Genomic DNA, 57235 nt, shown 5'->3' on the forward strand with positions numbered 1-57235 from the left:
GTAGCTTTTCGACCTCTGCCCGACGCATCTGCGGCGAGGACCCGAACTCCGGTCCGAAGTGTCGCCAAAGGAGCTCGTCGAGGAATCCTGGCGTGCTCTCGCTCATCATCCGCTCCCCTCAGTCCCACCATTGACTGTACGCTCGCATCGGTATCGACCGCCCCTACTGGCTCGGGCGCCCCGTCGCACCCCGACAGTCGAATTCCCCGGCGGCACTCGAATCGAGCAATTCAGCCGTTGGAAACTGTTTGAAGTTTCGTGGACGCATTCTCTTGCGCTTGGCGATTTGGTCGGTTCTGTCGCTCAGCTCACCCGCGCCGTGCGGGCGCGGCAGCCCGAGCGTCCACCTCGGCGAACGCCTGGTCCAAAGCGACGAGCAGGTCCGCGGTTGTCGTGAACAGCGCCTTCGCCCGTGGATCCGCCAACAGCACCACATCCTCGTTCAGCTGCATCGCCAACTCCCGCAGTCGGGCACGAGCCCGCAGAGAAGGGGACGCACCGCAGCCGTCCCTAGCGGATGCCGTGGCGCGGTCACCGGCAACCGTGATTCGAAGGTCCTCATCATTCATTTCGGTTTACTTTCACGTGGAACTATTCGTCGCGTTCGAAGTCGGCTTCCCATACCTCCTTGTCGACCGCCCGCTGGGCGGCGAAGTAGAGGTCGTGGACGAACTGTCGGGCCTGCTCCGGCGAGAGAGCGGGCGCTTCACCGAGCAGCCGTTCGGTCCAGGTGGCAATGTTCTCGTCATCGTGCATGTCTCCAGCACATCCCCTTTGCGCCGGTGCTGCCACCGGAGCCGTCCGCGCGGCGGCGGCAGCGCGCTCAGGGCGTGCCGCAGCCTCTCCGTACGACCTCCGCGAGCGGGACCCAGCGGATCTGCTCCGAGCCGAGTGGCGTGCCCGAACCAGCCGACTTAGCCTGCACAAGGGGTCGCCGCGCCCATGCCCGTATGGTGAGAGAGTTGAGAGCCTTGAGCACCGACGAAGCCGCGCAGAAGGCCCTGGAGCCGCGAGTGGGGCCCACCCCGCAAGGTCCTCCGGAGTTCCATCCCTACCATCACCCCGCCGCCGGCTGGGGCGCGGCCAAGAGCGTGTCCCGCGTGCTGGTGCGCGAGGGCGAGCTGGTCGATGGTCCGCGGGCCATCATGCGGATGAACCACGAGAACACCGGTTTCGACTGTCCCGGCTGCGCCTGGCCCGACGACACCAAGGGCCTGCGCCTGGACATCTGCGAGAACGGCATCAAGCACGTCACGTGGGAGATGACCCGCAAGCGCGTCGGCCGCGAGTTCTTCGCCGCCCACTCGGTGACCGAGCTGTTCCAGTGGAGCGACTACGACCTGGAGGACCAGGGCCGGCTGACCGAACCGATGGTCTACGACCCGGAGTCGGACCACTACGTCCCGATCAGCTGGAAGGACGCGTTCGAACTCGTCGGCCGCACCCTGCGCGAGCTGGACGACCCGAACCAGGCGTCGTTCTACACCTCCGGCCGACTGGGTAACGAGGCCACGTTCCTCTACCAGCTGCTGGCCCGCGAACTGGGCACCAACAACCTGCCCGACTGCTCCAACATGTGCCACGAGGCCAGCGGCCGCGCCCTGCAGGCGTCACTCGGCACCGGAAAGGGCACCGCCGATCTCAAGGACTGGGAGACCGCGGACGCGCTGTTCATCATGGGCGTCAACGCGGCCTCCAACGCGCCCCGGATGCTCACCGCCCTGGCCGAGGCGGACAAGCGCGGCGCCCAGATCGTGCACATCAACCCACTCGTCGAGGCGGCCGCCACCCGCACCATCGTGCCGCACGACTTCCTCGACATGGCCCTGTTCAAGACGACGCGCACCAGCACCCTGAACCTGCAGCCCCGCATCGGCGGCGACATGGCCCTGCTGCGCGGCATGGCGAAGGCCGTACTGGAGCAGTCCGCGACCGATCCCAAGGCCCTGGACAGCGAGTTCATCGACCGCCACACCGCCGGCTTCGAGGACTACCGCGCGCTGTGCGAGGCAACGTCGTGGGAGGAGCTGGAGACCCAGTCCGGGCTGTCGCGCGCCGACATCCTCAAGGCGGCTCAGGTCTACAGCGAGGCGGACCGCAGCATCATCAGCTGGTGCCTGGGCGTCTCCCAGCACGAGCACGGCGTCGACACCGTCCGCGAGATCGTCAACCTCCTCCTGCTGCGCGGCAATCTGGGCCGCGAGGGAGCGGGACCCTCCCCCGTACGCGGGCACAGCAACGTCCAGGGCAACCGCACCTGCGGCATCGACCACCGCCCGGCCACGGAGTTCCTGGACCGCCTCGGCGAGGTGTGCGGATTCGAGCCACCGCGCCAGCACGGCCTGGACACGGTCGCCACCATCCAGGCGATGCAGCGCGGCGAGGTGAAGGTGTTCGTCGGCATGGGCGGCAACTTCGCCCTCGCGGCGCCCGACAGCCCCGTCACGTACGCGGCGCTGCGCGCCTGCGAGCTGACCGTGCAGGTGAGCACCAAGCTGAACCGCAGCCACCTCGTGCACGGCCGGCAGGCCCTCATCCTGCCGTGCCTCGGCCGAACCGAGAAGGACCATCAGCGCAAGGGGATCCAGAGCACCAGCGTCGAGGACTCCATGAGCATGGTCCACCTCTCCGTCGGCATGAAGCGGCCCGCGTCGTCACACCTGCTGTCCGAGCCGGCGATCGTGGCCGGCATGGCCCGGGCCGCGCTGCCTGACAGCGAGACGCCCTGGGCGTGGTACGTCGAGGACTACGACCGGATCCGCGACACCATGGCTCAGGTCCTGGACGGCTTCGAGGACTTCAACCGCCGGGTCCGGCTGCCGCTGGGCTTCCGTATCAAGCAGCCCGCCCGCGAGCTGGTCTTCCTCACCCCCTCCGGACGCGCGGAGTTCTCCACGGCCCCGCTGCCCGACGTCGTACCCGCCCCCGGCACCCTGGCGCTGGGCACGATGCGCTCGCACGACCAGTGGAACACCACCATCTACTCCGACAACGACCGCTACCGCGGCATCAAGAACCTGCGCACCCTCGTGTTCATGAACCGGGCCGACATGCGCGACCGCGGCATCGAGGAGTTCGACCCCGTCGACATCACCAGCACCGCCAAAGACGGCACCCAGCGCTTCCTCAACGGCTACCTCGCCATCCCCTACGACATCCCCCGCGGCTGCGCGGCCGGCTACATGCCCGAGATGAACGTCCTGATCGCGCTCTGCGACTACAGCACCCAGAGCGACCAGCCGCTCATGAAACACCTCAAGGTCACGATCAGCCCCGCCGCAGCCTGAGCCAAGGGCACAGCGTCCGTACGTATCACCGCCATCGTGCGACCCGCTCCAGGAGCAGGTAGGCGCGCTGCTCGGCGGCGGCCAGCTCGGTGGGATCGATCTCCGCCGGCCACAGCTCCCCCGCCGCGGCGTCGTCGGCCTCGCGCAGTTCCACCACGGCTGCCGCCAGGCGTGCCTGCACCGCCGGGAGCGCCCGCGTCACGCGGTGGTCCAGCGCCTGCTCCGCGTACGCGGACGCCTCCGCGCAGGCGGCCAGCGCGCGCTCCACCCGTACCGCCGCACGGTCATGGACCACCAGCAGCGCGCAGCCCAGCGCGATGACGATGCCGAGGATGCTGCTCAGCGTGCGGTCCTGGATGAGCGCTTCGGCGGAGGAGGGATCGGCCAGGTCGGTCAGCAGCAGGGCCAGCGGGGTCAGGAAGACGACGCCGAGCGCGTAGTTGCGGGCCACGACGTACTCCAGCAGGAACTCCAGCAGAATGATCACGAGGACGAGCGCGACCGGTTCCGGGTGCACGGCGAGCACGCCGATGGCGAGGACCAGCCCGGCGATCGTGCCCAGCGTGCGCTGGACGGCCCGTTGCGCCGCCGTGCGGACGTTGATCGAGTGCAGTACGGCGGCGGCGGAGATCGCCGCCCAGTATCCGTGGCCGAGGCCCAGCGCGAGAGCCGCGCCGCCGGCCAGCCCGGTGCCCAGGACCATCCGCAGGGCGGGAACGAGCAGCGCCGCCACACGCTCGCGCCCGTCGTGACGCCGGCCCGTCACCAGTTCCGCGGCACGTGCTTCGGCGGCGCGCAGCGTGGCCGGATCGGCGCGCGCCGGATCCGGGCCCGCCACGGGCAGCATCCCGAGCTGGGCGATCAGCGCCGGGAGCGACAGCACGGGCAGCACGCCGGGGTCCCGGAGGCGACGGCTCGCCAGCAGGCGCGCCTGGCCGCGCAGCTGCAGCACCAGGCCGGCGGGGTCGTCCAGCCGCCGGCGGGCGGAGCCGATCAGCAGCGACCAGCACAGGTCGGTCAACCGGGCGCACGTACCGCCCCGATCGCCCCATTCGGCGGCGGTCGGAGGCATGAGACCCAGCGTGCGATAGGCCTGCAGCACCGCGGCGGTAGCCCGATGCCTGGGCAGCGCGACCAGTTCCTGCGTACCTGTCGCTTCCAGCAGGTCGGCGACCTCGCGCAGAGCCGCTGCGACGGCGAGTCGCTGGGGGCGGTCCGGATGTACGAACCAGCCCGCCACGGCCAGCGCCCAGGCCACGATCGCACCCAGTGCGGCCAGGGCGGTCTGGGAAGGGATGTCGGCCGGTGCGGGCGCGCCGTTGGCCGCCACGGCGAAGGAGAAGAGCAGCAGCACGGCGCCGAGCCCGCTCAGGCGTGCCGCGTCGCAGGCGAGCTTCGCGATCCCGGCCACCACGGCCGTGGCCGCGACGACGACGAGGTCCGCTCCCACGCCCCGTGGGTGGGCCCACGCCGCGAGAGCTGAACCGCAGCACACGAGCGCGGTCATGGCCGCGGCTACCAGGGCGAGTACGCGGGCACGGCGCCCGTAGGGCAGGTTGCGGCCGAACGTGGTGGTGAACGAGCCGAGCATGGTGTAGACGGCCTCATCGGCCCGTCCGGTCAATGCAAGCGGCAGCGCCGGCAGCGCCATCGCCGCCGCGGCCCGCAGCGCAAAGGACAGGGAACCGTCGACGCTCTGCAGCGCGAGCGCGCCGCGCGGGGACAGCGCACGCCTCACACCGGCTGCTGAACGCCGCCAACTACTCTCGGTCACCGAAGAGAGCAGAGGGCGCAAACGGGACATACCCGGTGTATACCATCCGCTCCCATCGCCGGACGGGTTATGGATCATCACGCCCGCGGTGAGGGGGCGCCCCGGGAGTTGCCCTGCTACGGGGCGCCGGCCGTGGCGCCCACCGCTGTACGCGCCGCGGCCACGAAGGCCGCGATCGCCGGGTGCCCGCCGCCGCCCGCGCGGAAAGCGACCTTCGAGCGGCGGAAGAGGGGCAGCCGGGTCAGGACCACTCCCTCGGGCGCGTGCGCGGTGGCCATCTCCGGTACGAATCCGGCACCTTGTCCGATCGCGGCCAGGGCCAGGAGCGTACGGAAGTCGTTGACCTGGTGGCGGATGCGCGGCTGGAAACCGGCCGCCTGGCAGGCGCGTACGGCCATCGCGTGACCCGTCGTACCGTCCCGGGCCGTGATCCACGGGGACGCGGCCCACGGGCCGAGCAGCTCGGCCAGCGTGCCGCCGCGGGCGGCAGGGGCGCTGTCGCTGGCGCCGCCCGTGGCCAGGTACACCGGCTCCTCGAGCAGGGGCACCTGGTCGACCGTGGTGTCCGGTGACGCGGGGACGAAGTCGTAGTCGTGGACGAGGGCCACGTCGAGTTCGCCGGCGCGCAGGCCGTCGGAGACCCGCGTCGAGTCGATCTCCCGCACCATCGGTTCCAGCGCGGGATGCCGACGGGCCAGTTCGGCCAGCGTGCCGGGCACGATCGCGGGACCGCCCGAGGGGAACGTCCCGACCCGCAGCGGCCCGCCGATGCCCTCGCGCGCCCCGGCCAGCTCGGAGACCGCCAGTTCGAGACGTTCCAGCACGGCATCGGCGTGGGCGACGAGGGCGCGGCCGGCAGGCGTGAGCACGACCCGTCTGCCGCTTCGCTCCAGCAGGGGTACGCCCGCCTCACGCTCGAGCACGCTCAACTGCTGGGAGACCGCCGAGGCGGTGAAGGTCAGCGCCTCGGCCACGGCCGCGATGGTGCCGCGTCGTTCCAGTTCGCGCAGCAGATGAAGGCGTCGGACATCGAGCATAAGGTGAGCTTACGCATACGCGAAGAAACCTGAACTGGATCTACTGGGTTCGTCTCGGTCAGGCTGGGCGCATGAACCCCGAAGCCAACCTCACTGGCCTGTTCGTCCCTCTGGTGACTCCGTTCACCGACGACCTGCGCCTCGCCCCGGACGCGCTCGCCGCCCTCGCCGACGAGGCCCTCTCCGGTGGCGCCGCCGGACTCGTCGCCCTGGGCACCACCGCCGAGGCGGCCACCCTGACCAGCGAGGAGAAGCGGGCCGTGGTCCGCATCTGCTCGGCCGCCTGCCAGGCCCACGGAGCCCCGCTGATCGTCGGCGTCGGCACCAACGACACTGCCGCCGCCATCGGGTCACTGCGCGAGCTCGCGGCGCGCGGCGACGTCGCCGCGGCACTGGTTCCCGCGCCGCCGTACACCCGGCCCGGTGAGGCGGGAACGCTGGCGCACTTCACGGCCCTCGCCGAACATGGCGGCCTCCCGCTGGTCGTCTACGACATCCCGTACCGCACAGGTCAGCCCCTCACCACCGGCACCCTGCACGCGCTCGGGCAGCTACCGGAGGTCGTCGGGGTCAAGTACGCGACCGGGGCGATCGACGCGGCCGCGATGGAACTGGTCGGCTCGCCGCCACCGGGCTTCTCGGTACTCGGCGGCGACGACGCCGTCATCTCGCCGCTGCTCGCGGCAGGCGCCCACGGTGCCATCCTGGCGTCGGCCAATGTCCGCACCGCCGACTTCGCCGAGCTGATCTCGCTGTGGCGGCGCGACGCGGCCGGACCGGCACGCAGGCTGGGAGCCGAGCTGGCGCGGCTCTCCGCCGCGCTCTTCGCAGAGCCGAACCCGACCGTGATCAAGGGGGTGCTGCACGCCCAGGGCCGCATCCCGAGCCCGGCCGTCCGGCTGCCCCTGCTGGCCGCCTCCCCCGATTCGGTCCGCCGCGCGGCAGACCTGGCCGCCGAACGCTCTCAGGTGACCAGTGTCCGTGGATTGGCTCTGGCCTCGGACGCGGCGCGGCCGTCATGATCCCTGTCCATGCAAGCAGTTGTCTTCGACATGGACGGGACGCTGGTGGACAGCGTCCCCATGGTGGCCCGGGCCTACGCCGACACGATCCGCTCACTCGGCGGCCCGCCGGTGTCACCGGACGAGGTCGTCGCCGGCTGGCACGTCGGCCATACGGAGCTCGTCCTGGCACACTTCCTCGGCCGTCCTTGCGGTGGCGCCGAGGTCGAGCGTTTCCACACCCATCTGGACCCGGCCCTCTCCGGGCTGCGGCCGTTTCCCGGTATCGCGGACCTGCTGGACGCGCTCGTCGCCGCTGACGTGCGGCTCGGCGTCTTCACAGCCGCCACGCGGCGGGCGGCCACAGCCATGCTGGCCGCCGCCGGGCTCGCGGCGCGCTTCGACGTGGTCGTGGCCGGTGACGAGGTCGACCGGCCCAAGCCGGCGCCGGACGGGCTGCTGCTGGCGGCACGGCGGCTCGACGTCGAGGTCACGGCCACGGTCTACCTGGGCGACGCCGAAGTCGATCTCGGCTGCGCCGATGCCGCCGGCGCAGTGGGCGTGCACGCCGGGTGGGGTGCACGCGCCGGGGTCCGGACCGGCGGGCATCCGGTTGCGGGGGAACCGCGCGAGGTGGCCGACTGGCTGGCCCGCGCCGCGGGCAGCGGGGTGTGAGCGTGCCGGTCAGCGCGTGACAGCGCCCGCCCCGCTCTGAACGCCCTGCCAGCGGGGGTCGGCATCCCACATCCTGTTGCGCTCGCGAGAGATCTCCATCGCCATCGCGGCCTCCGGCGCGGACGCGTACGGCCCCAGACGGTCCGCCGCTCGGCACCCGGGGCCCTTCTCCACCACCTGGTGCCTGAGGCAGTAGAACCACTCGACCGCCTCAACCGCCTCGACCGCCTCGCTCGCGGACTCGCGCTGGAAGGTTTTCGCTTCCCTTCGGTCCTCTTCGGTGCGTGCCTGGAGTTCGTCCTCGTCGGGTCGCCGTGGCAGGCCCCGGCCATGGCCGGTGTCCGGGTCTCCTTCGACCGCGCGATTGGATTTGTGGTGGTGTGCCATCTCGGTCCTCCTTGTGCGCCGCAGCCGGCCGCCCCCGGATCTCGCCCTCATGGCTCGCACCTGTCCCCCAGTTCACGGTACGCCGCAGCCGACGGGGCAGCGACCGGTCATGAATACCCATATACGGTATAAGGGATTTCATAGCGCTACACTTGATGAAACGTGGTCGTCCCTGCACTCACAACAGGCAAGGGCGGCGGTGGTGCGTATGGGACGAGAGCCTGATCAGCAGCCGCTCGGCGAGCCGACGGGGCATCCGCTGGATGCCCCGTTCAGGGAGGTCGTGCAGCACACCGGGGCGTCCATCGTGCTCCTGTACCAACTCGACACCCCCGCAGGGAAATTGCGTCTGGTGATGGCCTCGGGGACGTCCCGCGAGATGGCCGCCCCCTGGGCCCGCGTCTCCGAGGACAGGTCCGGACCGGTCACCGATGCGATCCGCGACCGGCACCTGGTGTGGGTGGGCGAGCAGGAGGAGCTGGCCCGGCGTTATCCGCGACTGGGCATCGTGCTGCCGTACGCGTTCCGGCTTGCCGCCGCTCCGGTCACCGACACCAGCGGGGTCCGCGGCGCCGCCGTACTGCTGTGGCCGACCGTTCACCCGCCGCATCTCACCACCCGCGAACGGGTCGCGATCCGTGTCTTCTGCCAGCGGGCCGGAGCCGTCCTGCGACGCACGGCCGGCAGCGCGGGCGAGGTCCCCACGGCGGACGATCCGCGGTTCCTGCCTGCGATACGCCCACGGGAGCCCGATCCGCTGCAGGCCCGAGCCGCGCACGAATTCGCCGACCGCCTGCCCATGGGCTGCTGTTCACTGGACATGGACGGTCGTATCACGTACATCAATCCCAGCGGCGCCGAACTGGTCGGCGCCGACGTCGACTCGCTCCAGTCGCAGCGGCCGTGGGAGGCGCTGCCGTGGCTGCGCGACCCGATGTTCGAGGAGAGCTACCGGGCGGCGGTGGTCTCGCGCAGACCCACGTCCTTCACCGCGCTGCGCCCCCCGGACACCCGGCTGCGCTTCCAGCTCTTCCCGGACAGCAGCGGCATCAGCGTCCAGTTCGCACCGGTCGCGAACGGCACGGCCACCGCACCCGGCTACCGGGCCCAGGCCGACCCCGTCGGCGCGATACCGCTGCATCACCTGACGCATGTGGCCTCGGCTCTCGCCGAAGGCGTCGGCGTGCACGACGTGGCCGAACGGATCGCCGACCAACTCGTGCCGGGGCTGGGCCCGCAGGGGCTGGTCCTCCTGACCGTGGCGGACGGCAGGCTCCTGGTGGTGAGCCACCGCGGTGACCACGCCGACTTCATCAAGCAGACGCACGGGGTGACCCTGACCTCCGACGTCCCGGTCGTGCGGACACTGGCCAGCGGCGAACCGGGCTTCTACTCCAGCCCCGTTGCGTACCGGCGCGCCCATCCCGACGCGGACGACTTCTCCGCCGAGGAGGGGGCGCGGGTGCTCCTGCCCCTGATCGCCTCGGGAGGCCCCATCGGCTCGCTCGTTCTCTCCTACTCCCAGTCGCGCGCCTTCCCCCCGACCGAACGCGCCATGCTGACCTCACTGGCCGGCCTCATCGCCCAGACGCTGGCCCGCGCACGCCTGTACGACGCCCAGTACACCCTCACCCACAGCCTGCAGGCCGGACTGCTGCCACGCTCCCTGCCGACCTTCAACGGCCTGGAGACCGCCGCCTGTTACCGGCCCGCCAGCCACGGCATCGACATCGGAGGCGACTTCTACGACCTCATCGCGGCCAGCACCCCCTCCGCGGCGCTGGCCGTCATCGGCGACGTGGAGGGCCACAACGCCCAAGCCGCGACACTCATGGGCCAAGTACGCACCGCCGTCCACGCCTACGCCGCGGTGAGCGCCTCACCCGGCGCCGTGCTCGCCCGGACGAACCGGCTCCTGCTCGACCTCGACCCCGGCCTCCTGGCCAGCTGTCTTATCGCGCAGGTCGACACCGATCAGCAGTGGGCACGCATAGCCACCGCCGGTCACCCACGTCCCGTCCTGCGCGATCCCGACGGCCATACGAAGATCCTCGACCTCACCCCGGGCCCACTGCTGGGAGTGGCCGCCAACCCCGGCTACCCCAGCACCGAGATCCAGTTGCCACCCGGCGCCGTCCTCCTCCTCTACACCGACGGTCTCGTCGAGGCGCCCGGCACGAGCATCGACGACGCCGTCCGCGACCTCGCCGACCGACTGGCGCAGATGAGCGGAAGCCTCCAGCACACAGCGGACTCCCTCGCCGAACAGGCCTACCGCCGCACCTCACACGCGGACGACATCGCCCTGCTGCTCATTCGTCTGACCGACGACTGACAGCCACCACGTGAAGATCGCGATCGTGCCCGTCGGCGGCGCCAGAGACGAGAAACGCCGTGTGCGAAATAGAACGAGGCAACGAGGGCGTTGCGACGACGGCTGCCTGTCAGGAGCCTTCGTTCGGCAATGGTCCCGGGTGGGATCGCCGCATCACGGAGCAAGGAGGCTCGCTGATGGTCGATGTGAGTATGGAGTCCGCGGATCAGACCGAGCAACGGCTACGCCGTGTGATCGCCAGGGCCGACCTCGTCGTGCACGACGGCGTCTGGTGCTTTGAAGAGTTTCCGGCCGACCACCCGCCGGCGCTCACCGCCGAGACGCTGGCAGTCGTTCGGGACCAGGAGAGTTGGAGCCGCCTCGTCCCGCTCATCCAGGAGAGCGACGGCGTCGAACGCTTCGGAATCTTCTCCTTCCACTTCGCCGATCACGAGGACAACAGCGGTTTCGTCGGCTGGCTGGCCACCCACCTCAAGGTCGAGCTGGGAACCGGCGTCTTCGTTCTCTGCGGCAGCAACCGCGCCCGCGGAGGCATCTACGACTACTGGGGCTGTCCCATCGACTTGCTGGATCAGGCCGTCGCGGTCGTCAGGACTCTGCGAGACAGCTGATCCGCATTCAGGCGGGTCAGTGCGGTCTGACCTCCCAGCCCGGCCACCGAAGGTCGTCGTTGTAGACCACGATGTCGGCGCGGTCGGCCGGGCGGGCGTCGGCGAAGTAGAGCTGCTGGGAAGGGATGTAGCGGGCGCGCCACGAGCGTTCGATCTCGGCGGTGTCGGCGGTGGAGCCCCTCTGCGCCGCGTCTCGGCTCCGGGCGCGGTCCACCGTCTGCTCGAGCGGGACGGACACGAAGATGCGCAGGTCCCAGCGGTCGACGAGTTCGGGGCGCAGGAGGAAGACTCCGTCGAAGAGGAGTACGGCGCCTTCGGGCGCGGTCATCGCCGGCTGTGCGTGTGCGGTGTCGGTGTCCTTGTCGTAGACCGCGTGCTGGAACCTCCGGTCTCCGCCCGGGCCCAGCGGATCGAGCAGGACCCGGCACAGCGCGGCGCGGTCGTGGGCGTCGAAGTAGCAGCCTTCGGCCGAGTACTGGCCGCGTCGGTAGCGCTGTTCACGCGGGAAGAGGAAGTCGTCGACGGTCGCGCGGATCACCTCGCGGTCCTGCGCGCGCAGCACGGCGGCGAGTTCGTCGGCCAGTGTGGTCTTGCCGGATGCGGGCGGCCCGTCGATGGCGACCCGCAGGGGGTGCGCGGTCCTGACGGACTCCGTCGCCTCGGCCAGCCGGCCGATGAGCTCGCTGCGGGTGCCTCGGTCCATGGCCGCCTCTCTCGCCGTATCCGTGCGTGGTGCGTCAGGCTACGGCGAGACGCTCCCCTTCGACGAGGGCGGCCGGACGGGCACGGAAGACAGGCGCTGCGACCTTACGGAACCCAGCGACCGTCAGGCTTCCGGCGGGCTTGCGACTGACGGTTCTTACCGGTCTGGGGTTCCTGCGATTTCCTCGGAACTGTCTGCGGGACGTGCCCGTGGAAATACAGTTCCTTTCCCTGCCCCCGCGCCCCCAGACCGTGGTGCCCCCTCTGCTGCGAATTCTTGCTCATGGCGCGACCCCTCGTGCCCTCACGGCCGATCCGTACGTGCGGAGAGCCTTGATTGCATCTATCGTGGATCTCACGATACGCCGCAACCGGCAACGTGGCGACCGCCGGCAAATCCCCTGCTCACATACGCGGCGGGGGTTCCGCATCCTGGCGCACGCCGCGGAGCCAGTGCAAGGGGTGACACCGTGCACGCTTCTGATCTGACTCCCGAAGTCCGGGCCGAACTGAGCCGGCCCCGGCCGTATCCCGCCATTACGTTGGTCATGCCCACCTATCTGGACTTCCCCTTCAGCGAGAAGAACCGGATCCTCCTGCGTGACCTGGTGACCGAGGCCAAGCGACGGCTGGCGGATGATCCCGAGGTGGAGCGGGAGCCAAGGCTGCAGCTGCGGGACCACCTGCTGGATGCCGCGAAGATCGAGAGCGCGGGCGAGTCGATTCACCCCGACGACGCCATGGTGGCCTACGTGGCCCCCAACGAGCCGATCCAGGTATGGCAGATGACGTCCCTCGCGCCCGTCGAACCGCGTGTGGAGTTCGCGACCGAGTTCCTGACGCGGTATCTGGTGGCCGCCGAGCAGCGGGCCCGGCCCTATCTGGTTCTCGTCCTCGATCAGGAGATGTGCCGCCTGTACCGCGGTTCGGTGCGACGGCTCGTACAAGTGGAGGAACACGGGTTCCCTGCCGCGCCGCAGATCCCGTCGCCCGAGGACGCGATTCCGGGCGCGATTCCCCATTCGGCACCGTACGAGGGACACAAGGAGAAGGTCGAGCAATATCTCAGGGTCGTCGACAAACGACTGGGAGAAGCCGTCAAGGAGTACGACCGGCTTCCGCTGTTCGTCATCGGCGGCGTGAAGATTCTCGCGACCTTCAAGAGCCTCACGGCCTATGGGGACCGTATCGCCGGAACGCTGCCCCTGACCGGAATGGACCAGGACTCCACGAAGGAACTGGCCGAGCGGCTCCAGCCGACCCTCTCCGACTACCACGCACAGCAGGTCATGGACGCCATGTCGGCTCTGGACGAGGCGCGCGGACACGGCAAGTACGTGGGCGGTGCGCCGGAGGTGTGGACCGCGGTCACCGACAAACGTGTACGCCGGCTCGTGGTCGAGGAGGGGCTGACCATCGCAGGCCGGATCAACGGGGACGGCCGGCAGCTGGAGGTCGTCCAGGTACCGGAGCCCGTGACCCTGCCGGAGCCGAAGCCCTATGTCGAGCCGCCGGCGCACGAGGTGGGCGTCGCCACGGACATCGTCGAACGGCTCGTCGACACCGCGATCGCAGCCGACGCCGACGTGCTGTTCGTACCCGAGGGGACGCTCCTGGACGCTCAGGGCGTGGCAGCACTGCTTCGGTACTGAAACATGGAGCAGATCCCCCCGATGTCAGGAGGCGCTGTGGCACTGGACGCCGCGCGGCAGGAAGCATTCTCGGAGCTCATGGTCGACATCCTCAACAAGGGAGGGCTGGCGCTCCTGATCAGCGTCGGCCACCAGACCGGCCTGTTCGACACCATGAGTACGCTTCCGCCCTCCACCAGCGACGACATCGCCAAGGCAGCCGGTCTCGACGAACGGTACGTACGTGAGTGGCTCGGCGGTATGACCGTCGGCGGTCTCGTGGAGTACGAGCCGGACGGCGCCACGTACACGCTGCCCCCCGAGCACGCGGCCTCGCTCACCACCGCCGCCGGCCCCGACAACCTCGCCGGGATGATGCCCTACGTGGCCCTGATGGGCGAGGTCGAGCAGCAGGTCGTCGGGTCCTTCCGCAGCGGTGGCGGCGTGCCGTACTCGGCCTATCCGCGCTTCCAGGCGCTCCAGTCGCAGGAGACGGCACGCGTCTACGACGCCGCCCTCGTCGACACGATCGTCCCGCTCGTCCCGGGGCTCGCCGAGCGGCTGCGCGACGGCATCGACGCGCTCGACGTGGGCACCGGTCAGGGGCATGCCCCGCTCGTGCTGGCCCGGGCGTTCCCGAACAGCCGCTTCGAGGGGCTCGACCAGTCGGAGGAGGGCATCGCCGCCGCACGCGAAGAGGCGGAACGGTCGGGCGTCGACAACGTCCACTACACCGTCGGCGACTCGGCGGAGGTGACCGGCCGGTACGACCTCATCACCGCCTTCGACGTCATCCACGACCTGGCCCGCCCGCAGGAGACCCTGAACGCCGTCGCCGCCTCCCTCAAGGAGGACGGCACCTTCCTGATGTGCGACATCGCCGCCTCGAGCAGACTCGAGGAGAACGTCGACCACCCCTTCGGCCCCGCCCTCTTCACGTTCTCGGTCTTCTACTGCATGACCACCTCGCTGAGCACGGGCGGCGCCGGCCTCGGCACGGTCTGGGGCCGGCAGACCGCGCGCCGCATGCTCGAGGAGGCCGGCTTCACCGACATCACGGTCCGGTCCATCGAGGGAGACCCGATCAACGTCTACTACGTGGCCCGGACGAACCCGGCCTGACGAGGAGCGGCGCCGGCACCTGTGCGGGATCCGGGTGAGGGCGGTTCTGCACGTCATTCGACCATGACGTCGCTCATGCCTCCGTCCGTGCGCCACTTCCTGAGCACCTCGTAGAACGCCGCCGGACCCTCCCCGTACGACATGCTCGGCATGGGCATGCCTTCGCCGTTGTAGAAGCCGGGAGTGCATCCGGACAGGAACTTCGACAGGTCGGCGGCCTTCTGCCAGATCGTGGCCACCCAGGCGCCCTCGGCCTCGGCCGTCGGCTCCACGCACCGGGCCCCGCGCCGCTGCGCCTCGGCGATCACCGCGGCGACGTGCGTCGCCTGCTCGTCGAGGTTGTGGACGAAGTTGACGTAGATGGCGTTCTGCAGCGGACCGAGATTGAAGAGGTTGGGAAAGCCCCGGCTGCAGAACCCGTGCAGCGTCTTCGGGCCGGTCTGCCAGGACTCCAGCAGGCCGACGCCGTCCGTGCCGTACGCGGGGAGGGTTCCGGACAGCAGACCGGAGACGCCGACCTCGAAGCCGGTCCCGAAGATGACGCAGTCGACCTCGTACTCGACACCTCCGACCACCACGGCGTGCTCGGTGAGGCGCTCCACGCCCTTGTGGTCGGCCGTGTCCACCAGGGTGACGTTGGGCCGGTTGAACGTGTGCAGATACGTGTCGCTGAACGTGGGGCGCTTGCACATGTAGCGGTACCAGGGCTTGAGCGCCTCGGCCGTCGCTCCGTCCTCGACGACGGCGTCCACCCGGGCCCGCAGTTCGTTCATCTTCCGGAAGTCCGCCATCTCCTCGGCGCGTTCCTGCTCCTCGGGCGGCAGGTCGGAGGACGTGCTGCCCGGGAGGAGCTGCTGGTGCAGGCGGGCGCTGCCGGTCCAGGCGTCGGCGACCAGGTCCTCGTCGACGCGGCCGCCGGTGACGAGGGCGAGGAAGTTGTCCCTGCGGCGCCGGTGCCAGCCGGGTGTCAGCGACTCGGCCCACTGCGGGCTCGTGGGGCGCTGCCCGCGTACGTCCACCGAGGACGGGGTGCGCTGGAACACGTACAAGTGCTCCGCGTCCTGCGCGAGATGGGGTGCGACCTGGATGCCGCTCGCGCCCGTGCCGATGAGGGCCACGCGCTTGCCGGCGAGCTTGTGCAGGCCGCCGTTCGGGTCACCGCCGGTGTAGTCGTAGTCCCAGCGACTCGTGTGGAACACGCGTCCCTTGAAGGTCTCGATCCCCTCGATCGCGGGCAGTTTGGGCTGGCTGAGCACCCCGGTCGCCGCCACGACGTAACGCGCCCGCATCCGGTCGCCGCGGTCGGTGGCCACGACCCACTCGGACGCGGACTCGTCCCAGCGCAGTTCGCTCACCTGGGTCTGGAAGCAGGCGTCGCGGTAGAGGTCGTAGTGCTTCGCGATCGCCTGGGCGTGCTGGCGGATCTCCTCGCCCGGCGCGTACTTCCACTTGGGCAGGTAGCCGAGCTCCTCGAGCAGGGGCAGGTAGATGTACGACTCGATGTCGCACTGGATGCCCGGATACCGGTTCCAGTACCAGGTGCCGCCGAAGTCGCCGCCCTTCTCGATGATCCGGATCTCCCGCAGGCCCGCCTGACGCAGCCGGGCGCCGGCCAGCAGGCCGCCGAACCCGCCGCCGATGACCACCACCTCGACGCGGTCCGTCAGGGGCTCCCGCGTGAACTCGGGCTCGGCATGGGGGTCTTTGTCGAGCGGCTCGGACTCGCCAGCGATACGCCGGTACTGAGCGTTGCCGTCGGGGCGGATCCGCCGGTCGCGTTCCGTCCGGTACCGCTCGCGCAGGGCGCCGGGGTCGAAGTCCAGGTCGTGTGGCTCGGGATGCGTCGGGCCGGAATGGAGGGTGGACACGTATGTCCTCCTTCGCTGTGGTGTCGTTCGGGGCGATTGCTCTCCGGCCGCCGTTGCCGTACCGGGGAAACGGGTGGCAGCGGCCGCTGATGGGGGGTACTGGCCACGACGCGACGCGGTCCGACCGCGCGGCGGAGCCTCAGAGCGACGGCTGCCTCCGCAGTGAGAAGTCCGTGCGCCGACCATGACCGGCTGCCGCCGGCCGGTGAATCCCGGCAGCTCCCGCCGGTTCTACGCCCCCGGCCCGACACCGGAGTGACCCGGCGGCCGTCCCGGACCCCTGCCGTACCGCCCGCGTGCGCGGCAGTACGGCAGGGTCGGCCTGCCCGTCACCACGGCACAACCCTGCCCAGCCGCCGCTCCCCCGGGCCACCCCGACCCACCCCTACCGCGCCCGGGCGGGCTCCGTACCGGAGGGCCGTGGGTGTGGCTCCGGTGGCGACGCGGTCGGCAGGGCCAGGCGCAGCCGGGTGCCGCTGCTTTCCGGTGGTGCGCCGGCTTCGATGCTGCCGCCGTGCGTCTCCGCGATCTGGCGGACGATCGCCAGACCCAGTCCGCTGCCGGGACGGGAGCGGGCCTTCGGGGAGCGGTAGAAGCGGTCGAAGACGTACGGGAGGTCGGCCGGCGGGATGCCGGGGCCCTCGTCGGTGACGGTGAGCGTGCCGCATGCGGTGACCGACACCGTGACGCGGCCGCCCGGGGGGCTCCATTTGACCGCGTTGTCCAGCAGGTTGGCCGCCGCCCGTTCCAGGGCGTCCGGATCGCCGTGGACCATGCACTCGGCGAGGTCGGTGACGATCCGCACGTCCGGAGCCCGGGCCGCGGCGCGGCGTGCGACACGCTCGGCCAGGAGGTCCAGGCGGGTGTCCTCCGTGTGGGTGTCGCTCTGGCCGTACCGGGCGAGGTCGATCAGATCACCGACCAGTGCCATCAGTTCGCCGGTCTGCTCGCGGGCCGCCGCGACCAGCTCCGGGGCCTGCGGGTCGCGTACTCCAAGGCCCTCGCCGAGGAGCTCCAGGTTGGTGTTGAGACTGGTCAGTGGGGTGCGCAGCTCGTGGGAGGCGTCCGCGACCAGGCGGCGGCGGGCGGTCACGGAGGCGTCCACGGCCGCCGTCAGCGAGGCGAACGCGCGGGCCAGGCGGGCTATCTCGTCCCGGCCGCGGGCGTCGATCGGGGCGGTGAGGTCCTGTGTCGCGGTGATGTGCTCCACGGTCTCCGTCAGCTTGCGCACCGGGCGCAGCACCCGGCCCGCCACCAGCCGGGCGGTCAGCGCGGCGATGACGGTGCCGCCCGCGGTGATCGAAATCAGCAGCGCGAGGAGGCGGTTCAGCGGATCACTGAGGACGGACATCGGCATGGCGACCCGGACGACCATCTCCGCGTCCGGCAGCCTGGCCGTGTAGACGCGGTAGTGCACGCCCTCGAACTCCGTGTTCCGGAAGTACGGCTCGTGGGTGCCCTCCATGACCTGCTGGTCCGTGGCAGTGACGGGGAGGAAGTAGGGATGGGGGCCGGGAACGACCGGCGTCTCCAGCACTTGCAGCTTGGTCGAGCCGACGTCCACGGGCTTACCCGCGAAGAACGGCGGTTTCTGGCCCGTCACATCGGACTTCTTCTTGAAGTTCTTGAGCGTCTCCGGTGCCTGCTGGGCCGCGGCGACGAGGGTGGAGTCGTGCTCCTGCCCGAGTTTGGCCTTCAGCGACGGGTACAGCACGAGGGACGCCAGCACGAGGGCGGCCAGCACCGCCAGTCCGCCCGCCAGCGCGACGCGGTTGCGCAGGCTCACAGCGCTTCCTTCCGCAGGACGTAACCCAGGCCCCGCACCGTCTGGATCAGCCGCGGCTCGCCGGCGGCCTCCAGCTTCGCGCGGAGATAGCTGACGTACACCCACAGCGCGTTCGACGAGGGCCCGAAGTCGTAACCCCACACCGAGTCGAAGATCAGGGTGCGGCTCAGCACCCGCTCCGGGTTGCGCAGGAACAGCTCCAGCAGCGCGTACTCGGTGCGGGTCAGCTCCAGTCGCCGCTCGGCCCGGCGGGCGCGGCAGGCCGCCGTGTCGAGGGAGACGTCGTCGTACGAGAGCACCTCGCGGTCCGCGCCGCTGCGCCGGAGCAGGGCGCGCAGCCTGGCCCGTAGTTCGTCCAGCGCGAACGGCTTGACCAGATAGTCGTCGGCGCCCGCGTCGAGACCCACGACCCGGTCGGAGACCAGGTCGCGGGCCGTGAGCATGAGGATCGGCACGGCGTCGCCGCGGCCGCGCAGGCGTCGGCAGACCTCGAGGCCGTTCGGCTCGGGCATCAGGATGTCGAGCACCACCGCGTCCGGCCGGACGCGGCCCAGCTCCTCCAGGGCGGCGGCGCCGTCGGGGGCGACGGTCACCTCGTATCCGTCCCGGGTCAGGGCGTGCGCCAGCGAGCGGCGCACGGCCTCGTCGTCGTCGACCACCAGTACCCGCATGCCCACAGCGTGCCTCAGGACGTGTAGGGCGCAGGTGAACCCGACTTCTCGTCCGTGGGGCCCGGCTTCTCCTCGCCCTTCGTGCCCGGTTTCGCTTCCTCCTTGCCGTCGCCCGCCAGGCGTATCTTGACCGCCCTGAGCGCGTCCTCGAGCCGCTCCGGGGTGATGCCGAGGCCGCGGGCGATCGCCGCGAACTCCGGGCTGTCCGGGTCGACTCCGTGGTCGCGGCCCAGCCGGTCCAGGGCGTGCATGGTGGCGGTGGCCTGTGCGCGCGTGATGTCGAGTTCCTCCGCCAGGGCCTGGATGAAACGGGCCGGGGTGATCTGCGGGCCGGCCTTGCCCTTCTTGTCGCCCTTCTTGCCCTTTCCGGCCTTGTCGCCCTTGCCGTCCTCGGGTCCGGACGCGCCGAACACCTCGCTCAGCAGGTCGGCGGCCTTCGCTTCGGAGATGCCCAGTTCGCGGGCGACCAGGGTGAGGAGCGCCGGGTCCTTCCGGTCGCCGCCGTTCTCCCCGAGCGCCTGCTTGACCTGGATCAGGACCTGTTCCAGCGCCTCCACGGAGACGCCGTAGCGCTGGGCCAGGCCGGCCAGCCAGTCGGACTCCTTGCCCGTCCCGTCCTTGTCCGCCGCGGTGGTCGCTCCCGGCTTCGCCGAGTTCCCCGTCGCGCTGGCCTGTACGGCACCGCTCATGCCCATGGCGATGGCGACGACCAGCCCCGCGGCGGCCGCCCCCCGTATCCGTCGTGCGTGTCGCATCGGCTTCCCTTCCCTGGGACCGGTGGTGTCCGGCCCGTCCGGGAATCAGCAGACCAAGCGCACTTCTGGCGGAGTCTCGGCGTTGTTTAGAACTCCCTTAGAGACAGTCGGCTGTGGTGTCCGGGCTTCGCGAGCCCGGGTGATGTGATCCGTCGATGGGCGCATATCGTGCGGGCATGGCAGTCATGGAGGTTCGCAACGACAGCAAGGGCTGGCTCATCCTGTGGCTGGAGCCGCTGGGTGAGGACCGCTGGCTGGAGCCGGGAGAGACCTTTCGGATCCGGTCCAATTACGACGGCGACGAACTGGCCTTCTCGGTCACGTGCTGGGTGGACGAGGAGGACCGGGCCGCCGGGATCGAGAACGTCGCGGTCTGGATCGAGGCCGGCGACTGCGACGCGCAGGTGACCGATCGCGCCGGGAACGTCGTCGAGTGCGGCCATCACCGGCCGGTAGAGGTCGACAGGAAGTGGACCGCCGTTGCCGCTGAGATTCGGAGTCGGGCCCGGGGTTAGGCCCGGCCGCAGGCCATGAGCGCCGTGTGAGGAAGTGCGAGAGTGCCGTCCGGGCTTGCGAACTCCGTGCTCAGGGCGTCGAAGTGGCGTTTGATCTCCGCGATCACCGCAGGGGGCTGGCTCGTCACGATCTGACCAATCGTTGCCACCCCGGCGGCGGGGCCGCTCCACCACTCCTCGGGAGTCGTCCGGTGCTCCCAGTGAAGCGTCCGGCAGTCGACGGCCGCCAGGCCCGCGTCGTCCAGCAGCGTGGCAAGGCCCTGCTCGGTGCGCGGGAAGTCGTCCTCCGGGGCGAGTGCGGCGAGGTCATCGGGGCGGGTGGCACCCGCCGCGTGGACGGCGCGGGCGAGCAGTGCCTGTCCGGCGGCCGGCGGTACGGGCCAGATCGTCACCGCGATCCGCCCGCCCGGGCGGGTCACCCGGCGCAGCTCCGTCAGGGCCTCCCGGGGTCGTCCGACATGGTTGAGGACGAAATTGGCCACCACGGCGTCGAATTCGTCGTCGGCGAAGGGGAGGCCGGGCAGGCCCGCCAGGCGTACGTCGGCGGTCGGCGCGGACCGCCTGGCGAGCGCGACCATGCCGGGTTCGGTGTCGACGGCCGTCACCTTCGCGCCTCGGTCGCAGGCCGCCGCCGCGACGGCGCCGGTGCCTGTCCCCACGTCGAGGACCGTGGTTCCGTCCCGGACCTTGGCGGCGTCCAGCAGCTGGGGCACCGTATGCGCGCAGAGCTTGGCGAAGCCGGCCGCGTAGGCGTCGGCGCGCCCCGCCCACTTCCGACGTTCGGACTCGTCAAACGCCGTGACCGCCATGCGGCCCCCTCTCGTGCCGGAGCCGCGGAGATCGCGCCGCGGCAGGCCCTGACGTTAGCCCATGCCGCGCAGCGGCCGGGCAGGCGGTCAGGGGACGGCCTCCAGCCCTGTCGTCCCCGACAGCAGTGCGTGCCCGAGCGGTGTGAGGGTGTGCAGCATCGTGTTGCCGTGGCGGGCGGAGATCACCAGGCCCGCCTCCCGCAGGACGGCGGCGTGCTGGCTGGCCGAGGCCGGGCCCGCGCCGATGCGGCGGGCCAGTTCGGTGGTGCTGCAGGTGTCGGCCAGGTGGCGCAGGCAGCTCGCCCGGCGTCGTCCGAGCAGGCTGACCAGCGGGTCGACGCTGCCGGCGGCGGGCGGGGACGACCACTGCGGTCCGCGGTCGACGGGATACACCACGACGGGAGGCAGGCCGGGATCGATGAAGGTGACGGGTTTGCGCCAGCAGAAGACGGACGGGATGAGCAGCAGTCCGCGGCCGCCGAGGTGGACCTCCCGGTTGTCGGGGTAGTCCGCCTCCAGGACGGGGTCCCGCCACCGCAGCGTCGGTGCGAGGCCGGCCAGCAGGCCGGCGACGCCCCCGCCGAGGACGTCGCGGGCGCGTCGCGCCAGGTCGGCGTCGACCAGCGCGCGGACGCGGTCCGTGTGCGGGCCGACGAGGGCGGCGTGGCAGGCCCGCAGCGCCGTGCCGAGTGCCGTCAGGGCGGCGGGCTCGCCGTCTGCCAGGCGCCGTAGCCCGGGTGAGCTTGCCGGCAGGCAGGCGAGGTCCGCCCGGAGCCCGGCCTTGGGGGTGCTCAGCACCATGTCGATGCCCGCCTCCAGCTTCGCGGCGGATGCCGACGCCGCCGCCGGGGTGAGGAAGTCGGGGAAGTCGCCGACGGGCGGGGCCAGCGTGCGCAGCAGTCGCGGCTGCCAGGGTGGGAGGCCCGCCAGCCGCTTCCGGGCCTCCGCCCGCCATGCGTCGAAGACCACCCGGCCGTCGCGGTTGCCGAGGAGATTGGCCGCCAGGATCAGGTCCCACAGCGGGTCCGGTCTGGTGCTGACGTGGGTGCGCATGACGTCCGCGGCGGTGAAATGGAATCTCAGCACGGGTCCCCCTCCCGAGCCCGTCACCACGGCACCGCACGGAACCCCGGCCTCCGGCCGGGGTGGTGCGTCCGTGCGGTTCCACAGCGAGCCCACACCTCCCACGCGTCCGTGGGGAGGTGTGGTTCCCGGTCGTGGCCGATTCACCGCCGCGTTCGGGGGTGCGGTGTCGCCCTCGGGCGGGGCCCGGCGGTACCGGGGCCGTGCGTGCGTCTCAGCAGGTCGCGGAGGTGTAGGAGGCCTTGTGCCAGACGCCGTTCAGCTGGAACTGGTAGATGCCGTTGACCCGGCGCAGGTGCAGGAGGTTGGGGTAGCCGGCGTAGGTGATGTCCCGGTTGTTGCCGTCGTCGTTGAGATAGCCGCCGTGGTAGCCCCAGGTCAGCGGGCCCGCGCTGCCGTCGTCGTCGAGTGCGCCCTGCCCGATGGCCCGCTGCCAGGAGGCGGTGGCGTAGGCGGTGTTGGGGCCGAAGTCGCAGTCCACGTCGGACAGGTCGAAGCGAGTTCCGTTCTGCTCGATGGCTCCGTCGGCCCACAGGACGAGCTGCCACAGGCCGGTGGCGTTGCTGATCCTGTGGGAGTTCTGGTCGACCACGCCCTCGTCGTTCCAGTCGTCCCACAGGTACTGGCCCCAGCCGCCGCCGTAGACGTATCCCTGGGACGTCGACGCGGCGGCCGTCGGTGCGGTGGCCAGGCCGGTGCCGAGTAGCAGCGCGGCCGCGGACGCGAAAACAGCAGCTTTGGTCTTGAGTCGCAACGTTCGCTCCCTCTCGATGCGTACACCTTCCGCCCGATGCTCACAGGCGCTGATCTGCCACGCCATGAGTTTCAAGAGCAGCGAAACCTCGCACGTGGGAGCTCTGCCGATCAGGGGGTGGAGGCGACCGCACGGTGGGCGTATTGCACGTCGTATCGGATCTTAACGATTCAACTCCCCCATGAGCAGACTCTGTCCACTCTCTTGACGCCCCATCACCACCGCCGTACGTTCCCGCCGACAACTCTAAATCGTTTCATTTACCCGGAAGGGCGGCCCCGATGCGACGCAGCCCCAGCGCGGTTCTCAGACCCCTGTCCGCCGTAGTCTCAGCCCTCGCACTGCTGCTCCTCTCCCCCGCCCCCGAGGCCCACGCCGCCGCACCCACCGTGTGGGTGCAGAGCGCCGCCGACCGGGCGTTCAGCTCCTCCGTCCGCCCGTCGGGCGCGTCCGGCGCCGTCGCCCTGCGCGCCGCCCGAGGCGAGATGGAGGCCGCGCAGATCCTCGTACGGCCCACCGAGAACGTCACCGGCGTCCAGGTCACCGCCGGCGCCCTGACCGGGCCCGGCGGCGCCACCCTCCCCGTCACCGTGCGGCGTGAGTACAACCACCCGCACATCTCGAAGATCGGCGTCTACCAGAACCCGCCCGACGGCGGCACCGCGTACTACGACGCGCTCGTGGAGAACACCCCGCAGTCGCTCGGCGCCAACACCACGCTGGCGTACCACTACAGCGTCCGCACGGCCCCCGGCCAGACGCCCGGTACGTACACGGGGACCGCCGTGGTGAAGTCGAGCGGCGGCGACACCACCGTGCCCGTCAGCGTCACCGTCTACAACGTGACGCTGCCGGCGGCCGACCAGTCCACGTTCAGGATGAACAACTGGTTCACCTCCGCGGGCTGGGACTACAACGGCACGATCCGGTCCATCCCCGCGCAGTACGGCGTCCAGATGTACGACGCCAACTGGTGGAAGGTCATCACGAACATGGCCGCCAACCACGCCCGGCACCGCAACAACGTCATCTTCGCGGACTTCCAGGCGCTGCTGATGCCCGACTCCACGGTCGACGCGAACGGCACCTACACCTTCGGCTGGGCCACCTTCGACCGCTTCGTGCAGACCTTCGTCGACGCGGGCGCGATGCAGTACCTCTACACCCCGCACCTGCTCGAGCCGCAGTCCGGCGACGTCATCAAGATGGACATGATGAAGCAGGTCGGCGGGACCATGCAGCGCGTCCTCGCCGACCCGGACACCGCCGAGACCAACGCCTACCTCGACCAGCTCTTCCCCGCCCTGAAGGCGCACCTCGACGCCAAGGGCTGGACCGACCAGTTCTACATGAGCGCCCTCGACGAGCCGTCCACCACCAACCAGGTCAACGCCGCCAAGTGGCTGTACGCCAAGTACCGCCAGTCCTTCCCCGCGCCGCTGACCAACGAGGCCCATCTGGCCGTACTCCCGCAGCTGGAGCAGGACCTCACGACGGCCACCCCCTACACCGGCCTGTACGACGACAACGTGGGCTACTACCAGCGCCGCCGGCTCAGCGGCGCGGACCTGTGGCTCTACAACTGCATCGTCCCGCAGAACGAGCGGATGAACCGCTTCATCAGCTACCACCTGGCCTCCACGCGCCTCACCCCGTGGCTCACCTGGAAGATCGGCGGCACCGGCTATCTGCACTGGGGCTGGAACTTCTGGTGGGACTTCAGCGACCTCAACCGCCCCTCCGACACCTTCGACGACTGGCAGACCGGCGACAACTGGCTCGTACGGCCCAACAAGCCCGCGTACGACGTCTACGACAGCGTCCGCAGCGAGACGCAGCTCGACGGACTGGAGGACGTGGAGCTGCTGAACCTGCTGAAGCAGACCAAGCCCGTCACCGCCGCGGCGATCGCGAACACGCTGATCACGGACTCGGTGACGTACGAGCACTCGGGCACGGAGGTCGACAGCCGGCACCGCCAGATCCTCGACGCCCTCGCCTCCCCCGCCCCCGACCTCGCCTTCCCGTACGCGGACGACTTCGCGAGCGGCGAGACGTCGTGGCGGCACCGCTCCGGCACCTGGTCGGTGAGCGCCGGCGAGTACGCCCAGACGGACACCGCGAACTGGGGTGAGACCGCGGCGCTGGAGGGCCGCGCGTACGGCGACGTGGTCGCCTCCGCCGATCTGCGGATCACCGGCGTGAACGCCAACGGCGGCAACACCAACTGGGCCGGGGTGATGCTGCGCAACCTCAACGGCACGGACATGGACAGCGGTTATCTGATCGCCCAGCGCAACAACGGCGAGGTCTTCGTCTACCGCAGCGGCACCACGCTCGCCTCCGCGACCGTGCCCGGCTACTCCCCCGGCGGATGGAACAACCTGCGCGTCGCCGCCCGCGGCAGCACGATCACCGTCTTCAGCGGCGCCAGGAAGGTCCTGACGGTCACCGACAGCGCGTACAAGGCCGGCGGCTTCGCCCTGGTCACCGGCGGGGCGGGCGCCCGTTTCGACAACGTCCGCATCAACCCCGAGGTCAACCCCGCCGAGGCGCGCACCGTGACGGCCTCCAGTTCGTACGAGGCCGACGGCTGGTCCACGGCCGGGGCGACGGACGGGCAGCGGACGGGGCTCGGGTGGAGCAGTTCGACGGCAGCCATGGGCTCGGACCACACCGAGTGGCTCCAGGTGGATCTGGGCGCGTCCCGGCGGCTGGACCGGATCGACCTGTATCCCCGCTCGGACGGCACGAACGCCGGGCAGGGCTTCCCGGTCGACTTCCGCATCGAGGTGTCGGCGGACGGCTCGTCCTGGACGACGGTGGCGAACCGGACCGGCTACCCGCGGCCGTCCGCGACCGCGCAGACCTTCCCCTTCGCCCCGGTGAACGCCCGCCATGTGCGGGTCACCGGCACCCATCTGAGCACGGACCAGTTCGGGCACTACCACATGCAACTGGCCGAGCTGGAGGCGCTGGGCGGCAACCTGGCCTCCGGACGGGCGGTGACGGCGTCCTCGTCGGTGGAGTACCAGAACGAGGGCTGGCTGCGTAAGAACCTCACCGACGGGGCGCGCTCCGCGCTGTGGTACTCGATGGGCTGGAGCAGCAACCCGGGCGCCGCCGCCCGTACGGAGTGGGCGTCCGTGGACCTCGGCGGCCCGACCCGCTTCACGCAGGTCGACCTCTACGCCCGTACGGACGGGGAGAACACCGGCGGCGGCTTCCCGCTGGACTTCCGCGTCGAGGTGTCGTCGGACGGCTCGGCGTGGACGACGGTGGCGAGCCGCACGGGCTATCCCCGCCCCGACGCGGGCCCGCAGACGTTCACCTTCGCCGCCACGACGGCCCGGTATGTGCGGGTCACCGGGACGGCGATGCGGGAGGATCCGTTCCACATGCAGCTGTCCGAAGTGGAGGTCCGGCAGGCATAGCAGGCCCGGGAGCTTCACCTCTTCGGGCCAATCCGCCGCGCACGTCGCCTCCCCGGCCCCCAGGCTGGGTCCATCCAGAGCCAGGGAGGCGACGCGATGAGCGGCGGAGGGTGGACGGTGCTGGCCGTGTCCGCGGTCAGCGCCGCCTACGCCCTCGGGTCGCGGCGGCTGGCGTCCACGCCCGTGTCCTCGGCGATCGTGTTCACGGGCTGCGGTGTCCTGATCGGCCCCGTCGGACTCGACCTGGTGAGCCTGACGACGGACGCCGAACCGATCGTGGCCCTGCTGGAGACCGCCCTCACCCTGGTGCTGTTCACCGACGCCGTGACCGTCCGGCGCCGCGATCTGACGGTCGGCGGTTTCCTGCCCCGCCGGCTGCTGGGCATCGGGCTCCTGCTCAGCATCGCGGCCGGCTGGCTGCTGGCCTGGCCGCTGCTGCCCGGCCTCACCCTGTGGGAGCTCGCCCTGGTCGGCGTCATCCTCGCCCCCACGGACGCCGCGCTGGGAAAGAGCGCCATGTCCGATCCCCGCGTCCCCCCGCTCGTCCGCCAGGGCTTGAACGTGGAGAGCGGCATCAACGACGGCATGGTCCTGCCCTTCTTCGTCGTCGTCCTCGCCGCCATCCCCCACACCAGCTACGCCGCCGAGGGCGTGGCCGGCACGTTCCTGCGCGCGCTGCTCCTCAGCACCGCGCTGGGCCTGGCCGTCGGCGGGCTCGGCGGGCGACTCCTGCAGGCCGCGCGCGCACGGGGCTGGGTCACCACCGAATGGCGCCAGGTGTACGTACTGGCCGTCGCCGCCGCCTCGTACACCCTGGCCGACCTCCTGGAGGGCAGCGGGTTCATCGCCGCCTGGGTCGCCGGCTTCGCCTTCGGGCACGCCCTGCGCCGCCGCCCCGCCGGCGAGGGCCGCGACGACACCGCCGCGTTCGCGGAGAACCTGGGCGGCCTGCTGGCCTCGATCAGCCTGATGCTCTTCGGCGCGGTGCTGCTCGGGCCGGCGCTGCAGCACCTGAGCTGGCGGATCGTCGTGTACGCACTGCTCAGCCTGACCGTCGTCCGGCTGGTCCCGGTCGGGCTCTCACTCCTGGGCAGCGGGCTGCGCGCACCGACGGTGGCGTACATCGGCTGGTTCGGCCCGCGCGGGCTCGCCTCCGTCGTCCTCGGGCTGCTGGCCGCGCAGGAACACGTCCCCGGGATGGAGCTGGTCGGACGCACGGTGGCGGTGACGGTCGCCCTGAGCGTCCTGCTGCACGGCGTGTCCGCGTCGCCGCTCGCGGCACGGTACGGGCGGTGGTACCGGCGCGCGGCTGAGGGCGGTACGGCGGAGCTGAGGGAGGCGGCGGCGGTGCCGGAGATGGGGCGGGGGCGGCTGGGGGTGCCTGGCGAGTAGCCGGCGCTCAGGACAGGGCCAGCACGCAGAACTCGTGCCCGTCCGGGTCCGTCAGGCACGTCCACGGCGCATCGCCCTGGCCGACGTCGAGGTCGGCGGCGCCGAGGGCCCGAAGGCGGCCGACCTCCGCCGCCCTGTCGTCGTCCGGGTAGGGCAGCAGGTCGAGATGGACGCGGTCCGGGACGGTCTTCACGTCCGGGGTGCGGAGGAACTCCAGATACGGACCGGTGTCCCCGGCCGAGCGCAGCGCCGCCTGGTCGTCGGTCACCTCGCGCAGCGTCCAGTCCAACGCCTCGCCCCAGAAGCCGGCCATGGCCCGCGGATCCGAGCAGTCGACGACCACCGCGGCGATCGGACCGGTGTCCCGGTAACGTTCCCGCGGCTCCAGGACGCAGAACTCGTTGCCCTCGGGGTCGGCGAGAACCGTCCACGGCGCGTCCCCCTGGCCCACGTCGGCGGGCGTGGCGCCGAGATCCCGCAGCCGTGCGACCAGCTCCGCCTGGTGGGCCACGGAGGTGGTGGCGAGGTCCAGATGGGTGCGGTTCTTCGTGGCCGACTTGGCTTCCGGAACGGGAACGAAGTCGATGCCGACGGCGACCGGATGCGGCCAGACGAGCCCACCGGCGGGCCCGACGTACGTGGTCACACCGGGGTGATACGCGGTCCAGCCGAGCGCCTCCGCCCAGAACGCACCGACCCTCGCAGGGTCGATCGCCTTGATGTTCACCTGAACGGGACGCAGTGCCATACCGGTGATCCTAAGGGCGTGCAGGGTGTGCCCGGGGCGGCGGCTCGGGGCCGGTGCGCAGGCGGGGGTGGCGCGCCGCGTTTTAGATTGGGCCCGGGGGCCGACGACGACCTGGGATGCGGTGGCTGGTGGACCTCGAGAGCGTGGTGCGGGAGCTGTACAGCCTGCCGCCCGATCAGTTCGTGGCCGTGCGCACCGAGCGCGCCGCTGCGGCTCGTAAGGCCAAGGAACCCGCCCTGGCCAAGGAGATCGGTGGCTTGCGCCGGCCGACGCTGGCGGCCTGGGCGTCCAACCTGCTGGTCCACTCCGCGCCCCGCGAGGTGGAGGGGCTGCTGGCGCTCGGGGCCGGACTGCGTCAGGCCCAGCAGCAGCTCGCCGGGGACCGGCTGCGGGAGCTGACGCGGCAACGCAACGCCCTCGTCGCCCAGCTGGCACGCCAGGCCGGCACGCTGGCCGCCGAGGCCGGGCAGCGGATCAGTGCGGACGCCCTGAGCGAGGTGGAGAGCACCCTGCACGCCGTGCTCGCCGACGAGACCGCCGCGGCGCAATGGGCGAGCGGTCGGCTGGTCAAACCCCTGTCGGCAAGCACCGGCTTCCCCGGTACGGCCCCTGCACACAACCAGCACATCGAGCCCCCGCCTGCCGCGCGGCCACGACCGGCCGCCGACCTCATGCGGGCCCGCACCGCGGCAGCAGAGGCGGAGCTGGCGGTCCGGGAGGCGGCGGCCGAGCTTGAGCAGGCCGCGGCGGACCGCGAGCAGTGTGCGGCGCGGGTACGGGAGGCGGACGCCCGCGAGAAGGAGTTGGCCGGGGAACTGGAAGCCGTGCGGGCCCAGGGGGCCGATGCACGGACGGCCCTGGGCGAGGCAGAGCATCGCGAGGACGCCGCGGTCCGTACGGCGGAGCAGGCCCGCTCGGCGGCGCAGGAGGCGGTCGACGAGGTCGCGCGGTTGGAGTCGGAGTCGTCCGAGTAGCGGTGCCGCGCCGCCCGCGGCCGCGGCGTCCCCTTGCTGCCGGTCGATTGTCAGTGCCGGCTGCGATGCTTCGACTGCCGATGAAGGAGGGGATCGTGCCCAAGTCGTACACGACGATGTGGCCGCAGGACGTGTGCAAACGGCTCCGCAGGGGCGGGTATGAAGGCCGGGTTCTGGAAGTGCTGTTCGGCGGGCCGCACCATGGCATGCCGCGCTTCGGCAAAGCGGTGAAGCCGGGCGACGTGGTGTATCCGGTCAGCCTGATACGCGGGAACCTGCACGTCATAGGACGTGTAGAGGTAGTCCGGGTCGCCGAGTACGACGACTACCCGGCCGGGTCGCGAACGCCGGGGCTGGACGATGAGGAGTTCGCCACGATCCAGCGCTGGCCGGAGCTGGTGTTCAACTGCGTCAGCGAGGCCCTGATCGGTCGGAACGGAACGCCGATCAACCTCGGCAGCACCCTCCCCGCCGACGCCCTGACCCGAATGACGTACCTCTACCGCCGCGGTGGCGAGCGCCCGCTGCGGCATGTCGTCGACGGGCGGCTCACCCACTACGAAGGCATACGCGGCGTGTACGAACTCACGCCTGCCTCTGCCGACGACCTCCGCCGAGCAGTCGAATCCCCGCAGCCCACGCCGGCCGGCGCCGGCACGCCATAGCACCCGGCCGTCGGCGCCTCAGCTGCCCGTGGCCTGCCACTCCCGCGCCAGGACCGACCAGACCTCCGCGTCGTGGCGGACGCCGCGGTAGAGGTAGGTTTCGCGCAGGACGCCCTCGCGGGTCATGCCGAGGCGCTCGGCCACCTTGGTACTGGCCGTGTTCTTCGGCGACGCCAGCCACTGCACACGGTGGATGCCGCGCTCGTTGATCGCCCAGTCGATGATCGCCCGCGTCGCGCGTCCGACCAGGCCCCGGCCGGTGGCGGCGGGCTCCAGCCAGCAGCCGACCTCGCACGTACCGGCGGCGGCGTCGAACCGCGGGAAGGAGACGCCGCCGACGAGCGTGCCGTCGAGCCAGATCCCGTACAGCCGGCCGGTGTCGGAGGCGGCCTTCTCGGCGTAACCCTGGAGATAGCCGCGAGCGGAGTCCAGGTCCGTGGCGAGGTCGGGCAGCTCCATGTGCTCACCGATGAACTCCCGGCCGCGATCCATGTGCGCGAGGAACTCCTCGGCCCACCACGGCTCCAGCAGCCGCAGCTCGGCCCCGTCCCCCAGAGAATGCGCGAACATAACCATCCCTCGCAGTGCGCTCGTCCAACTTCTCGATCTTCGCACGCGCGTCCGCGTGCCGCGTGGGCGCAGGTGGCAGTATCGCTCCTGGCCAGTCATGGAGGGAGATGCCGGTGGTCCAGCAGGACGGGGTGATACGGGCCCTGCTCACAGCGATGGCGACCCTCCAGGATCTCGTCGCCATCGGACATGACTCGCACATGGCGTTGAGCACCCTGGAGGAGATTTCCTACGAGCTCGGCAGGATGGATGCGGATGAGCGCCGGCACTTCATCGACGGGCTGGAGCGCGTGGCCGCGCAGGAGCCGGAACGGGCCGAATGGATTCGGAGTGTCCGACGGGCGCTGGGTCTGGATGACCCACGGGCGCTGGGTCTGGATGACCCACGGGCGCTGGGTCTGGATGACCCACGGGCGCCGGGCCTCGCTGACTGAGGCCTGAGGCCGGGGTCACGCCGCTTCGGGGACGGCGCGTCTCACCCCGCCCCGCACCCGCACGACTCCCGGTAGGCGATCTGCGGCTGCAGGCGTATCGACCGTGGGCTCGACGTCAGTTCGCCGTTCATGCGGCTCAGCAGGAGCGTCATCGCCGTGCTGCCGATCTCGTACGCCGGCTGGGTCACCGCCGTGATGCCGGGGCGGAACAGGTGCATGTACGGGAAGCCGTCGAAGGCCGCGAAGGCGACGTCGCGGGGGATGTCCAGGGACAGGGAGTGCAGCGCCTCCACCGTTCCCACCGCCGACTCCGTGCTCACCGCCACCACCGCCGTGGGACGGTCCGGGGACGCGAACAGGTCGCCCACGCGCGCGCGGGTGCCCGCCGCGAGGCCGCTGCCCCACAGGATCAGGGCGTCGTCGGCGGGGATGTCCGCCGCCGCGAGCGCGTCGGCGTAGCCCCTGGCCCGTTCCTCTATGGTCGGCACCGACCTGTCGCCGGCCGCCAGCGCGATACGGCGGTGGCCGTGGCCGACGAGGTGGGCCACGAGGTCGCGCATGGGCGCCGTGTTCTCCACTCCGACCTGGTCGGCGCCGATCGCGCCCAGGCGGTCCATGACCACCAGGGGGATGCCGTGGGCGCGGATCGCCTCCAGGCCCGCGCGGTCCGAGCCGCCGACCGGGGCGACGACCAGGCCGTCCACCTTGCGCTCGGAGAGGACCTGCAGGGCGCGGCGCTCCAGCTCCGGATCCTCCCCCGAGTTGGCGAGCAGCAGGGTGTAGCCCGCGGCCGTCGCCTCGCGCTCCACGCCGCGGATCATCTCGGCGAACGCGGGCTGGGCGACGTCGGAGACGATCAGCCCGATCGAGTCCGTACGCGACCGGCGCAGGGCCCGCGCGACACCGTCCCTGCGGTAGCCCGTGGCGCGGATGGCCTCCTCGACCTTCTCCCGGGTGCGCCGGCTGACCGGGCGCGTCGCGTTGACGACGTGCGAGACGGTCGAGGTCGAGACTCCTGCCAGCCGTGCGACGTCGACGATCGTCGCCACCGTTCGCTCACCCCCGGGTCGAAAACTGATCGAAACGTTTGCCTGGATCGTGGCACGGGGTCAACAGGCTGTCAATGGACGTGAACTGAGCATCTGAGCTGGGCATCTGAGCTGACCCGGCAGGGCAGTTCAGGCGTGACGTCTTGACACCGCGGATGTTACGAGTACTTTTCATCGAAACGTTTGCCACCCAGCCGTGGCACCGGGCTCCACCCTTCCCCCCACCACTCCCGCACCTGAGAAACCAGCCGAGCGGAAGGCCCGACGCAATGTCAACGATGAATTCAACAATACGCAGGTCAAGGCGTCTTAGCAGACACCGGACGATCGGAATTGCGGCCGTCGGAGCGCTCGCCGTTCTCGCCGCCACCGGGTGCGGATCGGCCACGAGGACACCGGGAGCGCAGGGCAAGGGAGTCATCACGCTGTCGATGCAGAACCCCAACGTCAAGGACCAGGACCCGGCGACGTACGAGCTCGTCCAGGCGTTCAACAAGGCCCATCCGGACCTGAAGATCAACCTGGTGGGACAGCCCGTCGAACAGCACCAGCAGCAGATGACCATCGCCGCCCAGAGCGACACCCTGCCCGAGATCTTCTGGATCTACGACTCGCTCGCCCGGAACATGGTGAAGGACGACAAGCTCCTCGATCTCACGCCGATCCTCGAGGAGAAGGGGCTGAAGGCGAAGTTCAAGCCCAGCATGACCGCCGCCTTCCGCTCCGGTGACCTGCAGTACGGGCTGCCCTACCAGGCCCTGGTGACCGGGTTCTACTACAACGAGGCGGTGCTGAAGGAGCACGGCGTCGCGCTGCCGGAGACCTTCGACGATCTCGTCGCGGCGGTGAAGAAGCTCAAGCAGGCAGGAGTCGTGCCGATCGCCAAGGGTGCCAACACCTCGGCGTTCAGCGTCTGGTCGTTCCTCACCATGCTCAGCCGCTTCGGCTTCGAGGACAAGGCGCAGGCCGGCAAGCTCCGCTACGACAACCCCGACTTCCTGCGGCTGTACGAGCACGTCGAGGAGCTGGCCGACGCCGGCGCCTTCCCGCCGAACATCTCCACCCAGACCTACGCGCAGGCCGTGGCCTCCTTCACCGCCGGCAAGGCGGCGTTCCTCGACTCCGGGGTCTGGGAGGCCGCGAAGATCCAGCAGAGCGGGGTCGGGAAGGACGTGAAGTTCTGGGCGGGGCCCGTCTTCGCCGACGGCGTGGGTGAGCAGAAGCTGGCCATGAACGCGCCCTCCGCGCCCTTCGTCGTCAGCGCGAAGGTCAAGGACGACGACAAGAAGTACCGGGCCGTGCGGGAGTTCCTCGGCTTCTACTACTCCGACGCGGGCCAGCAGATCCTCGCCGACAACGCGCAGCCGCCGGTCACCACGTACCAGCCGACCGTCGACACCGCCGCCGACACCGTCTTCGCCGCGGTCCTGCACGAGGCGTCCAGGCCCGGCTGGTCCAGCCCCTCCGCGCAGCCCGACCTGGTCGTCTCCGCCGCCACGGCCAGCGCGATGTACGACAGCCTCTACGGCGTGATGCAGAAGGCGCTCACGCCACGGGAGGCCGTGGAGCTCGTACAGCGCAGCATCAAGTAGCCCGGCCACAGGCAGGAACGAGCGCCATGAACTGGCTCACCACGCGCCGGCACTTCGCCCTGATGGTCACGCCGGCCCTCCTGATCTACACCGTCTTCCTCGTCTTCCCGATCTTCTACTCGCTCTACTACAGCTTCACCGACTTCGACGGCGTCTCCACGCCCCGGTTCACGGGCACCGAGAACTACCGGGCGATGGCGGACGACGGGTTCTTCTGGACCTCGATGGGCAACACCGGAATCATCCTGGGGATCGCCCTCGTCCTGCTGATCCCGCTCGCCTTCCTGCTGGCCGTGCTGCTCAGCGGGGACGTCAAGGGCAGTGCCGTGCTGCGGCCGCTGGTCTTCGCGCCGGCGATCGTCGCGCCCATCCTGGTCGGGCTGGTCTGGATCTTCATCCTCGATCCGGACATCGGTCTCCTCAACGGCTTCCTGCTGGCCGTCGGCGTACCGGCCCAGCCGAAGTGGATCGGAGGCACGGACCTCAGCCCCTACTCCATCGCCTTCGTCCATCTCTGGCAGCAGATCGGCTTCATCGTGACGATCTTCTACGCCGGAATCCGCATGCTCCCGCGCGAGGTGCTGGAGGCGAGCAGGCTGGACGGGGCCGGCCGGGTGCAGCAACTGCGCTACATCGTGGTGCCGATGCTGCGCGAGACCTTCGGCATCGTCACGGCGCTGGTCGTGACCGGGGTGTTCAAGGTCTTCGAGCTGGTCTACGCGCTGACCGGCGGCGGGCCCGCGCATCTCTCGGAGGTGCTGGTCAGCTACATGTACCACGTCACCTTCACCACCCAGCAGTACAGCTACGGCATGGCCCTGGGCGTCGTGGTCTTCGCGGTCGGCGCCGTGGCCTCCGGGCTCGCGCTGGCCGCGAACCGCAGGAAGGCGGCAGACAGGTGAGCGTCATGGAACAGACCCGGACCGCGCCCGCGGGCCGCGGGACTGCCCCGCGCGGTAGGGCCACGCCCCGGCGACCGCGCAGAGGGCGGATCATCGCCACGGCCGCCGCGTATCTGATCACCTTCGTGATCCTCTTCCCGCTGCTGTGGATCGTCCTGCTGTCCTTCCAGCCGAACGACGACATCCTCGGCCGGTCCTTCTCCTTCGCGGACATCAGCCTGGCCAACTACCGGCAGGCGACGCGGACGCTGAACCTCCTGGTGATGTACAAGAACACCCTGGTCCTGGCGTTCTTCTCGGTGACCGCCGGCCTCGTCGTGTCCTTCATGGCGGCGTTCGCGCTCACCCGGATGGTCTTCCGCGGCGGACGGCGGCGGGCGCAGAGCACCCTGCGCTACTACTTCCTCGCGGGGCTGGCCATCCCGGTGTATGTGCTGCTCTTCCCCGTCTACCGGATCGACATCGCGCTCGGGATCTTCGGTACGCATCTGGCGCTGATCCTGCCGTACATCGCGGTCACGATCCCCTTCAACATCCTGCTGCTCACGGGCTTCCTGCGGGAGTTCCCCGAGGAGGTGGAGCAGGCCGCCCTGCTCGACGGGGTGGGGTTGTGGGGGATGGCGTGGAAGGTGGTCTTCCCGCTGATGCGGCCGGTGCTCGCGACGCTCGCCATCCTCAATGTGATCTACGTCTGGAACGAGTTCCCGTTCGCGGTGACCCTGATCAACGATCCGACGCTGACCACGGTCTCGCTGGGCGTCTCGCAGTTCCAGGGCGTCTACGACGTCGACTACGGGGCCATGATGGCCTCCGCGACCCTCGTGCTCGTACCTCAGCTGGTCGTCTACGCGCTCTTCCAGCGCCAGGTCATCTCCGGGATGACCGCGGGCGCGGCGCGCTGAGCACGGCCGTCCGCGAGAGGCCGGGAGCCGCGTGCCCGGATCCCGGTCGCCGTCCGGGGCCGATCCGCCCAGTTCACGGCGTACACCGCCGACCACTCCTTCGTCGCCACCCCCTGAACGCCCCGTCGTCGCCGCCCCCTGGGCGGCACCGCGTGAGAAAGGCCCGTACATGCCCTCGCTCGACCACCTCACCCGGCCGCAGGCCGCCCGTACCGTCCGCGTCTCCAGCTGGGACCAGCGTGGCCGCAACCAGGACTACTGGACCACCCCCGCCCACTCCTCCCGTGTCCTGGCGGACATCGAGGGGCCGGGCCGGATCACCCATGTCTGGATGACCCAGTTCTGCCGGCGGGCCTTCGGGCCGGGGCTCATCGATCCGCTGGAGGCCGACACCGTCGCCCCGGTGATGGAGATCCACAACGCGCTCGGCGTGAACTGGGAGGAGCCCGACCCGGACTACTACCGCAAGGTCCTCATCAAGATCACCTGGGACGACGAGGACGAGCCCGCCGTCCTGGTCCCCCTCGGCGACTTCTTCGGCGTCGGGCACTGCATGCCCGCCAGCTACCAGTCGGCCTTGTTCACCGTGTCCGCCAAGCCGGAGGAGTCGCTGGTCTTCGGCGGCAGCGCGGCGCTCAACTGCTGGGCGCCGATGCCGTTCAACCGCCGGGCCCGGATCGAGATCGTCAACGAGAACGACCTGCCGCTGCAGCAGTACTTCTACATCGACTACGAGCTCTACCCCGAGGACCTGCCGGCGGACACCCTCTACTTCCACGCCCGCTGGAACCGCAGCAACCCCTGCGGCGGCTGGGCGCCCGACCTGCAGACCAACAGCCCTGAGGTGAACATCGCCGACCTCACCGGCGAGGACAACTACGTGATCCTCGACGTCGAGGGCCGCGGCCACTACGTCGGCTGCAACCTGTCCGTCCACCACCGCCAGGGCAGCTGGTGGGGCGAGGGCAACGACATGATCTGGATCGACGACGACTTCCGCGCCGACGGTACGACCGTCTTCCCGCCGTCGCTGCACGGCACGGGCACGGAGGACTACTTCAACCACGCATGGGGCATGCAGCGCAACGCGTACCTCTACCACGGGGCGATCCTGCACGAGGGCGACGTACCGGGATACGCGGTGAACTTCCGCCAGCACGTGGTGGACCCGGTCCGGTTCGAGGAGCGGATCCGAGTGTCCGTCGAGCACGGCCACGCCAACCACCTCAGCGACGACTGGGCGTCGACCGCCTACTGGTACCAGACCCTGCCCTCGCCGCCCGCCTCGATCGCGCCCGTCGCGGACCGGCTGCCGGTGCGCCCGCCCGCCGCGCCGCAGCCCGCGCCCACGCCGCGGTACGGGGAGGTGGCGGAGGAGATCGCCGGGATGCGGGCCCTGCACGAGGCCCGGTGGGCGCGGTACCAGGAGCGGCTGGCCGAGCGCACCCGGCAGCGCGGCGAGCGCTCGCTCGCCGAGTCGCAGGGCAACGTCCGGCACTCCGCGGACCTGCGCCGGCGCTACGACGCACGGACCGGGCGGCGGTGAATATGGCGCACCGCGACATCCACCTCCCCTCGGTCCACCTCCGCCCGCCCCGGGGCTGGGTCAACGACCCCAACGGGCTGGTCTTCCACGACGGCCGCTACCACGTCTTCTTCCAGCACAACCCGCACAGCGCCTGGCACGCCGCCATGCACTGGGGCCACTACGCCAGCACGGACCTCCTCCGCTGGGAGGAGCTGCCGATCGCCCTCTCCCCCACCCCCGGCGGGGACGACCGGGACGGGGTGTGGTCCGGCAATGCCGTCTCGTACGGCGGTGAGCTGATCGCGTTCTACTCGGCCCGGCGCGACGACCGCTGGTACCAGCCCGTCACGGCCGCCCGCTCCCGGGACGGCCGCACCTTCACCAAGGACCCCGGACTGCTGATCCCCGATCCGCCCGCGGGCCTGACCATGTTCCGCGACCCGTACGTCTGGCGGGACGGGGAGCGCTGGCGGATGCTTGTCGGCGCGGCGCTCGAGGACGGGCGGGGGGCCGCCGTGCAGTACAGCTCGGCGGACCTTCGCACCTGGACGTACCAGGGTGTCTTCCTCGCCCGCGCCCCCGAGCCGCTGCCCGGCGGCGCCGACACCGAGGAGGGGTGGGAGTGCGCCCAGTACGCACCCTTCGGCGACGGCCGCGGCGCGGTGCTGGTCTCCGCCTGGGATCCGGCGCGGGGCGCGCAGTGCACCGCCGCCTGGACCGGCCGCGAGGAGGGCGGCGTGTTCAGCGCGCGGCTCCCGGCGCAACGCCTCGACCACGGGCCCGACTTCTACGCCCCCGCACTGCTGCACGCCCCCGACGGGCGGCTGCTGATGTGGGCGTGGAGCTGGGAGGCACGCGACGAGGCGTACGTCGGAGCGCCCAGCGCCTGGACCGACGCCGTGGGCTGGGCGGGGATGCTGACCCTGCCGCGCGAGCTGAGCCTCGGCGCGGACGGACGGCTGCGTCAGCAGCCGGCGCGTGAGCTGAAGGCGCTGCGCGGACCGGAGCGGATCCGGACCGCGGGCAGCGGCACCACGGAGCTGGGCGCCGTCGGGCGGGCCGCCGAGCTCGCCGTACACCTCGACGGGGACGCCGGGCTGCGGGTGGTGACCTCGGCGGACGGCACGGAGTATCTGGAGGTGCGCCGGGATCCGGTGACCGGCGAGGTGGTCGTCGACCGCACGCACGCCTCCCTCGACGCCCGGGCCAAGCGAGGCGCCTGGCGGATGCCGGGCGGCTCCGGCGAGCTGCGGGTGCTGCTGGACCACTCCGTCGCCGAGGTGTTCACCGTCGACGGGGAGGCGCTGACGGTGCGCTTCTATCCGGTGGGCGGTGACGGGTGGCGGATCCGGACCACGGGGTCGGGGGCGTACGAGGTCGAGGCCTGGGATCTGGGCTGACCCTCGCCATGCTTTCCACCGGATCACTCGCGCGAGACCGCCAGATCGCGCAGTCTCCGCCAGTCCAGTCGCGCACGCAGCCGCGGTACGCCGGGTCGGTGCCGGGGAACGCGGACGCGCAGCGCCCGAGGAACGATCACGCATCGCACGGGGGTCGGGAAGGAGAGCGCCTCGCCGTCGACGCCGACGCCCACCTCGGGCTGGTCGGCGTCGACGGTGACCTCGCGCGCGGTCAGCGACGTGAGCCCGGATGACCGTGTGCCGCGGAGCAGTTCGGCTGCCTGGACCGCGTTGTCGACGTTGATGCTCACCACGCCGAGAACACCCGTGTCGAGCCGCTGCCGACGGCCGAGGCCGGCTCTGTCCCCCGGGCGGTACGGGTTGTTGCTCACCAGCACGGCCTGGGGGGCGTCGATGGTCGCCGCCGCACCGTGCAAGGTCAGACGGGGGCCGGCGTGATGGGTCAGGACGTCCGGCAGCGTCCGCAGGATGGTGCGGATCTTGCCGTCCCGGTAGTCGGGGCTCTGCACCACCTGCGCATAGGCGCCGAACGACACGTTGTTGACGAAGGTGCGCTCCGCGATGCGGCCGAGGTCGACGCGCAGTTCGACGCCGTCGGTGAGTGCGTCCAGGCACGTGGACGGGTCCTCGCGGTCGAGTCCGAGGTCGAGGGCGAAGTGGTTCCGCGTTCCGGCGGAGATCACCAGGAAGGGGATGTCGTGGTCCGCGGCCACACCGGCGACGAGGGCCTGCGTGCCGTCCCCGCCGGCGACGCCGAGCAGGTCCGCGCCGCTCTCCACGGCGTCCCGCGCGAGTTCGGCGACGTCCTGGGGGTGTTCGGGGTCGAGGAGCATGACCTTCGCGCCCAGTGTTTCGGCCTTCTCCTTCAGCGCGAACCGTCCGACCTTGCCGCCACCCGAGCGCGGGTTCATGATCAGGAAGGGATGCCTGGGCGGAGGGGCCCGGTATTCGGCCGGGGCAGGTCCCGAGCCCTCGGCAAGCGCCGCCAGGCCGGCGAAGCACACCACGGCGCCCAGCACGAGCATGACCAGCACCAGCCAGAACAGGCCCACGGCGACGAAGATCCCGATCACTGCGGCCTGCGCCGCGGCCGCCAGGGCGACCGCAAGCACCCGGATGGGACCTCTGTGGCTGAGCGCCCACCACGCGCCGGCCGCGCCGATCGCGAGCCCGGACAGCCCGACGGCGAACAGCGCCAGGCTCTTGAACCCAGCGACCGCCAGGGGCAGCACGACGGCCGCGAGTGCCGCGCCGATCGCCAGCCGGGCCTCCCAGCGCCGCACCCGACCGCGCTGCCGCCCGGCATCCCCGCTCATGAGAGGGCTCCCGCCCGTTGCGCGTCCCTGCCCTCCCGGCCCTCCCCGCCGACGGAGAGATGAGCGCGAGCCCCGGCGCCCTCACGAGGGCATGGAGGTTGACTCTGCAGCATGGTCCACCTGACATGTTCTCCGGCAAACGGACGACCCGTCGGCGACTGACGTGGGGCTCCGCTCATCATCAGCCACCGGCAGGCCCTGCCGCCGGCAGCGACATTCCGTCCGGGCACTCGGACGGCGCACAGAATGGCGCGGCACCGACAGCCGGGCTCACGTGTCGCGCCGCCGGTCGCCGTCGGTCCGCCCCACCGCGAGCCGTGCCCGTCTCCCGACGGGCTCGCGGTGATGCGGGCAGGGGTGTCAGGGGTTGAAGGAGGGCGTGTTCACGGATCCATTCACCGTCACCGCACCAGTTGACCCGGTGATGTGAAGTCCACAGCTTGACCCCAGCGGCGCTGTAACCCGAGCGCGGCACGTCCCGCGACCAGCACTGGATGTCGCCGGCCGTGAGCTCCGCCTGCTGGTCCGCGGTCAGCGCGTTTCCCGCCTCGGACGCCGCGTCGATGTACTCCTGCTTGTCCACCTCGACGGCCGGCTCATCCTCATCGACCATCCTGGCCATCCGAGCGTCATCCGGAGGGGCAGGCTGCCCCTCCGCTCCTCCTGGCCGTCCGGACCGGTCGGAGATCAACACGCTGTCGCGCTCGGTGGGAAGATCGAATCCGCCGAACGGGTTCACCGAGGCCTCAAGCGCGACGCCGGATTCCGGCTGCACGGCTGGTGCGGCGAGGGTCAGCCTCCCGTTCGCGCTGGGGTCGATGCGCCGAATTCCGGCTCATCACTCGCCATCGAGATGTCTATTTCTGGGCATAGCAGCAGAATAAGTGTTATCCAGTTAATTGAGATGATTGGAGGCACTTGTGGACCTTAAGCTTGAGCGGAAGCGCTCGCTGTCACGTGTTGAGGCGGCTGACCAGCTCACGGCACTCGCAGACGCGCTGAGGGAGGGTGGGGATGCCGAACTGGACCTCGGCCCAGGAACGTTGAGTCTGCGGATCCCCGACTCCCTGGAAAGCGAGGTGGAGATCGAGATCGGCGATGGTGAGATCGAGCTGGAGATCGAGTTCAAGTGGCCGACCGCGGCGGTTCGGACACCGACGTCGGGAAAGGTCGTCGCCACAGACAAGCCCGCCGCGCGGAAGAGCGTTACCGCCAAGCCCGGTCGCGGCAGCGCAGGCACCAGCCGACGGAAGAGCACGAAGCAGTCAGCCGGCAAGACGCCCTGAGTCGTGCCACCGGAGACCCCGGGCGGCGGACCACCACATCGTGACGCCGCCGGACACAGAACTCACACTCGTGGGTGAACAGGTGAGGCAGACGGCGGCATGCCCCCGCCGGGCACCGCCGCTGAGAACGAACCCCACCACGCCACCACCTTCACCGCGCCGTCCGCGCCCGGCAGCTACTCCTTCATCTGCACCATCCTCCCCGATCCGTCCGCACCGCCTATCCCGCCGCCATGCGGCCGAGTGCGTCGTCCCGGGGCTCAGCCGGCGGGTTCGAGTCGGGCGCAGCAGCGTCCGGGGCGGGGACCAGGCATGCCGTGAATCCAACCTCACCGCCTCCACAGAGGACGCAGGCAGCAAGTGGAGCGCCGCGCCACGTCGGGCGACTCCTCGGCGCGGTCGCACCGGCGCGGCTCACTTCGTGTCCTTGGTTGACGTGAACATCCTTTATCTACAAGATGTCGGCCCATGGGGGACGAACTCAACAGACGGCGTCTACTCGTAGGTGGCGCCGCGGGGCTGGTGACGGCGGGGTTAACAGCGGGCCGGGGCACGGCAGCGGCGGTGCCGACGTCGGCGGACCTGGTGGTGTACGGCGGGACCTCGGCCGGGATCATGGCCGCGGTGCAGATGCGCCGGTCCGGCGGCAGTGTGGTGCTGCTGGAGCCTGGCGACTTCCTGGGCGGGCTCACCGCGAGCGGGCTGGGCTACACCGACAAGGGCAACACCGCCTCCATCGGCGGGATCGCGGCGGAGTTCTACCGGCGCGTCTACGCCAAGTACAACGGCACCACCCTCAAGCCGACCTCGCCCGCCCGGTTCACCTTCGAACCGCACGTGGCCTCCACCGTCTTCGCAGACATGCTGCACGAGGCCAGGGTCCCGGTGGCGTACCGGGCCCGGCTGGCCTCCGTGACGAAGTCGGGCAACCGGCTGGTCCGGCTGGTGACCGACGGCGGCACCGCGTACACGGGGAAGATGTTCGTCGACGCCACCTACGAGGGCGATCTGATGGCGAGGGCCGGCGTGGCCCACACCACCGGCCGCGAGGGCAACGCCAAGTACGCGGAGACGCTCAACGGGGTGCAGCTGCGCTCCGGGCACCAGTTCGCGTACGACATCGACCCCTACAACGTCCCGGGCAGCCCCGGCAGCGGCCTGCTGCCCGGCGTCTCGGCCGCGGCGCTGGCCCCCAAGGGCACCGGCGACGGCCACGTCCAGGCGTACAACTACCGGATGTGCCTGACCCGGGCGTCGAACCGGATCCCCTTCCCCAAGCCGGCCGGCTACGACCCCCGGCACTACGACCTGCTGCTGCGCTACATCCAGGCGGGCTACCCGGGACCGTTCTTCACCGCCTCCGACGTGGGCGGCGGCAAGACCGACTCCAACAACTACGGCGCCGTCTCCACCGACTTCATCGGCGGCAGCGACGGCTACCCCACCGCCTCCTTCACCCAGCGCCAGTCCATCGCCGACGCGCACCGCGCCTGGCAGCAGGGCCTGATGTGGTTCCTGGCCAACGACCCGCGGGTGCCGCTCGGTATCCGGAACCTGGTCGGCTCCTACGGGCTGGCCGCCGACGAGTTCACCGGGACCGGCGGCTGGCCGCCGCTGATGTACGTACGCGAGGGCCGCCGCATGGTCTCCGCCTACGTGATGACCGAGCACAACTGCGCCGGGCGCACCACCGCGCCGGATGCCGTCGCGCTCGCCTCGTACAACATGGACTCGCACAACTGCCAGCGGCTGGTGGTCGACGGCGTGGTGCGCAACGAGGGCGACGTGCAGGTCGCCCCGCCGCGGCCGTACCCCGTCAGCTACCGCTCCATCGTGCCCGTCGAGTCGCAGTGCGCCAACCTGCTGGTGCCGTGCGCCGTCTCCGCCTCGCACATCGCCTACGGCTCGATCCGCATGGAGCCGGTCTTCATGGCCCTCGCCCAGTCCGCGGCCATCGCCGCGAAGCTCGCCATCGAGACCGGCGGCGCCGTGCAGTGGCTGTCGTACCCGACGCTCAAGTCCAGGCTGATGGCCGCCGGGCAGCTGCTGGCCTGGCCGGACCTCGCCCCCGGCGAGGTCATCGTCGACAACGCCGCCCCCACCGGGATCAGCACCGCCGGCACCTGGTACACCAGCCGCTCGGTGTCCGGCTACTACGGGCCCGACTTCGTCCACGACGGCAACACGAACAAGGGCACGACCAGGCTGCGCTTCCGCCCCAGCCTGGCCACCAGCCGCAAGTACACCGTCTATCTGCGCTGGACCGCCGCGTCCAACCGGGCCACCAACGTGCCCGTCGACATCGTCCACGCCGGCGGCACCACGACGAAGACGGTCAACCAGCGCCTCCAGGGCGGCCAGTGGGTCTCGCTGGGCTCCTACTCCTTCGCCGCGGGCACCACGGGAAGCGTCCTGATCCGCACGTCGGGCACCAACGGTTACGTCATCGCCGACGCGGTCCGCTTCACCCCCAGCTGACGGTCGCCTGCTTCACCCCCAGCTGACCGCCGCCGCCCGGTTACGCTGCACCGAACGCCGTCCGCCGAAGGAGCGCAGCATGACCTCGCCGAGCAGCCCCGACCTGTCCCGGCTCCCCCTCCGCCGCCTCGCGACCAGCGAGCTGGCGGCGGTCCAGGATCTGGCGTACGGCCGGGACTGGTACTACCCGGACCGGACCTGGCAGCTGCTCTTCGACATCGGCGAGCTGCACGGTGTGATCGGCCCGCGGGGCCGGCTGCTGTCCGTCGGGGCGCTCACCCGCTTCGGGGCGGAGCTGGCCGCGATCGGGATGGTCATGACCGATCCCGGCTTCGAGGGCCGCGGCCTGTCCCGGCGCGTCATGGAGCACCTGCTGGAACGCGCCGGTTCGGCCCAGGTGACCCTGTACGCCACGAGCGCGGGCCGGCCGCTGTACGAGAAGCTCGGCTTCGCCGCCACGGCGTCCAGCACGATGTACGTGGGCCGGCCCACCGCCGTCGCCCCGGCCGGGCTCTCGCGCCGGGCCGAGCCCGCGGACCTGCCGGGCATCCTCGAACTGGACCAACGGGCCATGGGCGTCGACCGGTCCCAGCTGCTGGTGCGGCTCTTCGACTACGCCGAGCAGCTGCGGGTCGTCGACAGCGGGGGCAGGATCGCCGCGTACGGCGGGGCGTGGCGCGGTGCGGACAAGCTCGTCATCGGCCCGGTCATCGCGACGCGGACAGCCGACGCCCTCGCGCTGCTGGACGACATCACGGCATCCGCCCGCGGCGTCCTCAGGCTGGAGGCGCACAGCGAGCGGCCGCACCTGGCCGAGTGGGCGACCGCGCACGGCCTGCGCGAGCAGGCCGTCATCACGCCGATGGCCCTGCGGGCCCATCCCCTGCCGGGTGAACGGGCGCTCTGGCACCTTCCGTTGTCGGTCGCGATCAACTGACGGCGCCCACGCCCGCCGCGTGCGCCAGCCGACCCTGGGAGTTGTCCTCAAATGTCACGCCCACATCAGGAGCGAGGCGAGAGTGACGGCTGCCTGGTAGAACTCGGCGGTCTTGTCGTATCGGGTCGCGATGCCGCGCCGGAGCCGGTTGCGGACCTGGTCGGCCCGCTCGGCGATGGTGTGGCTGATGCCGCGGTGTCGCAGCCGGCTCCGTATCGCGCGGGAGCTGCAGCCCTTGTCGCCGAGCACGTGGGCGGGCCGCACCCGGGGCCGTCCCGGCCCCAGCCGTGGCACTCGGATCGCCTCCAGCACGGCGGTGAACTGGGTGCAGTCGTTGGTGTTCCCGCCCGTGAGGGTGAAGGCCAGCGGGCGCCCGCCGGCATCGCAGGCCAGGTGGACCTTGCTGGTCAGGCCGCCCCGCGAGCGACCGAGGCAGGGGCTGCGGAGCCCCCTTTTCGAGCCCCGGTGGCATGCCGGTGGGCGCGTACGAAGGTGACCTCGTCGTACGTTCCGGAGGTATGTCACCAACAGCGGGACATCGCTTGCGCCACCATGCCGCGCGCTTCGCCCGGCATATCGGCATCGCCGACCAGCAGGAGGCAGGAGCAGGAGCAGAAGGCGTTGTGATGCATCCGCCAAACACTCATGCTGCCCTCTGGGCCCTTGGCGAGAGCGGTGAGTGCTGTCCAGGACAGTCCGGGGTCGGCCTCGTCAGCGCCGCACTGACCGAGGTGTCCACCCGTACCGCTCCGGATCTTCGCCCGGATCGCCCACGGTCAACAGGAGGTGGGCGAGCCAGACGGCGGGCCCCGCGCAAGATCCTCGACGGCCACCGGTCGGCAGTCGCCGGCAAACTCCGGGATGCGCAAGAAACAGCCATGCGTGGAGCGTATTCGGCACGCTGGTGCCCCGGCAGGATTCGAACCTGCGACACCCGCTTAGGGTTCGATCCGAGTCCGCTCCGGTTGCTGCCGTCGACTGGTGCGACGGCCGGGCAGAGATGCTGGTGTGTGCCCGCGTCCGACGTCGTTGATGTCAGCCAACCTGGTCGCTGCAAGCCACCTGGACCGCTACGCGCCGGGGGCCCGGTACTCGACTTGCCCGGCTTTGCGCAGGGCATCCATGGTTTCGTCGATGGTCAGGAGAACGGTCGTCTCAAATGAGCTGAGTGCGCCGCCTCCGCTGATCGCCAGGGCGACCGCGGCCATGGAGACGTTGTCGGGGGCCTCCCAGAGGTTGTAGCCGTCGCGGGCGCCGAACGCGTACCAGAAGCCGTGGAGCTTGCCGTCGACGGACTCGATGTACGACTGAGCGGCCTTTGCGCGGTCCTCGGGGTGGGCGATGAGTCTCGCCCAGGTCTCCGGCGTGTAGCTGAACCTCGATAGATAGAGCGGCATCATGTCTCCCTTTCATCCCGCCATGTCCCCCTTTCGTCCCGTCAATGCTGCCCTCGCGGGGTGGGAATCGCTCCCGAGGCCGCCTGTGTATCCCCCGAACGGCCGGGGATGATGACCGAAATGGCCACTGCCGGTGAGCGACCCGACCCGCCCCGGAACCACGGCATCGAAGTCCTCAGCTTGGGAAGCGACGGCGCTGGGGCGGCCTGATGGCTTCTGAACTGGGGGTATGCGTTCCGGCGTGACCTTCGGGAGCTCAGGATCGCACCGTTGTTGACCGTGGTTCACCGGCCCTGTGAGCACGCCATGGCACGCCGTCGTGTCAGAGAGGTGGAGGGGGGCCTCTCGGTGGCTGACGGGCGGCTGAGCAGCGGCAGCGAGCGTTGGCCGGAAGCCGGCCGGTGCCGCCGGAGCACATAGAGGAGAGATCGCCGGCGGCCTCGGCCTTGTCGTTTGGATCAGGTCGGCTGTGAGGGGTGGTGTGCTGCTGGGGGATGTGCCGCTGCGGGCAGTGGCGCCGGACGCGGCCGCGCAAGGTGGTGGGGACGGCACCGGGCAGCCAGGGCAGTGAGAGCCGCCCCGGCGAGCGGTGCCAGGAGGTAGGCCCACAGGTAGGCGGGCTTGTCGGCCCAGAGGGCGGGGCCGAACTGGCGGGCGGGGTTGGCGGATCCGCCGGTGAGCGGGCCGAGGGTGACGATGACGCGGCCGTGGCGGTCGGGAGAGCCAGCGGGATCCACTTCGTCCATGCGGGGCGGGACATCAGCAGGAGCGCCACAGTAATGATCGCGGCAGTGGCCGCGGCCTCGGCGGTGAAGAGGGCGGCGGCCGACCAGGTGGGCGTGGGCTGGACGGCGGCGTAGGCCATGCGGTCCGCGACGACCGGGCCCCAGACGAGCCGGGCCAGGCCCGTCCCCGCGATGGATCCGGTCAACTGGGCGGCGACGTAGGGCGGGACGTTGCGGCCGGGGAAGGCACCGGTCAGCCACAGGGCGAGGGTGACGGCCGGGTTGAGGTGCCCGCCGGAGCACTGTCCCCAGCGGGAGGACAGTGCCCGAGCGAGCGCCGCCCCGACAACCGCGGCTACGGCTGCGAGCTGGAGGTGTATTCCGGGCAGGAACCGGCTGAGCGGGGACGCCATCACCCAGCGGACGGCCGTGACCAGTACGAACAGCACGCTGCCGGTGAGCGCGAACTCCACGGCCACGGCGCGGGCGGTTGTGCTGCCCGGGGAGGCGGGCCGTACGGCGGCGTCAATGCCGCCGCCGGAGACCGTGCCGGGTGCCTGTCCGGCGTGGGCACGGGTGCCGGTGAGCATCGGTCAGCCCCAGGCCATCTCGCCAGTGGCGACCTTGCTGCCCAGGTCCAGGGCCACCAGCAGGCCCAGGTCCGGGTGGCGCTTGAGCATCGCGGCCTTCAGCGCCTCGGCGCTGTTGCCGCTGTCGCCCAGCTCCTGCTCGAACTCGGCCAGGTAGGCGCGGGTGTCGGCGATCACCGAGGCGTCGGTGGCGGAGTCGGCGGAGCGGTGCCCGGCGACGACGTAGCGCGGGCCAAGCTGCTCCATCTCGGCGAGCGTCTGGGCCCAGGCGGCGCGCTCGCGGGCCGTTGCCGTGTCGGCGGTCCACACGTGCAGGCCGGCGAAGAGCAGTACCCCGCCGACGACCGCGCGGTCCTCGGGCTGCCACAGATATTCGGTGCGCCAGACCAGGTCCGGGTGCCCGCCGCGGAGCTCGAAGTCGTGCCCCTCGATACTGACCCGGTCCCCCTCCAGCACCTCCGGGATGATCACCTCGGTCGGGAGGTTCCTGCCCAGGTGCGCCCAGGTGGTCAGCTTGCCTTCCCAGCTGGCCTTGATCCGTTCCACGGTGGTGGCGGTGGCGACAATCCGGACGTTCGGGAACGCCTGTCGGATCACTTCCAGGCCGAAGTAGTAGTCCGGGTCGGAGGTGGTGACCACCACGGTGGTCAGCTCCTTGCCGCTGTCGATGATGTCGCCCAGGACCCGGTGCTGCTCGGCGAGCGTGAACTGGCCGTCGACCAGCAGTGCTTCGCGCTCTCCGGTGATCAGGACGGACGACTTGTGCAGGCCGGTGTCACCGGCGGTGTGAACGGTGTACGTCAAGGTGGTGGACATGGGCTGTGCCTTTCAAGTGGAGCTTCTCAAGCAGGGTGGGTGTTCGGCTCGGGGGCGGCGAGCCTGGAGCGCTCAGGCGGCGGTGGCGGCCAGGTGCTGGTCCAGCGCGCGGGTGAGGGCGTCGGCCGAGGCGACGGGGCCGCCCATGCGGTCGGTGCCGTGGGCGGTGTGCAGCAGGAGGGTCGGGTAGCTGTCGACACCCAGGCGGCGCACCTGGTGGAAGTCGGCCTCCGCCTCGGCACGAGCGGCGGGGGAGGTGTAGGCCGCGGCCACCGCGTCCGGATCCAGGCCCAGCTCGACGGCGATGTCTCGGTAGACCTGCACGTCGGAGAGGCTGCGGCCGCCGAGGTACCAGGCGCGCTGCATTGCCGCGCCGGCATCGAGGGCGTTCGCGTCCGGCTGGCTGCGCAGCGCGACCAGGCCGGCGGCGGCGTCGGCGGAGTCCATCACCGTGGTGCCCTCGGCCAGCACCCGGCGGTAGCCCTGGCCGAAGGTGACGCCGGTCAGCTGGGCGATGCGCTCGTTGGCGCCAGGGACGTGCGGGTAGGCCGCCACCGGCAGGGCACGCAGGCCGGTGAACAGGCCGCCGGACAGCACCCGCAGCTCGATCCGGTCCGCGTTGGCGGCGGCGAAGTCATGCAGGGCCGGGCCGAAGCCGTAGCACCAGCCGCAGTAGGCGTCGAAGGCGTAGGTCAGCTGTGCGCGGCCGTCGGCGACGTCCTGGTTCACGGGCTGGGTGTTCATGGGGTACGTCGTCCTCTCCTTGGTTCTGGTCTGTCTGTCGGCGGCCGCTGCGGTGCGCTGCGGTCACACCAGAAACGTAAGAGCGGAATCCGGCGCGACCCGGGTACGCTGGCGACTCATGATGGTCAGAACTGGACACAGAGCAGAGAAACGCATCCCTGATGTCGGTTTCGCTGCCCCCGTGGGGACACCGGCCGGGGTGGAGGTGCTCTCCCTGGCAGCCCTGCGCGAGAGGGCACCGGTCCGTCTCGGCAAGGGGCGGATCACGCTTCCCCAGCGCCCGGACTTCCACCACCTGATCACGCTGTCCGAAGGCCGGCTGCGGCACACGGTCGACTTCACCGGCTACACCCTCGAACCGGGCGCCTGGCTGTGGGTGCGTCCCGGCCAGGTCCAGCAGTGGGGCGACCTCGAGCACGCCGAGGGCACCCTGATCCTCTTCGAACGCGACTTCCTCGACCCGGCCACAGTGGCCGCGGCCGGTCTGGACGAACGGCACTCGCCGCCGCTCCTCACGCCCGTCGGCGAGGACCGTTCAGCCCTGGAGATCGCGTCCGCACACCTGGAACACGAGTTCCACTCCCTGGGCCGCGTCCCGCTGGAGGCGCACGTGCTCATCCTGCGTCAACTGCTCGGCGCACTGGTCCTGCGCGCCGCCCACATCCAGGCCCCGGGCAGCCCGGCCACCGACCCCGGCGAGCCGTATGTGCGCTTCCGTGCCGCGGTGGACCGCGACTTCGCCGGCGTCCGTCGCGTCGAGGACTACGCCCATGCCCTCGGCTACTCGGCCCGCACGCTCTCCCGCGCCACGCTCGCCGCCGACGGAGTCACCGCCAAGGAGTTCATCGACCGCCGCGTCCTGCTGGAGGCCAAGCGGCTGCTCGCCCACAGCGACCAGTCCGCCGCCCGGATCGCCGCCCAGCTCGGCTTCTCCAGCGCCACCAACTTCAGCAAGTTCTTCCACCGGCACGCCGGCAAGAGCCCCCTCGGTTTCCGCAGCACGATCCGCGGCACGCAAAGCTGAGCCGGCCGGAACCACTCTCGAGGACTCGCAGGCCACCTGACGCGCGGTTCCGAAGGCCGCGGTGAACGGGGGTCGCGGTAGACGGTGAAGCTGCCAGCTCGTTGACCGGCCGGATGTTCTTCTCAGCGATCCGGTCCTCAGAAATCCCCGACGCTGCGACGTCTGTGGGCTGGATGACCAGGCTCTGCACGGCGGCGCAGATGCCCACGGGATCGTCCGGCAGCCCTTCGATGAGCGGGGGTTGTGCCGCGTCCAGGCTCGTGAAGGGCCCGGGCCGAGAGTAGTCGAGCACGTCATCGGTCATAACCGAGCATCGTAAGGGCCGGGGCTGGCAGTCGGACATCCCAGCCCAGACGAGCCCTTGGCGTTGCTAAAACTCGCCGACATTCCTCCGCTCCCGTGCACCACATGTGTTGTACTGGCTGTGATCGCCTTGCCCGCTTCTGAGCTGCTGGAACTCTCACCGCACGCTCGCGGAGCCCCGGAGAAACGTGGGCGGCCCCCCGCAGCAGTTCACCCGGCTTGGCGTGACCGAGGACCAGATCGCCCGCCACGGCCTGCCCTCCGCTCCGCAGAAGTCCACCGACCGACGCGGCGAGCACATGCGGCACACCGTGCAGGCCGAGGCCATGTCTCCCACCCAACTCAGCAACGAGGTCCGTACCGCGATCGAAGCGGTCGTGGACCTGGACGCCTACAGGACGCCCGGCACCTGGGCGCGTCCGAGCGGGAGACCATCCTCAACCGCATCCCGACCACCGACGACTGACTCACCAACCGCGAAAGGCCACCCCCGTGTTCGACATCCGCATCATCTGCGACCCGCCCGACGCGGAGCGCATCACCCAAACACTGACCGGCGCGTTCACCCTGGGCTACGTCCGGCAGGTCGTCACCCGCGAGATCGGCTGGATCGCCCACACCGCCACCGACAAGCCGTTCGGTGAGTCGCTGCCGCGGGAGTTCTTCCTGCGCAAGGCCGCCGTGCTGGACCGGATCGCGATCGCGGACGCGACCGACGGCTACCTCTCCGACGCCCCCGACCTGGCCGTCCAGGCCGCGCGGCGGCTGTTGTGACCAGCACACGTCGCTACAGCTCGTAGTCCTGCGCCAGTTCCTCCCAGCGAATGCTGCGAAGTGCAAGGTCAGCATCCTCACCCGCCGGCACCGCCGGTGCCGGCTGGAACCAGGCGACGACGAGGGTGGAACCGTCCATTGCCGGGTCGAGCGCCGTGGAGTTGAAGACACCGACGCAAGCCACGGAGGGCAGCACCTCAACGGGACCGAAGGCGCCGGCGGTCTCGTCCGGGTACTCGCGGGAGGGCGGAACGAGATGGACCGGCGTGGAGGGAAACTTGCGTTCGGCCTGCCGCTGGAGCCAATCGACCTTCAGGTCGTTGATGCGCTTGCACGGGTAGCCCTCCAGCATTCCGCCGTAGGTCGAAGACATCCGTAGCTCGGTGAGCCGGATCGAACGACCGGACGAGAGGACTAGGTGACCCAGTGACATGCCGACACCCTATGATGCGCACGGATCACTTCCGATACACGGCCTAGGACAGCTCCCCGACAAAGCTGACCGTCTCCGACACGTCCGCCCGACCAGTCCGCAGCGGAGGCACGTCCTCCCTCTCGTACCCCACCGAGACGCCGCAGAACAGCACGAGTCCGTCGTCGGCTCCGACTATCCGACTCACCGTCCTGCGGTACATCGTCCACATCACCTGGGGGCAGCTGTGCAGCCCCTCCGCCCGCAGCAACAGCATGACCGTCTGCAGGTACATCCCGGCGTCGCCCCACTGCCCCGGCCCCATCGTCCGGTCGAGGTAGCAGAAGAGGACCACCGGTGCCCCGAACGCCCCCGTGTTCAGGGCTGCGATCTTCCGGGGCCTGGCGGGGTCGTCGCGCTCGATGCCCAGCGCCTCGTACCGCTGGGCCGCCGCGGCGGCGAAGCGGTCCAGGTACGGCGAGGTCATCTCGGCCGGGTACATCGGGTACTCCCGCTCGTCCCCCGGGTCTCCCGCCTCGGCCCGGGCCGTCGCGCGCGACTTCAGCTCGGCCAGGGGCTCGCCGGACACGACGTACAGGCGCCACGGCTGGAGGTTCCCGCTCGACGGGGCCCGCGCGGCCGCGGTCAGCACGCGTTCGAGTACGTCCCTGGGTACGGGCTTGTCGGCGAACGCCCGCACAGCCCTGCGACTGTCCACGGCCTCATAGACATCCACGTCCGTGATCCTCTCACCCCGCCGAAGGCGGTGATGGTGCGGGGTGGTCCCCCGACATCGGCCGTCCGTGCGAGCGTGCGCGCCCAACTCCCCCCAACTGGCTGAGAACAACGCTCCGTTCCCGCGTGCTCCCTTGACGCCGCTCGGCCCCGTCTCTATGTTCCTGGAGACTTACGGCCCTGACCGTAAGTCTCCAGCACGGGAGTTACCGGGCTCACGCCCCGACGAGAGGACCACGACCCATGAGCAAACGCGTCCGCAGGCGGAGGCTCGCCGTCGCCGCCACCATGATCGCCGTCGCGCTGGCCGGCGTAGTCGGCCCCGCCGGCCCCGCCGGTGCGGCCACCTCGGTGAACTTCGGCCCCGTGGTCATCACCGGCGTTCCGGCGGCACCGCCGGTGGGCACCCCGGCCACCCAGAAGGTCGTGCCGCTCGCGACCGTCGACACCCAGATGACCGCCGGCACGACGGCGTACCTCTACTCGGAGCTGCGCGCCTACGACGCCGACCAGGTGAACCTCATCGACAACGAGGTCCGCTGCTCCGGCGCGGGCTCCTCCAACGTCGTCATGGGCGAGAACGTCCTGCCGTCGACCGGCGATCCGGCCCACCAGGACATCACCATTGTCACCCGCTTCCTGGTCTCGGCGACCACGACCGGCACGATGAGCTGCACCCTGTATCTGCGTACGGCGTCGACGTCCAGCTTCACCGCCAAGGAGACCGTCTCCGGCACTCTGCGCTTCGCCTCCACCGCGGTCGGCGAGGACACCGACGGGCTGGCGATGCAGAAGTCCCTGCCGGCGGGCGACATCCCGGTGTCCACCAGCGCCACCACCCCGGTGCTCGACCGTGACGTCCCCTCGGGCTACACGCAGCTCGCGATCATCGCCGACGTGGAATACCACCGCTGCGCGGGCACGCAGACCTGTTCCGCCACCTACTCCACCGCCCGCTTCTCCCTCACCGCCACCACCTCCGGCGCGACCGGCTGCGCGACCGCGCCCGTGGCCCAGACGGAGGAGACCGTCGCCCGCGGCGTCAACCACGCCGCCATCCCGCTCTACACCATCGTCGAACTGCGGCCCGGCTGCACACACGTCCACGCCCAGGTGACCGTCACCCACCTCGGCGGCGACGTCGGATCGATCGGCGGCGCGGCCCCGGGCCTGACGGACTCCACGGGCCAGAGCGGCAGCACCCCCAACCACACCTCGGCGATGACGCACATGTTCATCGTCCCCAGCTGAGAGGAAGTCCCGTGCGGCTGAGCGCACGTCCGACCCGGCCCGGCAGAGCCCCAATACGCCAGAACCCGACTCCCCCGCGGCACCGGCCCACCCGGCCGGCAGCGGTGCTCGCCGTGCTGCTGGCCGTGCTCCTGGCCGGCCTCCTCCCGCCGGCCACCGCGGCCGCGGGCACCGACGGGCCGCCGCTGCCCGCCAGTCCGCGGTCGCTGGGGGTGCCGCCGGTGCCCGCGGGCCCGCGCTCGCTCGGGGTGCCGCTGCAGGACGTGCTGCTAATCGGCGGCACCGTGGGCACGATGGCGGACGGACGCCGGGTGATCTGGTCGGCGTCCTCCGGCACCCCCGCCTACCTCAACGCCGTCGACCCCACCTCCGGCGAGCCGCTGCTGAGCGTGCCGCTGCCCGGCGCGGGCGGCGCGTACGGCGTGGAGCAGGCGCCCGACGGCACGGTGTACGTCGGCACGTACGGCACGGGCCGGCTGTTCCGGCTGGCGCCCGGTGCCACCCAGGCGGAGGACCTGGGCGTGCCCATCGCGGGCGAGACGTTTGTGTGGAACCTCGTCGTGGCCCCCGACGGCACGGTCTACGGCGGCACCTCACCCGGCGGCAAGGTGTTCAGCTTCACCCCCGCCACCCGGCAGTTCCACGACTTCGGCGTGATGGCACCGGGCGAGACCTACGTCAAGAGCATCGCCTACGCCGACGGCAAGGTCTACGCCGGCGCGTACGCCTCCTGGAAGCTCACCGAGCTGGACGTGGCCACCGGCGCCAGGCGCAGCCTGCCCGCACCGCCCGGGCTGACCGATCCGGCCGGCAAGGTCGTCAACGACCTGCGCGCCCGCGGCCGCTTCCTCTACGCCCGCGAGGGCACCTTCCCCGGCCCGCTGCGGGTCTACGACCTGACGACCGGCGCCTGGACGGACACCGTCGAGGGCGCGGCGGGCCTGGACGTCTCGCCGCCCGGCCCGGACGGACGCGTCTGGTTCTTCCGGCAGTTCGAGGCCGGCTCGTCGGAGCTCGTCGGCTACGACCCCGTCACCCGCTCCCAGCAGCGTACGGGCCTGAAGTCCTACGGCCGGGTGGTCAACACCCGCGGCATCGGCTGGGCCCCGGTCGCCGCCGACGGCTACCCGGGCGACAGCATCGTCGGCCTGCTGTGGCGCGGCCTGATGTTCCGCTACAACCCGGACACCGGGCAGTTCGCCACGCTGCGCACCGCCATCCCCGGCCAGCCCACCCAGATCCTCGCCCTGGCCTCCGGACCGCGCGGCAAGGTCTACGCGGGCGGCTTCCTCCAGGGCGGCCTCGCGACGGTCTCCACGAAGGACGGCGCGGCCGACTACCACCGCTTCAGCCAGATCGAATCCCTCCTGCCCACCGGCCAGGGCCTGTTCATCGGCGCCTACCCGGACGCCCGGGTCTACCGCTACGACCCCGGCCGGCCCTGGTACAGCGCGGAGTACTCCGACGAGGCGCCCGGCGGGGCGGAGAACCCGGTCAAGCTCCTCGACCTCAAGTCGCATGTGCAGAGCCGCCCGCAGGGGGTGGCGGCCACCGCGGGCAAGGTCGTCGTCGGCTCCACTCCCTCCGGCGACACCCTCGGCGGCTCCCTGTCGGTACTGGACGCCCGCACCGGCGCGGTGGACACGGTCGTCGACAACCTCGTCACCGACGAGGGGATCACCGCGTTGACCGGCCGGGACGGCATCGTCTACGGCACCACCACCGTCGCCGGCGGGCTCTCCACGACGCCGCCCACCCAGGACCGGGCCACCGTCTTCGCGTACGACGTCACCAGCGGCCGCACGCTGTGGGAGGCCAACCCCTCCCCCGCCGCCAGGACGATCTCCGCGATCACCCTGGACGCCCGGGGCCGGCTGTGGTCGGTCGTCGACGGCGACGTGCTGCAGCTGGATCCCCGCACCGGCCGGACCCTGCGCACCCTGGACACCACCGCGGGCCACACCGGTGCCGGCCAGCTCGCGCTGGACGAGACGGGCACCACGCTGTACGGGCTCGTCGGCGGCAAGGACGTCCTCGCGGTGGACACCGACACCGGCAAATGGCGGCCGCTGTTCCAGCAGACCGCCCTGCGGATGGTCTACAACGCCGGCGAGCTCGTCTTCGCCCGCGACGCCGAACTGATCGCCTGGCGAGTGGAGTAGCGTACCGATGCCCGTAGTGGACATGCCGCTGGACGAGCTGGAGCGCTACCGGCCCGCCCTGACGGACGAGCCCGACTTCGACGCGTTCTGGCGCACCACGCTGAAGGCGGCCCGTGAGACCGCGGGCCGCCCGACCGCCACCCGTATCGACGCGGGCGTGCGGGCGGTCGACACCTTCGACGTGACGTTCCCCGGCTGGGCGGGCGAGCCGGTGAGCGGCTGGCTGGTGCTGCCCAGGGGGCGTACCGCCCGGTGGTGTGTGGTGGAGTTCCAGGGGTACGGCGTGGGGCGCGGCCGCGTCCACGAGCACCTGCTGTACGCGGCCTGCGGGATCGCCCATCTGGTGGTCGACGCGCGGGGCCACGCGCGCGGCGACACCGGCGACCGCTCCGACGCCTCCTCCGGACCCCACGAGCCGGGCTTCATGACCCAGGGAGCCCACGATCCCCACGCCCACTACCTGCGCCGCCTGATCACCGACGCCGTCCGCGCCGTGGACGCGGCCGGCGAGCTGGCGCCCGCGGAGCGGCTCGCCGTGGCCGGACCCAGCCAGGGCGGCGGACTGGCCCTGGCGGCCTCGGGCCTGGTCGGGGGCCTGCACGCGGTGCTGCCCGACGTGCCGTTCCTGTGCGATCACCGGCGCGGGGCGCAGGTCTCGGACCGGGTGCCGTATCTGGAGGTGGCCCAGTTCCTGCGCAAGCGCCCGGAGTTGGCGGAGGCCACCTTCCGCACGCTGAGTTACTTCGACGGCATGAACTTCGCCGCCCGCGCCACGGCACCGGCCCTGTTCTCGGTGGCCCTGATGGACCCCGTCTGCCCGCCGTCGACCGTGTACGCCGCCTACCACCACTACGCGGGCCCCAAGGACATCCGGGTGTACCCGTTCAACGAGCACGAGGGGGGCGGATCGCTGCACGCCATGGAGCGCATCGCCTTCCTGCGCGCACTGAGCGACTTCTGACCCCCACCCTTGGCCGCTTTCGGTCTGGACCGTAACACCCCGATTGGAGCGCAGACATGACCTGGTGGCGACGGCCGCTGCTCGCCCTGGCGGTTGTGCTGACCGCACTCGGCATCACCGCCGCAACCGCTCCCCTCCCTGCCGCTGCGGCCGAGCCCCAGTGGTGGAACCGCGGCACGATCCCCCTGTACTCCACGACCGCCGCCGGCGGCGAGACCGCCCGGATGCCGGACGGCTCGGTGCGCACCTACCTCGCCGTCAGCGGCAAGCCCGCCTATCTGGCGGAGATCGACACCTTCTCCTCGAAGGTGCTGCGCATGATCCCGCTGTACGTCCCCGACCCCTCCTCGACCGAACAGCCCCCGGACACCGGCGCCCAGGGCGCGTGGGGCGTGTCCGTCGACAAGCGGGGGACGGTCTTCGTCAGCTCGTACGGCTTCGGCCACGTCTACCGCCTGCCCTGGGGCGCGGAGTCGATCGAGGACCTGGGCCGGCCGTCCCCGCGCACCAGCTTCACCTGGGAGGGCGACACCGACGAGCAGGGCGCCTTCTACTTCGGCACCAGCGAGTTCTTCGGCCCGGCACCGCTGCCCGGCGGGAAGCTGTTCTCCTGGGATCCGCGCACCCGGCAGTACCGCGACTACGGGGACTGGGGCGCCACGTACGGATACGTGCGCTCCGTCGAGTACGCGGAGGGCAAGATCTACGCGGGCCTGGGCCCCACGACCGCCCTGTGGCAGGTGGACCCGAACAGCGGCCGCCGGGTCCAGATCCCGCCCCCGGCGGGCATGCCCACGGACAAGTACGCCTACCAGCTGGAGAACGAGGGCGGCTATCTGTACGTCCTCTTCGCCGGCGGCACCACCGCCCAGGTCGGCTGGGTGCTCGACCTCAGGACCCTCGAGTGGAC

At 71.0% G+C, this 57235-nt stretch carries 51 protein-coding genes and 3 pseudogenes (2 of these 54 cut by a window edge); 27 read left to right on the forward strand and 27 right to left on the reverse strand.

Annotated features, from left to right (window positions below):
• From AB0M28_RS05825 to AB0M28_RS05835, 3 genes are all read right to left on the reverse strand, one after another.
• Positions 1–106, reverse strand: the 5' portion of a protein-coding gene (locus AB0M28_RS05825) for a hypothetical protein (protein WP_365398327.1). Its footprint begins 422 nt before the window's first position; only the first 106 of its 528 coding nucleotides appear in the window; its start codon is at positions 104–106; its stop codon lies beyond the left edge, outside the window.
• 202 nt (positions 107–308) lie between these two features.
• Positions 309–452: a hypothetical protein gene (locus AB0M28_RS05830; protein WP_365398330.1), complete on the reverse strand. Its 144-nt coding sequence runs from the start codon at positions 450–452 to the stop codon at positions 309–311.
• A gap of 139 nt (positions 453–591) precedes the next feature.
• A complete protein-coding gene (locus AB0M28_RS05835; protein WP_365398333.1) occupies positions 592–756 on the reverse strand; it encodes a hypothetical protein in 165 nt (54 codons plus the stop codon).
• 194 nt (positions 757–950) lie between these two features.
• Here AB0M28_RS05835 and AB0M28_RS05840 point away from each other — a divergent pair, with 194 nt between their 5' ends.
• Positions 951–3287 (forward strand): FdhF/YdeP family oxidoreductase, encoded by a 2337-nt coding sequence (locus AB0M28_RS05840; RefSeq protein ID WP_365398336.1) that lies wholly within the window; start codon positions 951–953, stop codon positions 3285–3287.
• Between the two features lie 25 nt (positions 3288–3312).
• On the opposite strand, the gene AB0M28_RS05845 is transcribed toward AB0M28_RS05840, so the two are convergent.
• Together AB0M28_RS05845 and AB0M28_RS05850 are read right to left on the reverse strand one after the other, a co-directional pair.
• Entirely contained in the window at positions 3313–5091 is a 1779-nt protein-coding gene (locus tag AB0M28_RS05845; protein WP_365398338.1) for an FUSC family protein, read from the reverse strand.
• 86 nt (positions 5092–5177) lie between these two features.
• Complete coding sequence (locus AB0M28_RS05850; protein ID WP_365398341.1) at positions 5178–6098, reverse strand: LysR family transcriptional regulator; 921 nt, start codon at positions 6096–6098, stop codon at positions 5178–5180.
• Positions 6099–6169: 71 nt separating this feature from the next.
• Between AB0M28_RS05850 and AB0M28_RS05855 the strand changes: the two genes are divergently transcribed.
• Together AB0M28_RS05855 and AB0M28_RS05860 are read left to right on the forward strand one after the other, a co-directional pair.
• Positions 6170–7120, forward strand: coding sequence for a 4-hydroxy-tetrahydrodipicolinate synthase (locus AB0M28_RS05855; protein WP_365398344.1), 951 nt, complete (start codon positions 6170–6172; stop codon positions 7118–7120).
• 9 nt (positions 7121–7129) lie between these two features.
• Complete coding sequence (locus tag AB0M28_RS05860) at positions 7130–7774, forward strand: HAD family hydrolase (protein ID WP_365398345.1); 645 nt, start codon at positions 7130–7132, stop codon at positions 7772–7774.
• A 9-nt stretch (positions 7775–7783) separates the two neighbouring features.
• On the opposite strand, the pseudogene AB0M28_RS05865 reads toward AB0M28_RS05860, so the two are convergent.
• Positions 7784–7978 (reverse strand): annotated as a pseudogene (locus AB0M28_RS05865) (hypothetical protein); the annotation flags it as partial.
• A gap of 391 nt (positions 7979–8369) precedes the next feature.
• Between AB0M28_RS05865 and AB0M28_RS05870 the strand changes: the two are divergent.
• The gene (locus tag AB0M28_RS05870) at positions 8370–10496 is read left to right on the forward strand and encodes a SpoIIE family protein phosphatase (protein ID WP_365398348.1); all 2127 of its coding nucleotides are present in this window, start codon (positions 8370–8372) and stop codon (positions 10494–10496) included.
• Positions 10497–10672: 176 nt separating this feature from the next.
• A complete protein-coding gene (locus AB0M28_RS05875; RefSeq protein WP_365398351.1) occupies positions 10673–11107 on the forward strand; it encodes a DUF6196 family protein in 435 nt (144 codons plus the stop codon).
• Positions 11108–11123: 16 nt separating this feature from the next.
• Here the strand turns inward: AB0M28_RS05875 and AB0M28_RS05880 are convergent, their stop codons facing one another.
• Positions 11124–11810: a cytidylate kinase family protein gene (locus AB0M28_RS05880; protein WP_365398354.1), complete on the reverse strand. Its 687-nt coding sequence runs from the start codon at positions 11808–11810 to the stop codon at positions 11124–11126.
• A 469-nt stretch (positions 11811–12279) separates the two neighbouring features.
• Between AB0M28_RS05880 and AB0M28_RS05885 the strand changes: the two genes are divergently transcribed.
• Both AB0M28_RS05885 and AB0M28_RS05890 read left to right on the forward strand, forming a co-directional pair.
• Positions 12280–13461 (forward strand): hypothetical protein, encoded by a 1182-nt coding sequence (locus AB0M28_RS05885; protein ID WP_365398357.1) that lies wholly within the window; start codon positions 12280–12282, stop codon positions 13459–13461.
• 21 nt (positions 13462–13482) lie between these two features.
• On the forward strand, positions 13483–14562 hold the full coding sequence (locus AB0M28_RS05890; protein WP_365398359.1) for a methyltransferase domain-containing protein: 1080 nt from the start codon (positions 13483–13485) through the stop codon (positions 14560–14562).
• A 53-nt stretch (positions 14563–14615) separates the two neighbouring features.
• On the opposite strand, the gene AB0M28_RS05895 is transcribed toward AB0M28_RS05890, so the two are convergent.
• From AB0M28_RS05895 to AB0M28_RS05910, 4 genes are all read right to left on the reverse strand, one after another.
• Positions 14616–16430 (reverse strand): NAD(P)/FAD-dependent oxidoreductase, encoded by a 1815-nt coding sequence (locus AB0M28_RS05895; protein WP_365398362.1) that lies wholly within the window; start codon positions 16428–16430, stop codon positions 14616–14618.
• A gap of 385 nt (positions 16431–16815) precedes the next feature.
• Positions 16816–18216, reverse strand: a complete 1401-nt coding sequence (locus AB0M28_RS05900; protein WP_365398365.1) for a HAMP domain-containing sensor histidine kinase — start codon at positions 18214–18216, stop codon at positions 16816–16818.
• A complete protein-coding gene (locus tag AB0M28_RS05905) occupies positions 18213–18887 on the reverse strand; it encodes a response regulator transcription factor (protein WP_365398368.1) in 675 nt (224 codons plus the stop codon). The genes AB0M28_RS05900 and AB0M28_RS05905 overlap by 4 nt, the downstream gene beginning before the upstream one ends.
• A 14-nt stretch (positions 18888–18901) precedes the next feature.
• Positions 18902–19642, reverse strand: a complete 741-nt coding sequence (locus tag AB0M28_RS05910) for a hypothetical protein (protein WP_365398371.1) — start codon at positions 19640–19642, stop codon at positions 18902–18904.
• Positions 19643–19818: 176 nt separating this feature from the next.
• Between AB0M28_RS05910 and AB0M28_RS05915 the strand changes: the two genes are divergently transcribed.
• Positions 19819–20157, forward strand: coding sequence for a hypothetical protein (locus AB0M28_RS05915; protein ID WP_365398374.1), 339 nt, complete (start codon positions 19819–19821; stop codon positions 20155–20157).
• Here AB0M28_RS05915 and AB0M28_RS05920 read toward each other — a convergent pair.
• The 3 genes from AB0M28_RS05920 to AB0M28_RS05930 all read right to left on the reverse strand — a co-directional run bounded on the left by AB0M28_RS05920 (position 20154) and on the right by AB0M28_RS05930 (position 22803).
• Positions 20154–20966, reverse strand: coding sequence for a class I SAM-dependent methyltransferase (locus tag AB0M28_RS05920; protein WP_365398377.1), 813 nt, complete (start codon positions 20964–20966; stop codon positions 20154–20156). The two genes, AB0M28_RS05915 and AB0M28_RS05920, sit on opposite strands and share 4 nt — an antisense overlap.
• 87 nt (positions 20967–21053) lie before the next feature.
• A complete protein-coding gene (locus tag AB0M28_RS05925; RefSeq protein ID WP_365398380.1) occupies positions 21054–22052 on the reverse strand; it encodes a winged helix-turn-helix domain-containing protein in 999 nt (332 codons plus the stop codon).
• A 211-nt stretch (positions 22053–22263) separates the two neighbouring features.
• Positions 22264–22803, reverse strand: a complete 540-nt coding sequence (locus AB0M28_RS05930) for a peptidoglycan-binding protein (protein WP_365398382.1) — start codon at positions 22801–22803, stop codon at positions 22264–22266.
• A 281-nt stretch (positions 22804–23084) separates the two neighbouring features.
• Here AB0M28_RS05930 and AB0M28_RS05935 point away from each other — a divergent pair, with 281 nt between their 5' ends.
• Positions 23085–26237 (forward strand): discoidin domain-containing protein, encoded by a 3153-nt coding sequence (locus tag AB0M28_RS05935; protein WP_365398385.1) that lies wholly within the window; start codon positions 23085–23087, stop codon positions 26235–26237.
• A gap of 96 nt (positions 26238–26333) precedes the next feature.
• Complete coding sequence (locus AB0M28_RS05940) at positions 26334–27629, forward strand: cation:proton antiporter (RefSeq protein ID WP_365398388.1); 1296 nt, start codon at positions 26334–26336, stop codon at positions 27627–27629.
• Between the two features lie 7 nt (positions 27630–27636).
• Here AB0M28_RS05940 and AB0M28_RS05945 read toward each other — a convergent pair whose 3' ends face one another.
• Positions 27637–28377 (reverse strand): VOC family protein, encoded by a 741-nt coding sequence (locus AB0M28_RS05945; RefSeq protein ID WP_365398391.1) that lies wholly within the window; start codon positions 28375–28377, stop codon positions 27637–27639.
• 128 nt (positions 28378–28505) lie between these two features.
• Between AB0M28_RS05945 and AB0M28_RS05950 the strand changes: the two genes are divergently transcribed.
• On the forward strand, positions 28506–29351 hold the full coding sequence (locus AB0M28_RS05950) for a hypothetical protein (protein ID WP_365398394.1): 846 nt from the start codon (positions 28506–28508) through the stop codon (positions 29349–29351).
• Between the two features lie 95 nt (positions 29352–29446).
• A complete protein-coding gene (locus AB0M28_RS05955) occupies positions 29447–30016 on the forward strand; it encodes a hypothetical protein (protein WP_365398397.1) in 570 nt (189 codons plus the stop codon).
• Positions 30017–30034: 18 nt separating this feature from the next.
• Here AB0M28_RS05955 and AB0M28_RS05960 read toward each other — a convergent pair whose 3' ends face one another.
• Complete coding sequence (locus AB0M28_RS05960) at positions 30035–30586, reverse strand: GNAT family protein (RefSeq protein WP_365398400.1); 552 nt, start codon at positions 30584–30586, stop codon at positions 30035–30037.
• A 113-nt stretch (positions 30587–30699) separates the two neighbouring features.
• Here AB0M28_RS05960 and AB0M28_RS05965 point away from each other — a divergent pair, with 113 nt between their 5' ends.
• Positions 30700–31020 carry a hypothetical protein gene (locus tag AB0M28_RS05965; RefSeq protein WP_365398403.1) on the forward strand — a complete coding sequence of 107 codons (321 nt, stop codon included), beginning with the start codon at positions 30700–30702 and terminating at the stop codon, positions 31018–31020.
• Positions 31021–31061: 41 nt separating this feature from the next.
• On the opposite strand, the gene AB0M28_RS05970 is transcribed toward AB0M28_RS05965, so the two are convergent.
• On the reverse strand, positions 31062–32069 hold the full coding sequence (locus AB0M28_RS05970; protein ID WP_365398406.1) for a LacI family DNA-binding transcriptional regulator: 1008 nt from the start codon (positions 32067–32069) through the stop codon (positions 31062–31064).
• 431 nt (positions 32070–32500) lie between these two features.
• On the opposite strand from AB0M28_RS05970, the gene AB0M28_RS05975 reads away from it, so the two are divergent.
• The 5 genes from AB0M28_RS05975 (at position 32501) to AB0M28_RS05995 (ending at position 38393) form a co-directional block, all read left to right on the forward strand.
• Entirely contained in the window at positions 32501–33661 is a 1161-nt protein-coding gene (locus AB0M28_RS05975) for an extracellular solute-binding protein (protein ID WP_365398409.1), read from the forward strand.
• 26 nt (positions 33662–33687) lie between these two features.
• On the forward strand, positions 33688–34563 hold the full coding sequence (locus AB0M28_RS05980) for a sugar ABC transporter permease (protein ID WP_365398412.1): 876 nt from the start codon (positions 33688–33690) through the stop codon (positions 34561–34563).
• Between the two features lie 5 nt (positions 34564–34568).
• Positions 34569–35465 carry a carbohydrate ABC transporter permease gene (locus AB0M28_RS05985; protein WP_365398415.1) on the forward strand — a complete coding sequence of 299 codons (897 nt, stop codon included), beginning with the start codon at positions 34569–34571 and terminating at the stop codon, positions 35463–35465.
• Between the two features lie 169 nt (positions 35466–35634).
• A complete protein-coding gene (locus tag AB0M28_RS05990; protein ID WP_365398418.1) occupies positions 35635–37011 on the forward strand; it encodes a glycoside hydrolase family 172 protein in 1377 nt (458 codons plus the stop codon).
• Positions 37012–37013: 2 nt separating this feature from the next.
• The gene (locus AB0M28_RS05995) at positions 37014–38393 is read left to right on the forward strand and encodes a glycoside hydrolase family 32 protein (protein ID WP_365398514.1); all 1380 of its coding nucleotides are present in this window, start codon (positions 37014–37016) and stop codon (positions 38391–38393) included.
• 23 nt (positions 38394–38416) lie between these two features.
• Here the strand turns inward: AB0M28_RS05995 and AB0M28_RS06000 are convergent, their stop codons facing one another.
• Positions 38417–39730 (reverse strand): diacylglycerol kinase family protein, encoded by a 1314-nt coding sequence (locus AB0M28_RS06000; RefSeq protein ID WP_365398421.1) that lies wholly within the window; start codon positions 39728–39730, stop codon positions 38417–38419.
• A gap of 181 nt (positions 39731–39911) precedes the next feature.
• Positions 39912–40505, reverse strand: coding sequence for a hypothetical protein (locus AB0M28_RS06005; protein WP_365398424.1), 594 nt, complete (start codon positions 40503–40505; stop codon positions 39912–39914).
• 145 nt (positions 40506–40650) lie between these two features.
• On the opposite strand from AB0M28_RS06005, the gene AB0M28_RS06010 reads away from it, so the two are divergent.
• The 3 genes from AB0M28_RS06010 (at position 40651) to AB0M28_RS06020 (ending at position 44431) form a co-directional block, all read left to right on the forward strand.
• Positions 40651–41016, forward strand: coding sequence for an amphi-Trp domain-containing protein (locus tag AB0M28_RS06010; protein ID WP_365398427.1), 366 nt, complete (start codon positions 40651–40653; stop codon positions 41014–41016).
• 564 nt (positions 41017–41580) lie between these two features.
• Positions 41581–43494, forward strand: coding sequence for an FAD-dependent oxidoreductase (locus AB0M28_RS06015; RefSeq protein WP_365398430.1), 1914 nt, complete (start codon positions 41581–41583; stop codon positions 43492–43494).
• Between the two features lie 79 nt (positions 43495–43573).
• A complete protein-coding gene (locus tag AB0M28_RS06020) occupies positions 43574–44431 on the forward strand; it encodes a GNAT family N-acetyltransferase (protein WP_365398433.1) in 858 nt (285 codons plus the stop codon).
• A gap of 54 nt (positions 44432–44485) precedes the next feature.
• Here the strand turns inward: AB0M28_RS06020 and AB0M28_RS06025 are convergent.
• From AB0M28_RS06025 to AB0M28_RS06050, 6 genes and pseudogenes are all read right to left on the reverse strand, one after another.
• A pseudogene (locus AB0M28_RS06025) lies at positions 44486–44916 on the reverse strand (transposase); the annotation flags it as partial.
• Positions 44917–45501: 585 nt separating this feature from the next.
• Positions 45502–45828, reverse strand: coding sequence for a GYD domain-containing protein (locus AB0M28_RS06030; RefSeq protein WP_365398436.1), 327 nt, complete (start codon positions 45826–45828; stop codon positions 45502–45504).
• 458 nt (positions 45829–46286) lie between these two features.
• Positions 46287–46574: an aquaporin gene (locus tag AB0M28_RS06035; protein WP_365398517.1), complete on the reverse strand. Its 288-nt coding sequence runs from the start codon at positions 46572–46574 to the stop codon at positions 46287–46289.
• Between the two features lie 29 nt (positions 46575–46603).
• A pseudogene (locus tag AB0M28_RS06040) lies at positions 46604–47143 on the reverse strand (aquaporin); the annotation flags it as partial.
• Between the two features lie 3 nt (positions 47144–47146).
• The gene (locus AB0M28_RS06045) at positions 47147–47959 is read right to left on the reverse strand and encodes an MBL fold metallo-hydrolase (RefSeq protein ID WP_365398439.1); all 813 of its coding nucleotides are present in this window, start codon (positions 47957–47959) and stop codon (positions 47147–47149) included.
• A 72-nt stretch (positions 47960–48031) separates the two neighbouring features.
• Positions 48032–48703, reverse strand: a complete 672-nt coding sequence (locus AB0M28_RS06050) for a DsbA family protein (RefSeq protein WP_365398441.1) — start codon at positions 48701–48703, stop codon at positions 48032–48034.
• Positions 48704–48824: 121 nt separating this feature from the next.
• Here AB0M28_RS06050 and AB0M28_RS06055 point away from each other — a divergent pair, with 121 nt between their 5' ends.
• Both AB0M28_RS06055 and AB0M28_RS06060 read left to right on the forward strand, forming a co-directional pair.
• Positions 48825–49727 carry a helix-turn-helix transcriptional regulator gene (locus AB0M28_RS06055; protein ID WP_365398519.1) on the forward strand — a complete coding sequence of 301 codons (903 nt, stop codon included), beginning with the start codon at positions 48825–48827 and terminating at the stop codon, positions 49725–49727.
• Between the two features lie 795 nt (positions 49728–50522).
• A complete protein-coding gene (locus AB0M28_RS06060; protein ID WP_365398444.1) occupies positions 50523–50804 on the forward strand; it encodes a hypothetical protein in 282 nt (93 codons plus the stop codon).
• A 13-nt stretch (positions 50805–50817) separates the two neighbouring features.
• Here AB0M28_RS06060 and AB0M28_RS06065 read toward each other — a convergent pair whose 3' ends face one another.
• Together AB0M28_RS06065 and AB0M28_RS06070 are read right to left on the reverse strand one after the other, a co-directional pair.
• Positions 50818–51237, reverse strand: a complete 420-nt coding sequence (locus AB0M28_RS06065; RefSeq protein WP_365398447.1) for a hypothetical protein — start codon at positions 51235–51237, stop codon at positions 50818–50820.
• A 43-nt stretch (positions 51238–51280) separates the two neighbouring features.
• Positions 51281–51952: a nitroreductase gene (locus tag AB0M28_RS06070; protein WP_365398450.1), complete on the reverse strand. Its 672-nt coding sequence runs from the start codon at positions 51950–51952 to the stop codon at positions 51281–51283.
• A gap of 242 nt (positions 51953–52194) precedes the next feature.
• Here AB0M28_RS06070 and AB0M28_RS06075 point away from each other — a divergent pair, with 242 nt between their 5' ends.
• The 4 genes from AB0M28_RS06075 to AB0M28_RS06090 all read left to right on the forward strand — a co-directional run.
• The gene (locus AB0M28_RS06075) at positions 52195–53202 is read left to right on the forward strand and encodes a hypothetical protein (protein WP_365398453.1); all 1008 of its coding nucleotides are present in this window, start codon (positions 52195–52197) and stop codon (positions 53200–53202) included.
• Positions 53203–53315: 113 nt separating this feature from the next.
• Positions 53316–55364 (forward strand): PQQ-binding-like beta-propeller repeat protein, encoded by a 2049-nt coding sequence (locus AB0M28_RS06080; protein ID WP_365398456.1) that lies wholly within the window; start codon positions 53316–53318, stop codon positions 55362–55364.
• 7 nt (positions 55365–55371) lie between these two features.
• Positions 55372–56325 (forward strand): acetylxylan esterase, encoded by a 954-nt coding sequence (locus AB0M28_RS06085; RefSeq protein ID WP_365398459.1) that lies wholly within the window; start codon positions 55372–55374, stop codon positions 56323–56325.
• A gap of 56 nt (positions 56326–56381) precedes the next feature.
• Positions 56382–57235 carry the 5' end (the start) of a PQQ-binding-like beta-propeller repeat protein gene (locus AB0M28_RS06090; RefSeq protein ID WP_365398462.1) on the forward strand. Its footprint extends 1228 nt past the window's final position, so only the first 854 of its 2082 coding nucleotides appear in the window; the start codon lies at positions 56382–56384; the stop codon falls past the right edge of the window.

Origin of the sequence: Streptomyces sp. NPDC051940, assembly GCF_040680895.1 — a bacterium.
Classification (GTDB): domain Bacteria; phylum Actinomycetota; class Actinomycetes; order Streptomycetales; family Streptomycetaceae; genus Streptomyces.

Coding starts and splice junctions, on each gene's coding strand:
- AB0M28_RS05975 (WP_365398409.1), top strand. CDS start 32,501: ATGCAGAACCCCAACGTCAAGGACCAGGACCCGGCGACGTACGAGCTC.
- AB0M28_RS05845 (WP_365398338.1), bottom strand. CDS start 5,091: ATGTCCCGTTTGCGCCCTCTGCTCTCTTCGGTGACCGAGAGTAGTTGG.
- AB0M28_RS06085 (WP_365398459.1), top strand. CDS start 55,372: ATGCCCGTAGTGGACATGCCGCTGGACGAGCTGGAGCGCTACCGGCCC.
- AB0M28_RS06065 (WP_365398447.1), bottom strand. CDS start 51,237: ATGTCACTGGGTCACCTAGTCCTCTCGTCCGGTCGTTCGATCCGGCTC.
- AB0M28_RS05880 (WP_365398354.1), bottom strand. CDS start 11,810: ATGGACCGAGGCACCCGCAGCGAGCTCATCGGCCGGCTGGCCGAGGCG.
- AB0M28_RS05875 (WP_365398351.1), top strand. CDS start 10,673: ATGGTCGATGTGAGTATGGAGTCCGCGGATCAGACCGAGCAACGGCTA.
- AB0M28_RS05920 (WP_365398377.1), bottom strand. CDS start 20,966: ATGGCGGTCACGGCGTTTGACGAGTCCGAACGTCGGAAGTGGGCGGGG.
- AB0M28_RS06000 (WP_365398421.1), bottom strand. CDS start 39,730: ATGAGCGGGGATGCCGGGCGGCAGCGCGGTCGGGTGCGGCGCTGGGAG.
- AB0M28_RS05855 (WP_365398344.1), top strand. CDS start 6,170: ATGAACCCCGAAGCCAACCTCACTGGCCTGTTCGTCCCTCTGGTGACT.
- AB0M28_RS05835 (WP_365398333.1), bottom strand. CDS start 756: ATGCACGATGACGAGAACATTGCCACCTGGACCGAACGGCTGCTCGGT.
- AB0M28_RS06020 (WP_365398433.1), top strand. CDS start 43,574: ATGACCTCGCCGAGCAGCCCCGACCTGTCCCGGCTCCCCCTCCGCCGC.
- AB0M28_RS05990 (WP_365398418.1), top strand. CDS start 35,635: ATGCCCTCGCTCGACCACCTCACCCGGCCGCAGGCCGCCCGTACCGTC.
- AB0M28_RS05980 (WP_365398412.1), top strand. CDS start 33,688: ATGAACTGGCTCACCACGCGCCGGCACTTCGCCCTGATGGTCACGCCG.
- AB0M28_RS06075 (WP_365398453.1), top strand. CDS start 52,195: ATGAGCAAACGCGTCCGCAGGCGGAGGCTCGCCGTCGCCGCCACCATG.
- AB0M28_RS05940 (WP_365398388.1), top strand. CDS start 26,334: ATGAGCGGCGGAGGGTGGACGGTGCTGGCCGTGTCCGCGGTCAGCGCC.
- AB0M28_RS06050 (WP_365398441.1), bottom strand. CDS start 48,703: ATGAACACCCAGCCCGTGAACCAGGACGTCGCCGACGGCCGCGCACAG.
- AB0M28_RS05850 (WP_365398341.1), bottom strand. CDS start 6,098: ATGCTCGATGTCCGACGCCTTCATCTGCTGCGCGAACTGGAACGACGC.
- AB0M28_RS05890 (WP_365398359.1), top strand. CDS start 13,483: ATGTCAGGAGGCGCTGTGGCACTGGACGCCGCGCGGCAGGAAGCATTC.
- AB0M28_RS05830 (WP_365398330.1), bottom strand. CDS start 452: ATGCAGCTGAACGAGGATGTGGTGCTGTTGGCGGATCCACGGGCGAAG.
- AB0M28_RS05910 (WP_365398371.1), bottom strand. CDS start 19,642: ATGCGACACGCACGACGGATACGGGGGGCGGCCGCCGCGGGGCTGGTC.
- AB0M28_RS05960 (WP_365398400.1), bottom strand. CDS start 30,586: ATGTTCGCGCATTCTCTGGGGGACGGGGCCGAGCTGCGGCTGCTGGAG.
- AB0M28_RS05945 (WP_365398391.1), bottom strand. CDS start 28,377: ATGGCACTGCGTCCCGTTCAGGTGAACATCAAGGCGATCGACCCTGCG.
- AB0M28_RS05840 (WP_365398336.1), top strand. CDS start 951: ATGGTGAGAGAGTTGAGAGCCTTGAGCACCGACGAAGCCGCGCAGAAG.
- AB0M28_RS06035 (WP_365398517.1), bottom strand. CDS start 46,574: ATGGACGAAGTGGATCCCGCTGGCTCTCCCGACCGCCACGGCCGCGTC.
- AB0M28_RS05995 (WP_365398514.1), top strand. CDS start 37,014: ATGGCGCACCGCGACATCCACCTCCCCTCGGTCCACCTCCGCCCGCCC.
- AB0M28_RS05870 (WP_365398348.1), top strand. CDS start 8,370: ATGGGACGAGAGCCTGATCAGCAGCCGCTCGGCGAGCCGACGGGGCAT.
- AB0M28_RS05935 (WP_365398385.1), top strand. CDS start 23,085: ATGCGACGCAGCCCCAGCGCGGTTCTCAGACCCCTGTCCGCCGTAGTC.
- AB0M28_RS05915 (WP_365398374.1), top strand. CDS start 19,819: ATGGCAGTCATGGAGGTTCGCAACGACAGCAAGGGCTGGCTCATCCTG.
- AB0M28_RS05905 (WP_365398368.1), bottom strand. CDS start 18,887: ATGCGGGTACTGGTGGTCGACGACGACGAGGCCGTGCGCCGCTCGCTG.
- AB0M28_RS06030 (WP_365398436.1), bottom strand. CDS start 45,828: ATGCCGCTCTATCTATCGAGGTTCAGCTACACGCCGGAGACCTGGGCG.
- AB0M28_RS06045 (WP_365398439.1), bottom strand. CDS start 47,959: ATGTCCACCACCTTGACGTACACCGTTCACACCGCCGGTGACACCGGC.
- AB0M28_RS05985 (WP_365398415.1), top strand. CDS start 34,569: ATGGAACAGACCCGGACCGCGCCCGCGGGCCGCGGGACTGCCCCGCGC.
- AB0M28_RS06055 (WP_365398519.1), top strand. CDS start 48,825: ATGGTCAGAACTGGACACAGAGCAGAGAAACGCATCCCTGATGTCGGT.
- AB0M28_RS05860 (WP_365398345.1), top strand. CDS start 7,130: ATGCAAGCAGTTGTCTTCGACATGGACGGGACGCTGGTGGACAGCGTC.